The 57,671-nt window shown below is 64.6% G+C and carries 40 protein-coding genes and 1 pseudogene (2 of these 41 running past the window's edge); 19 read left to right on the top strand and 22 right to left on the bottom strand.

The window, feature by feature from the left end; genetic code table 11:
- From H7A19_01895 to H7A19_01885, 3 genes are all read left to right on the top strand, one after another.
- A protein-coding gene (locus tag H7A19_01895) for an EAL domain-containing protein (protein MCP5473574.1) crosses the window boundary here: on the top strand, window positions 1-2,394 show its 3' portion. It extends 468 nt beyond the left edge of the window; only the last 2,394 of its 2,862 coding nucleotides appear in the window; its start codon lies beyond the left edge, outside the window; it ends in the stop codon at window positions 2,392-2,394.
- Between the two features lie 90 nt (window positions 2,395-2,484).
- Window positions 2,485-6,546, top strand: coding sequence for a DUF2339 domain-containing protein (locus H7A19_01890; GenBank protein ID MCP5473573.1), 4,062 nt, complete (start codon window positions 2,485-2,487; stop codon window positions 6,544-6,546).
- Between the two features lie 226 nt (window positions 6,547-6,772).
- On the top strand, window positions 6,773-8,200 hold the full coding sequence (locus H7A19_01885; GenBank protein MCP5473572.1) for a DUF3999 family protein: 1,428 nt from the start codon (window positions 6,773-6,775) through the stop codon (window positions 8,198-8,200).
- A 422-nt stretch (window positions 8,201-8,622) separates the two neighbouring features.
- Here the strand turns inward: H7A19_01885 and H7A19_01880 are convergent, their stop codons facing one another.
- Together H7A19_01880 and prmC are read right to left on the bottom strand one after the other, a co-directional pair.
- Entirely contained in the window at window positions 8,623-9,696 is a 1,074-nt protein-coding gene (locus H7A19_01880; GenBank protein ID MCP5473571.1) for a hypothetical protein, read from the bottom strand.
- Between the two features lie 151 nt (window positions 9,697-9,847).
- Entirely contained in the window at window positions 9,848-10,777 is a 930-nt protein-coding gene (prmC, locus tag H7A19_01875; GenBank protein ID MCP5473570.1) for a peptide chain release factor N(5)-glutamine methyltransferase, read from the bottom strand.
- On the opposite strand from prmC, the gene H7A19_01870 reads away from it, so the two are divergent.
- On the top strand, window positions 10,776-11,657 hold the full coding sequence (locus tag H7A19_01870) for a S1/P1 nuclease (GenBank protein MCP5473569.1): 882 nt from the start codon (window positions 10,776-10,778) through the stop codon (window positions 11,655-11,657). The two genes, prmC and H7A19_01870, sit on opposite strands and share 2 nt — an antisense overlap.
- A gap of 4 nt (window positions 11,658-11,661) precedes the next feature.
- On the opposite strand, the gene tkt is transcribed toward H7A19_01870, so the two are convergent.
- Window positions 11,662-13,665, bottom strand: a complete 2,004-nt coding sequence (gene tkt / locus H7A19_01865; GenBank protein ID MCP5473568.1) for a transketolase — start codon at window positions 13,663-13,665, stop codon at window positions 11,662-11,664.
- Between the two features lie 334 nt (window positions 13,666-13,999).
- Here tkt and H7A19_01860 point away from each other — a divergent pair, with 334 nt between their 5' ends.
- Entirely contained in the window at window positions 14,000-14,971 is a 972-nt protein-coding gene (locus H7A19_01860; GenBank protein MCP5473567.1) for a GGDEF domain-containing protein, read from the top strand.
- Between the two features lie 118 nt (window positions 14,972-15,089).
- Here H7A19_01860 and H7A19_01855 read toward each other — a convergent pair whose 3' ends face one another.
- The 7 genes from H7A19_01855 to H7A19_01825 form a co-directional block, all read right to left on the bottom strand.
- On the bottom strand, window positions 15,090-16,334 hold the full coding sequence (locus tag H7A19_01855; protein MCP5473566.1) for an EAL domain-containing protein: 1,245 nt from the start codon (window positions 16,332-16,334) through the stop codon (window positions 15,090-15,092).
- Window positions 16,335-16,464: 130 nt separating this feature from the next.
- On the bottom strand, window positions 16,465-19,167 hold the full coding sequence (locus H7A19_01850; protein ID MCP5473565.1) for a hypothetical protein: 2,703 nt from the start codon (window positions 19,165-19,167) through the stop codon (window positions 16,465-16,467).
- 53 nt (window positions 19,168-19,220) lie between these two features.
- Window positions 19,221-21,455: a type IV pilus secretin PilQ gene (gene pilQ / locus H7A19_01845; GenBank protein MCP5473564.1), complete on the bottom strand. Its 2,235-nt coding sequence runs from the start codon at window positions 21,453-21,455 to the stop codon at window positions 19,221-19,223.
- Window positions 21,456-21,500: 45 nt separating this feature from the next.
- On the bottom strand, window positions 21,501-22,031 hold the full coding sequence (locus H7A19_01840) for a pilus assembly protein PilP (protein MCP5473563.1): 531 nt from the start codon (window positions 22,029-22,031) through the stop codon (window positions 21,501-21,503).
- 2 nt (window positions 22,032-22,033) lie between these two features.
- Window positions 22,034-22,675: a type 4a pilus biogenesis protein PilO gene (pilO, locus tag H7A19_01835; protein ID MCP5473562.1), complete on the bottom strand. Its 642-nt coding sequence runs from the start codon at window positions 22,673-22,675 to the stop codon at window positions 22,034-22,036.
- Window positions 22,672-23,274: a PilN domain-containing protein gene (locus H7A19_01830; protein MCP5473561.1), complete on the bottom strand. Its 603-nt coding sequence runs from the start codon at window positions 23,272-23,274 to the stop codon at window positions 22,672-22,674. Before H7A19_01830 ends, pilO begins: the two co-directional genes overlap by 4 nt.
- Window positions 23,274-24,332, bottom strand: a complete 1,059-nt coding sequence (locus H7A19_01825) for a pilus assembly protein PilM (GenBank protein MCP5473560.1) — start codon at window positions 24,330-24,332, stop codon at window positions 23,274-23,276. The genes H7A19_01830 and H7A19_01825 overlap by 1 nt, the downstream gene beginning before the upstream one ends.
- Before the next feature lie 205 nt (window positions 24,333-24,537).
- Between H7A19_01825 and H7A19_01820 the strand changes: the two genes are divergently transcribed.
- Together H7A19_01820 and H7A19_01815 are read left to right on the top strand one after the other, a co-directional pair.
- Window positions 24,538-26,982 (top strand): penicillin-binding protein 1A, encoded by a 2,445-nt coding sequence (locus tag H7A19_01820; protein MCP5473559.1) that lies wholly within the window; start codon window positions 24,538-24,540, stop codon window positions 26,980-26,982.
- Between the two features lie 236 nt (window positions 26,983-27,218).
- Window positions 27,219-27,653 (top strand): hypothetical protein, encoded by a 435-nt coding sequence (locus H7A19_01815; protein MCP5473558.1) that lies wholly within the window; start codon window positions 27,219-27,221, stop codon window positions 27,651-27,653.
- Between the two features lie 118 nt (window positions 27,654-27,771).
- Here the strand turns inward: H7A19_01815 and H7A19_01810 are convergent, their stop codons facing one another.
- The 8 genes and pseudogenes from H7A19_01810 to H7A19_01775 form a co-directional block, all read right to left on the bottom strand.
- Window positions 27,772-29,064 carry a citrate synthase gene (locus tag H7A19_01810; GenBank protein MCP5473557.1) on the bottom strand — a complete coding sequence of 431 codons (1,293 nt, stop codon included), beginning with the start codon at window positions 29,062-29,064 and terminating at the stop codon, window positions 27,772-27,774.
- A gap of 301 nt (window positions 29,065-29,365) precedes the next feature.
- Window positions 29,366-29,611, bottom strand: coding sequence for a type B 50S ribosomal protein L31 (locus H7A19_01805; GenBank protein ID MCP5473556.1), 246 nt, complete (start codon window positions 29,609-29,611; stop codon window positions 29,366-29,368).
- Between the two features lie 68 nt (window positions 29,612-29,679).
- Window positions 29,680-30,603, bottom strand: a complete 924-nt coding sequence (locus tag H7A19_01800) for a nucleoside hydrolase (GenBank protein ID MCP5473555.1) — start codon at window positions 30,601-30,603, stop codon at window positions 29,680-29,682.
- Between the two features lie 232 nt (window positions 30,604-30,835).
- Window positions 30,836-32,923 carry an ATP-dependent DNA helicase RecG gene (gene recG, locus H7A19_01795; protein MCP5473554.1) on the bottom strand — a complete coding sequence of 696 codons (2,088 nt, stop codon included), beginning with the start codon at window positions 32,921-32,923 and terminating at the stop codon, window positions 30,836-30,838.
- Between the two features lie 24 nt (window positions 32,924-32,947).
- Window positions 32,948-33,334 (bottom strand): RidA family protein, encoded by a 387-nt coding sequence (locus H7A19_01790; protein ID MCP5473553.1) that lies wholly within the window; start codon window positions 33,332-33,334, stop codon window positions 32,948-32,950.
- Between the two features lie 16 nt (window positions 33,335-33,350).
- On the bottom strand, window positions 33,351-35,450 hold the full coding sequence (locus H7A19_01785) for a bifunctional (p)ppGpp synthetase/guanosine-3',5'-bis(diphosphate) 3'-pyrophosphohydrolase (protein MCP5473552.1): 2,100 nt from the start codon (window positions 35,448-35,450) through the stop codon (window positions 33,351-33,353).
- A gap of 96 nt (window positions 35,451-35,546) precedes the next feature.
- Complete coding sequence (rpoZ, locus tag H7A19_01780; protein ID MCP5473551.1) at window positions 35,547-35,840, bottom strand: DNA-directed RNA polymerase subunit omega; 294 nt, start codon at window positions 35,838-35,840, stop codon at window positions 35,547-35,549.
- 264 nt (window positions 35,841-36,104) lie between these two features.
- Window positions 36,105-36,542, bottom strand: a pseudogene (locus H7A19_01775) (hypothetical protein).
- 253 nt (window positions 36,543-36,795) lie between these two features.
- Here H7A19_01775 and H7A19_01770 point away from each other — a divergent pair.
- Complete coding sequence (locus H7A19_01770; protein ID MCP5473550.1) at window positions 36,796-37,566, top strand: dienelactone hydrolase family protein; 771 nt, start codon at window positions 36,796-36,798, stop codon at window positions 37,564-37,566.
- A 6-nt stretch (window positions 37,567-37,572) separates the two neighbouring features.
- On the opposite strand, the gene H7A19_01765 is transcribed toward H7A19_01770, so the two are convergent.
- Complete coding sequence (locus tag H7A19_01765) at window positions 37,573-38,049, bottom strand: Lrp/AsnC family transcriptional regulator (GenBank protein MCP5473549.1); 477 nt, start codon at window positions 38,047-38,049, stop codon at window positions 37,573-37,575.
- A gap of 85 nt (window positions 38,050-38,134) precedes the next feature.
- Here H7A19_01765 and H7A19_01760 point away from each other — a divergent pair, with 85 nt between their 5' ends.
- Window positions 38,135-39,331, top strand: coding sequence for an aminotransferase class I/II-fold pyridoxal phosphate-dependent enzyme (locus tag H7A19_01760; protein MCP5473548.1), 1,197 nt, complete (start codon window positions 38,135-38,137; stop codon window positions 39,329-39,331).
- 180 nt (window positions 39,332-39,511) lie between these two features.
- Here H7A19_01760 and H7A19_01755 read toward each other — a convergent pair whose 3' ends face one another.
- Together H7A19_01755 and H7A19_01750 are read right to left on the bottom strand one after the other, a co-directional pair.
- A complete protein-coding gene (locus tag H7A19_01755) occupies window positions 39,512-40,783 on the bottom strand; it encodes a YadA-like family protein (protein ID MCP5473547.1) in 1,272 nt (423 codons plus the stop codon).
- Between the two features lie 160 nt (window positions 40,784-40,943).
- On the bottom strand, window positions 40,944-42,683 hold the full coding sequence (locus tag H7A19_01750) for a YadA-like family protein (GenBank protein ID MCP5473546.1): 1,740 nt from the start codon (window positions 42,681-42,683) through the stop codon (window positions 40,944-40,946).
- Window positions 42,684-43,101: 418 nt separating this feature from the next.
- On the opposite strand from H7A19_01750, the gene dnaE reads away from it, so the two are divergent.
- The 10 genes from dnaE to H7A19_01700 all read left to right on the top strand — a co-directional run bounded on the left by dnaE (window position 43,102) and on the right by H7A19_01700 (window position 57,230).
- Window positions 43,102-46,629, top strand: a complete 3,528-nt coding sequence (dnaE, locus tag H7A19_01745) for a DNA polymerase III subunit alpha (GenBank protein ID MCP5473545.1) — start codon at window positions 43,102-43,104, stop codon at window positions 46,627-46,629.
- A gap of 3 nt (window positions 46,630-46,632) precedes the next feature.
- The gene (locus H7A19_01740) at window positions 46,633-47,397 is read left to right on the top strand and encodes a uroporphyrinogen-III synthase (GenBank protein ID MCP5473544.1); all 765 of its coding nucleotides are present in this window, start codon (window positions 46,633-46,635) and stop codon (window positions 47,395-47,397) included.
- A 28-nt stretch (window positions 47,398-47,425) separates the two neighbouring features.
- The gene (locus H7A19_01735; protein ID MCP5473543.1) at window positions 47,426-48,742 is read left to right on the top strand and encodes a uroporphyrinogen-III C-methyltransferase; all 1,317 of its coding nucleotides are present in this window, start codon (window positions 47,426-47,428) and stop codon (window positions 48,740-48,742) included.
- 3 nt (window positions 48,743-48,745) lie between these two features.
- Window positions 48,746-49,939: a hypothetical protein gene (locus H7A19_01730; GenBank protein ID MCP5473542.1), complete on the top strand. Its 1,194-nt coding sequence runs from the start codon at window positions 48,746-48,748 to the stop codon at window positions 49,937-49,939.
- Between the two features lie 111 nt (window positions 49,940-50,050).
- Window positions 50,051-51,232: an SAM-dependent methyltransferase gene (locus H7A19_01725; GenBank protein ID MCP5473541.1), complete on the top strand. Its 1,182-nt coding sequence runs from the start codon at window positions 50,051-50,053 to the stop codon at window positions 51,230-51,232.
- Between the two features lie 855 nt (window positions 51,233-52,087).
- A complete protein-coding gene (gene vanZ / locus H7A19_01720; protein MCP5473540.1) occupies window positions 52,088-52,471 on the top strand; it encodes a VanZ family protein in 384 nt (127 codons plus the stop codon).
- A 47-nt stretch (window positions 52,472-52,518) separates the two neighbouring features.
- Window positions 52,519-53,883: a leucyl aminopeptidase family protein gene (locus H7A19_01715; GenBank protein MCP5473539.1), complete on the top strand. Its 1,365-nt coding sequence runs from the start codon at window positions 52,519-52,521 to the stop codon at window positions 53,881-53,883.
- Window positions 53,884-53,955: 72 nt separating this feature from the next.
- Window positions 53,956-55,113: a hypothetical protein gene (locus tag H7A19_01710; GenBank protein MCP5473538.1), complete on the top strand. Its 1,158-nt coding sequence runs from the start codon at window positions 53,956-53,958 to the stop codon at window positions 55,111-55,113.
- A 154-nt stretch (window positions 55,114-55,267) separates the two neighbouring features.
- Entirely contained in the window at window positions 55,268-55,699 is a 432-nt protein-coding gene (locus H7A19_01705; protein ID MCP5473537.1) for a CBS domain-containing protein, read from the top strand.
- Window positions 55,700-56,126: 427 nt separating this feature from the next.
- Window positions 56,127-57,230 carry a prephenate dehydrogenase/arogenate dehydrogenase family protein gene (locus tag H7A19_01700; GenBank protein ID MCP5473536.1) on the top strand — a complete coding sequence of 368 codons (1,104 nt, stop codon included), beginning with the start codon at window positions 56,127-56,129 and terminating at the stop codon, window positions 57,228-57,230.
- A gap of 176 nt (window positions 57,231-57,406) precedes the next feature.
- Here the strand turns inward: H7A19_01700 and H7A19_01695 are convergent, their stop codons facing one another.
- On the bottom strand, window positions 57,407-57,671 hold the 3' end of the coding sequence (locus tag H7A19_01695; GenBank protein MCP5473535.1) for a hypothetical protein. Its footprint extends 1,937 nt past the window's final position; 265 of the gene's 2,202 nt are visible here — the last part of the coding sequence; the start codon falls outside the window, past its right edge; it ends in the stop codon at window positions 57,407-57,409.

Here is a 57,671-nt window from a genome sequence, read left to right as displayed (position 1 = left end):
CCACCTCGGATCATCGAGGCCAACCCGGCGCTGGCCAAGATGCTCGGTCATGCAACGCCTGAGGAGTTGCTGGCCGCCAGCGTTGGAGCGCCCGCCTTTGACTATGTCGATGGGGACCACGCGCAGGCAGTCGCCACGCGCCTGGAGAAAACCGGTCGCATCACCGATCTGCGTGCAGAATTGCGCCGCAAGGACGGCAGCAGCCTTTGGGTCAGTGAGAGTGCAACAGCGCTTCGCGGCTCCGATGGCAGCATATTGCAGGTTGATGGCACGGTCGTCGACATCACCGTGCAGGTACGCGCCGAGCAGGCGCTGTCGCAATCCGAGGCGCTGTACCGCAATCTGGTCGAGAATTCTCGTGACGGCGTGTTCCTGATGCAGCACGGCCGTGTGCTTTTCGCAAACGACGCGCTGGGCGACATTCTCGGCTATCGCAGCGAGGAGATGATCGGCGCCAGCTACTTTGACTGGGTCGCCCCGGAAGACCTTGCAGCACAAGCCGCGCGCAAGGATGCCCGCGAATCAGGCTCTCGCGAGACCCAGGAATACGAGATCCATCTGCTGCGCCGCGATGGCTCCCGGTGCCTGTGTGCCGTGCGCGCCGGTGCCGTGAATTTCCGCGGCGAACCGGCATCGATAGGCACTCTGCGCGATGTCACCGAGGCACGGGCCCAACAGGCCCGATTGCAAGCCGCGGAAGAACGCTACCGACTGCTGTTCCAGCACGCCGTACTGGGGATGTTCCAGAGCACGCTCGCGGGCGATCTGATCGAGGTCAACGATGCCATGGCGCGGATGTTCGGCTATGCGTCGCCCACTGCGATGCGCGCGGAGGCGCCGAGTATCCACCGCCGCTACGCCAGTCCCGAGATGCGCGATCGCGCGGTGAAGGCGATATTGCGCGACGGCCAGATACTGGGCTGGGAATTCGAGATGCTGCGCCGCAACGGCGAGCATTTCTGGGTGCTTTCCAGTGCCCGGATCGTTCGTCACCACGCCGATGATCCGGGTCACCTGGAAGGCAGTTTACTGGACATCAGCGCCCGCCGCGCGGCCGAACAGGAACTCAAGTTCCTGGCCCATCACGACAGCCTGACTGGTCTGTCGAATCGGCGCAGCTTCGAGCTGCAGCTGGTGGCTGCGCTGGAGCGACTGCGGCTCCAGGACGACGGCCCTTACGGCGTGCTCCTGCTCGATCTCGATCGCTTCAAGGTGGTCAACGACAGCCTCGGTCACGCCGCCGGCGACGAATTGCTGGTGCAGTTCAGCGAACGCCTGCGCTCGGCGATGGACGGGCGCACGCTGGTGGCCCGCTACGGTGGCGACGAATTTGCCTTGCTCTGTCGGACTGCGCTCGACCAGAGTTCGGCAACAGCGCTTGCAGAACGGGTGCAGAGCGTGGCCCGCACACCGTTCCAGGTGCGCGGCCATCAGGTGTTCAGTGCTGCTTCCATCGGCATCGTCCTGGTCAATCACGCCGACCAGAATCCCGAAAGCATCCTGCGCGATGCCGATACCGCCATGTTCCGTGCCAAATCGCTGGGCTCCGGCTATGCCTTGTTCGACCAACAGATGCATGCCGCGGCCCGCGAGCGCCTGGCGCTGGAAACGGATCTGCGTTTTGCCGTCAATCGCGGTGAACTGGTGCCCTATTTCCAGCCCATGTGGAGTTTGCGCAAACAATGCGTGGTCGGGGTCGAAGCCCTGGTGCGCTGGCAGCATCCACTGCGCGGCGTGCTGGCGCCGCCTGAGTTTCTGGACATGGCCGAGGAAACCGGATTGCTCTCGGCCATAGACCTGCAGATGCTGGAGATGTCGCTGCGGCAGCTGCGTAGTTGGCAGAGCACCTTCGGTGAGCGCGCACCAAGCCGGCTCAGTGTCAATGTTTCCGATCGCTTGTTCGCCTCCCTGAGCTTCCCCACCGAACTGCAGCAACTGCTGGAAGCCAGCGGGGCCGATCCGGCGCACCTCCAGCTGGAGATCACCGAAACCGTGTTCCGGGGCGCGCCAGACCGATTGCGCGGCACCCTGGCGGCGCTGAAATCGTTGGGCGTGGGCCTGGTGGTCGACGATTTCGGCACCGGCTATTCCTCGCTGGTGTCGTTCTCGGAAGCAGCATTCGACGGTCTGAAGATCGACCGCGGCTTTGTTCATGACCTGGAGCACAACCAGCGCCACCGCGCCATCGTCCGTACCATCACCCAGTTCGCCCGCGATCTGGACCTGAGCCTGGTCGCCGAAGGCGTAGAGAACGAGAGCCAGGCCAATCTGCTGGCCCAGTTGGGCTGCGATCTGGTGCAAGGCTATCTGTATGCGCCGCCGCTGGCGGCACCGGTCATGACCGACTGGTTTCGCGATCCCAGCCCAAGGCGGGGCACTGCTACCTCTGTCTGAAGGCGCGCAGCAACTGCGTCGACGGTAGTCACCGGGAGCTGGTTGCTGCTGCTAGCATGATCGTTCACAAGGGTTTCGCATCGGCATCCCATGGAATTGCTCGGCCTGTTGGCGGTCCTGCTGTTGCTGTACCTGCTGATTGCGCCAGGCCTGGCCTGGGCGATAGCCAACCGCGCCAGCGCCCGCGCCGCGCAGGCGGAAAAACTGGCCGAGAGCCAGGCCACGGAGCTGCGTCGCCTGTCAGAACAACTGGGCGATCTGCGCAAGCAACATCTGCTGCTGCAGGCGCGGGTGAAGGCTGCGGGAGCCACGGCGGCCGAGGCTGAGGTCGAGCCGGAAGCAGCTGCGCCCCCGATACCCACGGTGCCTGATCGCGACCTCGCCCAGGCGGCACGTACTCCACAGACGCCCCAGCGCAGCGCCCCGGGGGAGTTCCGGTTTGATCCGGATGAATTCTCCGTGCCGGCCCCGGCGAACGCCGCGCCGCCAGTCACACCTGCCGAGCCGGCACAAGCCAGCACCGCCGCGCCTGAGGCGCCGGCCGTCCCGGCCGACCGCACGCATCAGCGCTGGGATCTGCAGCCGATGGAGAGTCCGCCGGCCGAGGAGCCACCCGCACCGCCGCGCTCGGCCTGGACCGAAACGCCATCAGCAGAGGCGACGACGGCTGCGCCAGCGGACAAACCGCGAGTGTGGAAGCCCAAGCCGCCAGGGGTTGCCGCACCGCCACCAGCGCAAGAGCAGCCAAGGTCGTCGCCACCGCGCAGCCCGCGCCCGCCGAGGAACGTCGATACCCCGATCTCTCTGTGGCTGCGCCAGGCCAGAGGCTGGCTGTTCGGCGGCAATCTGGTGGCCAAGATCGGCCTGATGATCCTGTTCATCGGCGTGGCCTTCCTGCTGCGCCTCGCCTCCAGTTATGTCACCGTGCCGATCGAGCTGCGACTGGCGGGCATCGCCGCAGGCGCCATCGCCCTGCTCGGCTGGGGCTGGCATATCCGCAGCACCAGGCCGGGAATTGCCCTGCCCACCCAGGGCGCGGCCCTGGCGACGCTGATGCTGGTCACCTTCGGCGCCTTCAAGATCTACCATCTGCTGCCCTCCGGACCGACCTTCGGCCTGCTGCTGGTGCTGGTGGCCTTCACCTGCATTCTGGCAGTGCTGCAGAACGCGCTGTGGCTGGCGGTGTTCGGTATCGTCGGCGGGTTTGCGGTGCCGATCCTGACCTCCAGCGGCGGCGGCAGCCACGTTGCCCTGTTCAGCTACTACGCGTTGCTGAACGCCGGCATCCTGGCCATCGCCTGGCAACGCTCCTGGCGCTCGCTGAATCTGCTCGGCTTCCTGTTCACCTTCATCATCGGCACCGCCTGGGGCGTACAGCGCTACGAGCCTGAGCACTACGCCAGCGCCCAGTTCTTCCTGATTCTGTTCGTGTTGTTCTACGTGGCCATCGCCGTGCTCTACGCCTGGCGCCAGTCCACACAACTCAAGCTCTATGTCGATGCCACGCTGGTCTTCGGCGTGCCCACCGTGGCCATGGCGCTGCAATATGGTCTGGTCAAGGACATGGAGTTCGGCAGCGCGCTGTCGGCGCTCTGCTTCGGCCTGTTGTATGCGGCACTGGCATCGACGCTGTGGCGCTGGCGCCGGGGCCATCTGCGCCTGCTGGTGGAGTGCTTCTTTGCGCTGGCGATGGTCTTCGGCACGCTCGCGATTCCGCTGGCCTTTGATGGACGCTGGACCTCCGCCGCCTGGGCGCTGGAAGGTGCCGGCGTGATCTGGGTCGGCTTGAAGCAGCGCCAGCAACTGGTCTGGCGCTTCGGCATGCTCGTGCAGTTCCTGAGCTGGGCGGCCTTCATCCGCGCCCTGACCGGGCTCGATCCGATCCAGGCGCTGGCCGATCACATCAGTCTGGGCTTCATCCTGCTCGGTGCCACGGGTGTGTTTCTGGCCTTGGTCTTCCGCAGCCACGGCGCTCAGGCGACGGATGATGAACACAGCGTGCGCACGCGCTTTGGCGCCTATGCCAGCGCCTTCATCAGCATCGCCGTGGTCTGGCTGCTGGCTGGCCTGTGGGTGGAAGTCTGGCTGCGCGTGCATGGCGTGCATCGCGCCAGCCTGTTCGTTCTGACCGCCATTGCCCTGGTCTTCGGCTTGCAGTGGCTGGGCAAGCGCGCCGTATGGCGGGTACCGAACCTGCTCGCCGGCGCGGTAACCGCGGTGGCCGGGCTGACCTTCCTGTCGCTGATGGCCCGCTACATGGAGTGGCGCAACATCGGCGCCTACGCCGAAACCAGCTTTGGCGCGGTGCTGGCCAACAGCGCCCTGCTGGGCGGCGCGCTGCTCGGCGGCGGTGCGCTGGTGTCGGCCTTTGCCTTCAAACGTCAGGTGCGGGAACTGGAGGCCGAGGTGCTGGACGCCAGCAGCGCCCTGCGCGCTACCTCCCTGTGGTTCCTGTTGGCCCTGTTCTGGTGGTGCGGATTCGGATTGCATGGTGCAGCCCATGCACTGGCCTGGCTGACCACGCCCGCCGCTGGCGAAACGGCACTCTGGTATCGCATTCCCTTCTGGGCCGGCTACAGCGTGGGTCTGGCGTTGTCGGCCTGGGGCGCGATGGCGCTGGCTCAGCGCCATGCTTTCCCGCAACGCGACAGCGTGCTGCGCCTGATCTGGCCCACCCTCACCGCTGCCGCGCTGTGGGCCTTCATGATTCAGGTGTCACCGAGTCTGCCGATCGAGCACCTGCTCGATTTCTCATGGGCGAGTGACTTGCCCGGAGACGGTGGGCTGGCCGACGTGCTGAAGGCCTGGCTGGGCGGACCGCTGCTCGGTACGCTGATCTTCATGGCCCTGTGCTGGATCGCCTTGCGGCGCGTGCGCGACGAGCGCCGTCATCCAAACCTGAGTCCAGCGCAACGCAGCAGCGCGATCGCCATCTGGCTGATCGGGCTGACCTTGGCCGTTCAGCTCCTGCTGGTGGACGGATTGGCCGTGGCCAGCACCCAGGCCTTGTCCGCGCTGGGCGCCAGCAGCCAGCATCCCCTGGCCTGGCTGAGCTACGCCGATCTGCGTCTGTTGTGGACCTGCGCCGCAGCGCTGCTGGCGCTGCAGCTGATGCTGAGTACCGGTTTCAGCGCATTGCGCTGGCTCGCCGCCCCGGCCGCCGCAATGCAGGCACTGGCCAGTCTGGCCGTACTCGCCGGGCTCTATCAGCGCGCCCAGCTGCCGACGCTCGGTACCGTGGCAGCGCTGCTGCTGACCTGGGCGGCCATCGCCGTCAGCGCACGCCTGTGGCAGCGCACTCAGCCCCTCGGGGAACGCACGCTCAAGTGGCTGCATTTTGGTCGGGTCATTGCCCCCTGGCTGATGCTGCCGCCGACGGTGTCGCTGAATCTGATGCCCTGGCTGGCCGCGCCCGCGGCTGATGTGAGCCTGGAAGACGCCGAATGGGTGGTCGCCGGCATGTGGCCCGACTACCTGGCGGCCTGGGTATCGCTGGGCGTGCTGTTCGTGGGGCTGCGGCAGGTGCGCACTCTGGGCTGGCCCCTGCGTCCGCTCGGCTCATGGTACGGCGAGGTGGTCATTCCGATCGCTGCCTTCTGGGCCACGCTGCTGGCGATCTACTGGAATCTGCGTCAGGACGGCAGCATGCAGCCCCTGCCCTACCTGCCCGTCCTCAATCCGCTGGATCTGACCACCGGCTTCGTCGCCCTGCTGTGGGCCGATCTGTGGCGCATGTACCGCCATCAGATTGACGACGAGCGCCGCCGCGACATCACCCGCACTGCAATGGCACTGGCCTTCGGCTGGCTCAATCTGATGCTGCTACGCACGGCGGCGCAATATCTGGGCCTGCCCTATCGCTTCGACCCGCTGTACCAGTCGCAGTTCGTCCAGGCCATGCTGTCGCTGGTGTGGACGCTGTGTGCTTTCGGATTGATGCGCTTCGCCGTACGCAAGCTGTCCAAGCCCTTGTGGATGGTCGGCGCCGTACTGCTCGGCGTGGTCGTCGGCAAGCTGTTCCTGATCGACCTGCGCAACGTCGGCAGCGTCGCCCGGATCGTCTCCTTCATGGGCGTGGGCGGCTTGATGCTGCTGATCGGCTATCTGGCGCCGCTGCCGCGAGAAGCCGCGAAGGATGCCGATGACCCTTGATCAACCATTCCTAGCCCGGCTCGCCCCTGGCGGTGCGCTTGTTCGCGCATCAAACAGGGGGCGGGGGGCAGGGGGCAGGGGACCCACGTCGCGGCACGGTCAGATCATGCGTCGAGGTTGAGCCCCTCCCCCTGCCCCCTGCCCCTTGCCCCTTTTTTGGTTGGATACATCAATGGGTCACGACATGTTTGGTGAGACCGGAGTGCATGAACTACGGAGATTTCCGATGAGAGCGCTGAGCTGGCTTGCACTGTTCCTGCCTGTGCTGGCGTCCGCCCAGCCGCTGCCCGTGCATGCGCCGACGCCGGACGAGTTCGCGCTGCGCTTGCCACTCGCGGTCAGCGGCGACAACGGCGTGGTCCAGTTGCAGCTGCCGTTGACGGTGTACCAATACTCACGCAGTCCGGAACTGGCCGACCTGCGGGTCTACAACGGGGCCGGACAACTGCTGCCGTACGCGCTCTATCGGCCCAGCTACCGCACACGCACGCAGGCGCGCGAATCCGGCACCCGTCTGTTCCCGATCTACCAGAACGCGCCCATCAGCGGCGGCAACGGCGATCTGCAACTGGAGCTGCGGACTGGCGCCGATGGCGCGGTGGTCTCGGTGACCAGCAAGGCCGGTGTCGTCGCCAGCGGCGCGAAGCTGAGCGCGCTGATCGTCGACCTGGGTGCCAGCGAGCGCGGAGAGGTGCTGGAGAGCCTGCGCTTCGAGCTGCCGGAATCGGCCCCGGATTATCGCGCCCGCCTCGCCATCGAGCGCAGCGATGATCTGAAGCTCTGGGACGGCATTGCCAATGGCAGTGTCGACTGGATCAGTTCGGTGGATGCCTCACAGCGGCTGATCAGCGACGGCATCGACGTGCCTGTGGGTAACGGCCGCTATCTGAAGCTGCGATGGACCGACGGCGAACCCATCAATTTCGCTGCCATCCGCGCCCGTTGGCGCAGTTCCACGATCACCCTGGACCCGACGCTGGAGCTTGAGATCGAAGGCATACCCGCCAAGGTCGAGGGCGATTTCAGCTACGCCGCCAGCCCGGCCATCGTCGCCACCGCGCTCGGCCTGGTGCTACCTGAGCCCAACACCGTGCTGCCGGTGTCGATCGGCTTCTACCGCGACCAGGGGCAGCGGCAGCCGCGCTGGTGGCTGCAGACCCGGGTGGAGAGCACCTTCTACCGTCTCAATCAGAACGGACGCGAGCGCCGATCCGGGCGCATCAGCATCGCCCCGATGTCCGGCCCGGAGTGGATCCTGCGCCCACATACCCCCGGACACGCCGCACCGAAGCTGGTGCTGGAATGGCAGCCGCAGACGCTGGTGTTCAACGCGCAGGGCCAGGACTTCCTGTTGGCGGTGGGCGCCGCACCCGAGATCCATCGCCGATGGAGCGGAGGCCCATCGCCGATGGCGCAGGTCGCCCCCGGCTACAACGCCACCGAAATCGAGCAACTGGAGCGCGCCAGGCCTGGCCCGCCGATGACCGCCGCGCTGGTCCTGGAAGCACCCGCCAGCGACGGCCAGGAGGCGCTCAATCCGACACGCTGGCGACGTTTCCTCCTCTGGAGCGTGCTCGGTTTCGGGGTGATCCTGCTCGGTTTCATGAGCTGGCGGCTGTATGGGCAACTGAATGCCGCTGACAAGGAAGACTGAGGCCGGGGACCAAGTCGGGCAAAGGCGTCATTGCGAGCCACCTGGGTTGGCCTGAAACTGCCCACGGCCCATGAACCCGCCGTCGTAGGTCATGTTGTCCGCGTCAGCGGACTACGTGACATCCATTTGCGTCACGTAGCTCGCTACGCGAGCAACGTGACCTACAAGGGCAAATCAACAACTTGGGATATGGGTTCATGGAGAGCCACCTGGGTTGGCTGTGCTGGCTTTGGCAGGTCCAGACTTGTCTGGACCTTCAACAACCCCTGGCGCTGAGCACATCGCAAGTCGTTGTGAGGGAGCACGGCTCCGGCGCGCGGCGGATCGGGATGTGCACCAGGATCGCTCGCGCCGGCGGCCGCGACCTGGGCTGCCGGGCGCCGCGAGGTCGCCAGCCGAATCGAACGCGCGCCCCTGCCCCTCTACTGCAAATGCAGTTGCCAATAGCCCGGTCGATCGTCCCCGCCTGCACAGGAATAGAAAGCAATGGAGAAGTGTCCGTCAGGCCCGCAGCCAGACCGCGCCGCACAGGCCTGATCGAATCGCTGGCGCACCTCGGCCAGGGGAATGCCGGTCGCACAACCGAAGGACGGCGGCGAGTCGTAGGGATAGAGCCAGGTCGTGGCGCTGCCCCAGGCGTCGTATTCGATGGAGGCGTAGGCGAAGGAAAATCCCGGCACCGGCCCGGCGACCACGAGGTTGAGCTTGTCATCGTCGATCTGCAGTCCGGCGATTCGAGCCTTGATCGCCGCCGGCAATGCTTGATCCAGAAAGTCGAAAGCCTCGGTGCTCGCGGCGGCCCAGCGGCGCCGCGGATACTCCTGCGCCACAGTGGGCAGGGGCGCGTTCGACGCGCCCAGTTCGGCCTGTCCGGCGAGCAGGCTGTCGCTGGTCGACAAGCGCGCAAATGCCGGCGCATCGGCCGGTTCGGTCTGGATCTGCCAGCCCTGGTCGTTTCGGCGGATGATCCTGCTGACGATCGTGTCGTCGTCAGGCTTGCGCAGCAGTTCGATACTCGCGACCGGCATCGGCAGCGTCCGCAGCAGCCTGTTCATTTCGCCCGATAGATCAGGAGCACTGCGTTCGCGATCGTCTGCTTCCACAGCCAGCAGCTGTTTCAGTGGATGCTCAATGCGCGTCTGGTTCAGACCCTGATCCGAGCAACTCACGCGCAGCAGGCTGTCCACGCTGGCGCCCTCGTAGACATAGACATCCAGGCGATCCGGGCTGATCGCCAGCGCCTGCGGGGGATGGTAGTAGCTGAAGCCTGCGTCCGCGGCGTTGAGGCAATGCCTCAGAATCTGCTGCCAGTCGCCGCTGGCGAAGACCGCCTGGAAGGGCTGGAGATAGGCTTGCTCGGCCGCCTCCTGTGCCGCCTGAGCCGCCTGAGCGGCAATGTTTGCTTCCTCATGCTCTCGTTCCACGATCGGCGCGACGATCATCGCGATGAGGGTCATCACGCCTACGACGAAGCCCAGCTTGAGGAGGTCACGCATGGCTAATTCCTGATCGGGTTCATCGACGGGTGCCTGCGCGGCCGCTGTTGATCTGCCGTCTGCAAAAGGTGGCGCTGCAGTGCGGCGCCCTCCAGAGCAAGGATCGAATTGCCATCGCCGGGCGATAGATGCTGGACCTCCTCGCAAGGCTTCACGGCACTCGTCCCCCGCTCACCCGCTCGTGGCCGGCCAGATCACGTTCGCTGCTCACCTCGACATAGCCCTGGTCCAACAGGGCCTCGCGCACGGCCGGCGCCTGCGTCCAACCGTGCTCCAGCAGCAGCCAGCCACCGGTGCGCAGTACGCCTTTGGCCTCGCGTATCAGCGTCAGCAGATCACCGAGTCCCGATTCCGGTGCCCGCAGTGCCGCTTCAGGTTCGCCGCTGGCGATCAATGCCGGCAGGTGCGGATCAGCAGCATCCAGATAGGGCGGGTTGGAGAGAATCAGGTCGACACTGCCCGCGCTCACTGCCTGCAACCAGTCGCCGCACCAGTAGCCGATTCGAGCCGCCAATCGGCGGGCGTTGGCCTGCGCCACTGCCAGCGCCGCAGGGCTGCGGTCTACGGCAATAACGCTGCTCCGCGCTCGCTCCAGCTGAAAACTGATTGCCAGCGCCCCCGAGCCGGTACCGGCATCAAGCACGATGCCGGCGCGCCCAATGGGCCATCGCGCCAAGCCGGCTTCGAGCAGTATCTCGGTGTCGGGGCGTGGAATCAGTACCGCAGGGTTGACCAGGAAGGGGCGACCATAGAACTCACGCTCACCGATCAGGTAGGCATGTGGCTCGCCAGCGCAGCGGCGCTGCCACAGCGCTCGAAATCGAGCTGCCTCGGCTGCCGTGACGGCATCGCCCAGTCGGGCATAGAGGCCGGCGCGGTTGCGACCGAGCACGTGGGCCAGCAGATATTCGGCATCGATGCTGTCGACATCAGCAGGCGCAGCTGCCTGAGCCTGACGCAAGAACTGCGACCAGGTGACCCGTTCCGTGCGCAAATCTCCTTCGTTCACCGGGATGTGCTCATTCTGTCCATCGTCTGACGATATGCTCCCCCCTCCGCTCGGCAGATGCCATCTCCACATGCGAAAAACCTGGACCCTGATGCTGCTCGGCTTGATGCTGGCAGGCGCGGCCGCCAAGGCATATGCGTGGGGCCGGGACGGTCACCGCATCGTCGGCGAACTGGCGCAGGCCAAGCTCAATGCAAGAGCCAGTGCCGCGGTGGCCGAACTGCTGCAGGGCGAGCCCGATCCGACGCTTGCGGGCGTATCGATCTGGGCCGACGAGGTGCGCGACTCAGTACCCGAATATCGCTGGACCGTGCCGCTGCACTGGGTCAACTTCACGCCCGGCGACTGCCACTACGACGGCGACCGGCTGTGCTCCGAGGGTCTGTGCGTGGTCGCGGCCATCCAGCGCTTCAGCCAGGAACTGGTCGACCCCGAACTGCCGCGCGAGCGCCGGCGCGATGCGCTCAAGTTCATCGTCCATTTCGTCGGTGATGTGCACCAGCCGCTGCACGCGGGATTCGCCGCCGACAGGGGCGGCAACGACTTCCAGATCAGCATCCGGCGCGAGGGCTGGAATCTGCATTCGGTGTGGGACTCACTGCTGATCGAAAGCCTCAAGCTGGACTGGCGCCAGTATCGGGCGCGGGTGGCCGCAAAGCCGCTGTGGCGGGTTTCGCGATCGCAGCTGCCGGCAGCCAGCCCCGGAACCTGGGCAGAAGAATCCTGCCGCATCGTCCAGGCGGATGATTTCTACCCGCCCAAACACAAGATCAGTTCCCGCTATCTGCATGCCAAACGGCCGTTGGCAGATCAACGCCTGAAACTGGCCGGGGCACGCTTGGCAGCCTTGCTCAACCGCCTGCTGGGCGAGGACCCGCAGAAGCGCCACTCAGGGGCGACCGGGCAGGTGCATGCGAACGAGTTCGCACCTGCCCGATCCGGCGCGCCCTGAACCATCAGCCGTTCAGCAGATCCCGCCCGGTCTGGATCACGCGCTCCAGGCCGAAGCCGAAATGCGCGTACAGCACCTTGTCCGGGGCCGAGGCCCCAAAGCTCTGCATGCCGATCACGGCACCATCCAGACCGACATATTTGCGCCAATAGTCACCGATGGCCGCTTCGACGGCCACGCGTCTGCGGCTGGCCTTGGGCAGCACGGTTTCGCGATAGGCCGCGGGCTGTGCATCGAACACCTCGGCGCAGGGCATGGAGACCACGCGAATGGCAAAACCCTCGCCCGCCAACGCATGTGCGGCCTGCACCGCCAGATCCAGCTCCGATCCGGTGCCGATGAAGATCAGATCGATCTTGCCGGGCATGGTATCGAGCAGCACATAGCCACCGCGGGCAATGGCCGCAATCTGTTCCGCTGTGCGCGGCTGAGCCTTCAGATTCTGGCGTGAGAAGGCCAGGCAGCTCGGTCCATCGCGACGTTCGATCGCGCATTTCCAGGCCACGGCCGATTCCACCGCATCGGCGGGGCGCCAGACCCGGTTGTTGGGGATGTAGCGCAGGCTTGCCAGGTGCTCGATCGGTTGGTGGGTGGGGCCATCTTCACCCAGGCCAATGGAATCGTGCGTGTAGACATGGACCACGCGGGCACCCATCAGCGCGCTCATGCGCACGGCGTTGCGGGCGTAGTCGGAAAACACCAGGAAGGTGGCGGTGAAAGGCAGGATGCCACCGTGCAAGGCCATGCCATTGGCAATGGCGCTCATACCGAATTCGCGCACGCCGAAATAGACGTAATTGCCACCATCCTCGGCCGTCTGCACATCGCTGCTGGCCTTGACGATGGAGTAGTTGGAGTGCGCCAGATCGGCCGATCCGCCGATCAACTCCGGCAACACCGGCACCAGCACTTCCAGGGCGCGCTGGCTGGCCTTGCGCGAGGCGATGCTGCTGGCATCGCGGTCGAAGTCGGCAATCAAGGCATCAATGGTCGGCGCAAACTCGGCTGGCAGCTCGCCGGCCAGACGGCGGTCCAGTTCTGCCGCCAGCTCCGGAAATTGTTCCTGGTAGCGAGCGTGCAGGCTTTCCCAGTCACGCTGCCAGCCAGCGCCGGCCACACGAGCGTCAAAGGCACTGTAGATCTCTTCCGGAATCTGGAAGGGCTCGTGGTGCCAGCCCAGCTGTGCGCGGGCGGCAGCCACTTCATCGCGCCCCAGCGGTGCGCCGTGGCTGGATTCGGAACCTTGCTTGGCCGGTGAACCGAAGCCGATCACGGTCTTGCAACAAATCAGGGTCGGCTTGTCCGGATCGGCGGCGGCGGTGACCAGAGCTGCCTTGATGGCCTCGGCATTGTGCCCGTCGATATCGGGAATGACCTCCCAGCCATAGGATTCGAAGCGCTTGGGGGTGTCGTCGGTGAACCAACCCTGGACCTTGCCGTCAATGGAAATGCCGTTGTCGTCATAGATGACAATCAGCTTGCCCAGCTTCAGCGTTCCGGCCAAAGAGGCGACTTCGTGGGAGATGCCCTCCATCAGGCAGCCATCACCCAGGAACACGTAGGTGTAGTGATCGACGAGCTCGAAGCCAGGTCGATTGAAGCGCTTGGCCAGGATCTTCTCCGCCAAGGCCATGCCTACAGCGTTGGCCAGACCCTGCCCGAGGGGACCGGTCGTGGTTTCAACACCCGGGGTCTCGTGCACTTCGGGATGGCCTGGTGTCTTCGAGTGCAACTGACGAAAGCGCTTCAGTTCCTCGATCGGCAAGTCGTATCCGGACAGATGCAGCAGCGCGTAATGCAGCATCGAGCCATGACCGTTGCTGAGCACAAATCGGTCGCGGTTGAACCAGTGTGGATCGCTGGGGTTGTGGCGCAGGAAGTCGTTCCACAACACTTCGGCGATATCCGCCATTCCCATTGGCATGCCGGGATGTCCGGAATTGGCTTGCTGGACGGCATCCATTGCCAATGCGCGGATGGCATTGGCCAGATTGCGGCGGCTGGACATTGGGGGTGCTCCCGGCGGGCAAAGAGGCGGAGGATTCTGCCGCAATGCGCCGCGTCTGTCCCGGCCCGAACTGAAATGCCGGGCATTGGTCAGCACTGCTGGGCTTTGGGCCTGCGACGTTTGGGTAGCCGCTGCCGGGATTCGCCGGGACATTGGTCACAAAGCTCGACTTTGACGCTTGTGGGCTCACGCCCCTGCCGTAGAATGCCTCTGCCTCGAAAGTACTTGAATAATGCTGGTCAACCTCTTGAGCGTGCTTGAGAAGAATGCCGACGCAGTTTGGCTATGCGGGCTTCTGCTTGCGCTTGGTTTCGGCCGCAATCGATATGCGCTGGTGCTTGCCGCACTGAGCGTGCCCATGTACGCGCCGTCCAGCACAGCGGGCCTCAGCCTCGCCAGCGCCGGTCTGGTGCTGCTCATCGTCGTATTGCCAGAACCACCTCTGCGATCGCTGCGAAGTCTGGGTCTGGTTCTGGCTGCAGCGGGGTTGAGCACCCTTCCGGCGTCCATGCCGCGAGTTTCCCAGGTGCTCGACGAGTGGGCTGGCTGGGTGTCAGCCGCGCCGCTCGGTCTGGCTGCCTGGGCGCTTGGGGCGGCTGCGGCATGGGCGCTGTTGCGCTGGTTGCGTCGGGGATGGCCGCTGGATCTGCATCTGTCTCTGGCCTTGGTGCCGGCGATGGTGGCGCTGTCGCCGGCGCCACCGCTGTCCATGCGGGCCTGGTTGGCGGCTTTCGCCGGCGCCATCGTCATTGCCGTACTCTACGGTGCCTACCGCATGGCCTTCATCGATGCGCTGACGGGCCTGCCCAACCGCCGGGCCCTGGACGAGCGCCTGTCGCGCAGTACCGGGCGTATGGCGGTGGCCATGGTCGACATCGATTTCTTCAAGCGCTTCAACGACCGTTACGGCCATGAGGCCGGCGATCGCGTCCTCAAGTCTGTGGCCGGGCAGTTGCGACGCTGCGCTGGCGGTTCGGCCTACCGCTATGGCGGCGAGGAGTTCGCCATCGTCTTCGATGGCCGTCGAGTTGAGCACGCGGGCGAAGCGCTGGAAGACGTGCGTACCGCGGTGGAAAGTCTGCGCGTGCGCTTGCGCAAGGACGCATCCAGAACACGCGCCCAGGCCGTGCGGCGGGGCCAGACGGCGGGTGAGGTCGGAGTCACCATCAGCATAGGCCTGGCGGAACGTGACCCTGAGCGACGCACCTGCAGCGCCGTGGTCGATGCAGCGGACAAGGCGCTGTATCGCTCCAAGCAGCGTGGCCGCAACCGACTGACCCTGGCCGGTGCGGCGCGGATGAACTGATCACTCCGTCGCGCGCCGCGGACTTCCGTCTGGTGGATCGAAAGAGCTTCGCTACCACGCCAGGATGGCGGCCCCGATCTCAGATACGGCATTTTCTCGGTAACCGGCAAACTGCGGGCTAAGCGCGCGCCCCGCGCCGGCCATGCCCAGGCTGGGCGGATTGCAGTTCCAGCAGCAGAGGGTTGACGTGCAGAGGATCCAGGACCGCCGGATCCTGCGGCTTCCCGATCAACCATCCCTGCAAATAGCGCACGCCCTGGCTCTTCAACGCGCGCGCCTGTTCGATGGTCTCCACGCCTTCCGCCACCATCTCGGCGCCCATGCCGTGCAGCATGGTCACGATTCCCCGCACCAGCGCGGCGGCCTTGAGATCACCCGGCAAGGGTCTCACGAAGCTCTGATCGAGCTTGATGGTGTCGAACTCGAGCCGGTGCAGATGGCCCAGGCCCGAATGACCGGTACCGAAGTCATCCAGCGACACGCCAATTCCATGCCAGCGGCAGCGCGCGATCAAAGCCTGCACTCGCTCATAGTCCAGTGCCAGGCTTTCGGTGATCTCTGCCTTCAGTCGAACAGGATCCAGGCCCGAATCCCTCGCGGTGCTGGCCAGCAGGTCGGCGAAGTCCGGCACCAGCGACTGCCGTGCGGAAATGTTCACCGCAACCCATGGACGGAAATCCGAATTCAGGCGCTGGTCCAGTTCGGCCAGCAATGCACAAGAGCGCATCAGCGCGTAGTGCCCAACGGGCACAATCAGGGAGGTTTCCTCGGCCAGCGCGATGAACTCGTTGGGTGAAACCGGCCCTCGAACGGGATGATCCCATCGAACCAGGGCTTCAAAGCCCGCGATCCTGCTCTCGTGAAGGTCGAAGATGGGCTGGAACACGACCCGCAACTGGTCACCGTCCAATGCCTCCAGCAGCTCTCTTTCCAGTCTGATCTTGTCGGCAACCCGCCGCTTCTGGTCGACCACGGCCAGGTCATCACTCTCCGGCTCGTCCAGCACACCCACCCGCGCGGCACGCAATCCCCGCCGGTATCGCGACAGCAGGCCGATCAACAATCCACGCAGCACGGGATCGGCCTCGTCGAGGCGCTCACGCAACTGATCCGCGCGAATTTCAGTGACCGACACTTCGGTGATGGCGTCGGCACTGGCGCTGCGCGGCGCGCGGTCGATCACTGCCATCTCACCCAGAATCTCGCCTGCGCCCAGGTAGCTCAGCGTGAGCCGCTTGCTGCCCTGAGTAGCCCAGACCTCGATTCGGCCTGTTTCAATGAGGTAGGCCACATCCGGCACGTCACCCTCGGTGAAGATGCGTTCACCGGGCGCAAATACTCGTTTGGCGCTGGCCGAGCTCATGTGCGGATACCGAACTGCCTAAGCAAACTAGGATAACGGAGTGAACGTTGCGCGGCAGGTACAAGGGCCGGCGCGTTGACACAAAAAAGGGGCCTTTCGGCCCCTTTTTCGTCTGCTCAGGCTTGGTGATTTAGCCGCAAAGCGGTGAGAAGAAGATCGAACACAGGTTCACACCCTGCATCGTTACGGTGGTGCTGGGCGAGCCGCCAGCAGCTGTGAACACACACTGGCCGCTGGCCGCTCCCTGGGCCTGGTCCAGATTGATCGCCGTGATCCGGGCCGTGGTCTCGCCATTGGCATTGGTGATCCCCGGCGGTTGTGGCAGCTGGATCTGAGCGCCTCCTTCAGCGGTACAAACACCCGTGATCAACACGCCCGGAATCGGCTGGCCATTGCCGTTGATCAGGCGCAGGTTCACCGGTCCGCCGTTGCCGCCGAAGAAGGACGAGGGGAAGGCCTGCAGGATCGACACGGTGGGTGGAACCACATTGACCACCTTGGAATCACCAACTCCGAAGAAGGTGATCGAAGGCGCCTGCACCTGATTGGCCACGCCTGCGGTCGTGACGCTGGCCGTTGTACAGCCGCTGGGTCCGGTCAATGCCGACAGCACACCGCTGTTGGATTGGCCATCAACGGTGGTGGTCGAGGAGGCGTTGGCGACATTGAAGCCGATCGGCACACCCTGAATCGGAGCACCGAGAGCGTCTGCCACGCAGACCGTGACCGTAGTGGTCAGGTTGGCCGGGATCTGCGCAGGCGATGCCACCAGCGATCCAGGTGCAGCACCGGGGAACAGCACCAGTTCCGCATCCGTCACCAGCTCCGTGCTGCCCTGCACCAGTTCACCGGCACCGCGAGCCCAGATGGCCGCCAGACGCCCCAACTGATTCACGGGGTAGTTCATCGTCGTGGTAGCCACGCCAATGTCGTTGGTCGGCACGTTCGGAGTGATGTTGGCCACGGTGGCACGACCGATCACATAGGGCAGTACCGGCCCACTGTTGACGACCACACCGGTGTCATTGTTGAAGTTGAAGCGCTGGGTCACGTTCAGGCTGCCGGCGCTGTTGATGCGCTCGATTCTTCGCGCACTTTCCAGATCGCGGTTGGCGTTGGACTGTTCGCCAAACACCAGCAGCGTGTCGCCAGGTCCGGCGCCGCCGCCCGCTGAGGTGAACGCCCCACCGGGTGCCGTGAACAGCGTGCCACCTTCCTGAGGATCGCCGTCACCGCCGCTGATCAGGAAGTTGCCCGGACCCGACGTCGGGAACCCGGCCACCGGCGCGTCAATCAGACCGAAGTCGATCGGCGTATTCGGCAGCACCGGGTTGCCCTGCCGGTCGGTAGCCAGCACGCTGATCGTCAGGCTGTAGGTGCCATTCGGGTCCGTCGGAATGGTGGTTGCTCCACCGACCGGCGCAACGCCGCCGGTCACCCGATTGACGCGCAGTGCGTTCACATCGGGAGAGGTGATCTTCAGCGAGAACAACTTGCCGTCGGAGATGATGACCGTCTCGTCGCGAGTGACCGGCGAGGTGATGCCATTGTCGACGTTGTTGTCCGCTGCGTCAGCCGAGACCCGGATCAGGAAAGTACCCTGACGGTTGCCCGAAACGAGCGTCGCGCCGGCGATACCCTGTTGCGTACCCACCTTGATCGACCGACCCTGTACGTTCTGACCCGCGGCGTTGACGCCGCGGAAAACCTCACCGCCGTTGGCGCCCTGATCGACAATCTCGAACTGCACATTGTTGAACGTCGCCGTGGTCGGCGGATCCGGAACCAGGGCCGCGGCGCCGTCGGTCACTCGGGCCTGCAGCAGCAGTGTGTTGTTGCCGCCCGAGCCCTGCACGTAAAGGCTGGTCGAAGGCCGGATCAGATCGATATTGGCTGGCAACTGCGGTGCCTGCGCCACGATCGTGAACTGCTGCTGTTTCGACAGATTGGCTCCGGTGTCAGGATCCTGTGCTGTCACGGTCAGTGTGAACGGGCCTGGCTGCGTGGCCTGTCCGGTGATGTTGTACGAGTGCACGAAGATGGTCTTCTTGCCCGCGACTACGTCGGCAGGACCGGCGCCGATCAGGACGAGGAATTCGTTCTCCTCGGTACTTGGATCATCCAGTTGCGAGAAGGCCGTGTTGGTGATCGGATTCAACGAGATCTGGATGGCACCCGCCGGCAGCAGCTGACCGCGGATATCACGGCGTGTGATCGTGACCTCGGTGACGAAGGGAGAACCCCAGAAGGGCTCGATTCCAAAGACATTGGCCGGCAGTACCGTGCGCTCCGGAGCAATCTCGATACGCTCGAACGGGGGCGGCCCCTGGGTCACGGTGAACGGAATTTCCAGGGCGAGCGTGCGCCCAGGTTGATCGGGATCAGGCGTGGATGCCGTGACCACAACTGTACCGGGGTCGAGCTGCGAATGGAGGAAAAAGGTCGCCAGGCCGCCGGTCGTTTCCGTGAAAATAACGCCGAAATACGTCGCAAACTCATTGACGTCGGTGGTCTCGGGATCGTCCAGGATGGATAACGCCAACGAGCGCACATTGTTGGTACTCAGATTCACGACCGTACCGTCTGCTGCGGGCAGGCCGTTTGACCTCAACACCCGCACATTCAGCTGTACCCAGTAGGGTGAGTTGGTCTCGGGTGGGATCTGACTTCGGTTTGACGGCAGCGAGGTCAATCCACCGACGATGTCGTATCGCATCGAGCCTGACGAGGGTGGCGTGAAACCACCGCCTCCGTTGCCGGATCCACCGCCGCCGCAACCTGCCAACAGCGTGGTTGCAAATCCGACGGCCAATAATTTCTTCCAAGCGCTCATCGTCGCTCTCCTGATACTCATCTTGATAATCCGTTGGCTTTTAATGTCCGATCTCACTTGGAGTCGACGAGAATCCTGGGCGTAACAAAAATCAGCAGTTCCACCTTGTTGTTCTGCCGGTCCTTGTTTCGGAACAGATTACCGATACCTGGCAAGTCCCCCAAAACCGGAACCTTGGTGAGTGAATCGTTCCGTGTGATTTCGTAGATGCCACCGAGCACGACGGTCTGACCATTATCGACCAAAGCACCGGTTTGCACATCGCGTGTATCGATCACCGGAACTGGTCCCTGTGGCGTATCCAGGAAGCTCGCGATATTGTCCTTCTTAACCTTGAGGGCAAGGAAGACTCTGCCGTCGGCCGTGATTCGCGGCGTGACGTTCAGTTCAAGAACAACCTTCTTGAAGGTCGTTGTAACGGTTGACTGGCCGGTGCTCGAAACGCTGAGCTGGTTGAACGCGACCTCCTGACCCTGCGTGATCACAGCCTCCTGTTGGTCGGCGGTGATGACTTTGGGGCTGGAAATAAGCTCACCTCGGTTCTCGCTTTCCAGTGCGGAAAGTTCGAGATCCAGCAGATAGTCCGCGCCAAGTATCGTCGTTGCGAAGGATCCCGCCCCGGCGGATGCAACGGGCAAGTTGAAGTTGAGCCGGTTGAGCGCGCTGGGTGCGATCACGCCGTTGCCGCTGGCTTCACCAAGACCCACCGGCAGTGCGCTGGACGAACCGCTGAGACGGTTCGCCAGACCAACCCCCACCATCTGATCAGTGGCTCCAAGGCTGCCACCAATGGTGATCAGATTGCCGTCACCGTCTTCATTGGCGCCGGTGATGCCAAAGCGCGCACCCAGCTGTTTGCGGAAGCCTTCCTGGGCAATCACGATACGCGATTCGATCAGCACCTGACGTACCGGCTTGTCGAGGATGGAGACCAGCGTACGCACTTTCTCGACGCGTTCCGGGATGTCGGTCACGATCAGGGTGTTGGTGCGCTCGTCGAAACTCACGGAACCACGCGGCGAAAGAACCCCTCGCGATTGGCCCGTCGGTTGCGTTGTTCCGCCTGCGCCCTGCGACTGCAGCGTGTCCGTGGTCATCAACTTGGCCAGATCCTCGGCCTTGCCATAGCTGATCGGGATGTAGTCGACGATGACCTCAGCACGATCCTCCATGGCGATGCGTGCGTCTTCGAGTGCCTGCTCGCGCTCCGCAATTTCCTTGGTCGGCGCGACCCAGATCACCGAGCCGTTGCGGCGCTTGTCCAACCCTTTTGCCTGGAGAATGATGTCGAGAGCCTGATCCCAAGGCACATTGACCAGGCGGAGCGTCACATTGCCCTGCACGGAGTCGGCCACGACGATATTCAGTTCCGAGACGTCCGCAACCAACTGCAGCACCGATCGAACGGGTATGTCCTGGAAATTGAAAGTGACGCGATTTCCGCTGTATACGGGCGGGTCCGTAGCCAGGCGCTTTTTCGGTTCGACCCGTTTTGGCGAAATCTCGACGACATATTCAGAACCGGCCTGATAGGCAAGCTTGTCATAGTCGGCACTGGTTGCAAAAGTCATCCGGGTGCCGGCGCCCTGAACCTTGGCGTCGATCGATTCGACCGGCGTGGCGAAGTCGACCACGTCCAGACGTTTCTGGAATTTCGCCGGTAAGGCGACATTGGGCAGATCAAGGACCAGACGTCCGCCTTCCTCTCGCAGATTGGCATTGGCGCCATCGCCCGAGAAGCCGAGGATCAGCCTCCCCTCTCCCGCCTTTCCGCGCCGAAAGTCGATCGAGCTGAGCTCGACCGCATTGCTTGCGACGACGGATTTGGCCGGATCGGTCGGCGCCTTGCTGGCCACGACATCAGCGAACCCGTTCTGAACGCGGACAACGAGGACTTTGCCCTCGCGTCGCGATTCATAGGGCGCCGAGCGGAACAGATCAATGACCACGCGCGTGCGACCACCGGCCTCAACGGCAGTGACGGCCTTCGCAGCGCCAGTGGCGATGGACAGCATCCTCGCCTCGAACTGGTTGCTGGTGTCGGCAAGGTCAATCGCAATGCGCGGCGGATCGCTGGTGGCGAAAATCTTCGGGTCCGCGCTGCCGCTTTCCAGTTCCAGCGCCACGTCGACAACGCCGCCAGGCAGCGGCTGGAAACTGACGTTCTTGAGCACGTCAGCGGCGCTTGCGACACCTGCCGTGGACAAAAGTCCCAGTGCCACAACGGCCAATCCGGCTGCCTTCCGGAACTGTTGCTGGAGCTTCGGCCCGAAATAACTTCCGAGCATGCGCGAGAGGCTCTTCTCATTCATGTCGTCAACCCCCAAAAGGCATCATTCATCATCAAGCGCAATCGCGGAACGGCGCTCTTCCCATCCCCCGAGTCCGTTCGGAAACAGCTCGACCAGTTCAATTCGGTCCTCGTATACACCGACGATCTTTCCATCATTTTGGCCCAAATAGTTGCTCGGTTTGACGCGGTGTACCACGCCGGACGGATCTTTGATCAATCCGAAGATATTGTCGCCGGCGCCCATCGTGCCCACCATATCCAGGCTATCGAGGGGAAATGATTCCAGCTCATCCTTGCGCCGGCCGCGGTCCGGACGAGGTCCGCTGCCTGCAGCGACTGCATCGGGCTCGTCCCGACGATCGGCGCTGACCCGCGTGAACGGATCGCGCATGCCCTGTGCTGCGTATTCGAAGGATTCGAATTCCTGCATCTTAGGCAATGGCGGCAAGGGCTTGCCTGGCCTCTGCTTGACCGATGCGATATACGACTCCAACTCATCGCGACTGTCAGCGCACCCGCCGATCATGACTACAACGGCGCAGATTCCCAGAATAAGAGGAGTACGATTCATGTTCACCTCCGACCGCTTGCTGACTGGGATATCGACTGCTCATCGTCATCAAGGTACCGGTATGTCTTGACCGTGCCCTCGAGAATGAGCTGACCCGCCGGGGCATTGGCGTCGCGCGTGTTCTGCTTCAGCGAAATATCGTGCATGGTTAGAATCACGACCCGCGGCAATGAGGCTACCCCGCTGACGAATTCCCCGAACTGATGGTAGGAACCCACCATTCGCAGGGAAATCGGCTTTTCGGCGTAGAAGTCCTTCGAAATTTCGGGCTGCGGTTCGAACAACTCGTTGGCGATACCCGATGCCAGCGCGGTCTGCGAGATGTCCACCAGCAGATCGGGCATTTCGGTCTTGCCCGGCAGCTGTCGCAGCATCTGCTGCAGAACCAGTTCTATCTGTTGCAATTGCTCGCGGTAAGCCTGCAGGTTGGCGGCCCGCTCCTGCTTGTGCTCGAAGTCCTGGCGCAGTTCGCGTTCTTTTGCCACGAGCCCGTCGAATTCTTCGTGCCGCGGGTTGAAGTACAGGTACCACCCCAGACCACAGATCAGGAGGAACAGGATGCCGGCGAATACAGCCTGCACCGTGACTGGGGAAGACCCCAGATTGTTGATGTCAGCTTTGCGGAGATCGTCAAATAGGCTCATCGCTGCAGACCTCCGACAGCCGTGGTCATCGGCATTTCGGCACCGTCGTCCTTCTTGTTCGGATCTTCCAGGTTCACCTTCAAGGAGAAGACGTAGGGCACATTCTTGTCATCACCGCGGGCTTCGATCTTGATGATCTCGGACTCCTTCAGCCAGGCCGAGGCATCAAGGTTTCGCATATACGCCGACACCCGGGCGTTCGACTGCGCGACACCCTCCAGCGTCAACGTGGCCCCACTCTGCTTGATGGAGCTCAGCTGGACGCCGTCGGGCAGCGTGCGCACCAGTTCATCAAACAGGTGAACCATCTGCGAGCGTGTTGCCTGCAATTGCTCGATGATTTCCTTGCGCGCGATCAGCCGATCCCTTTGCCGGTCGAGCTCTTCGATTTCCTTGATCTGCGCATCCAGCGCCGTGATTTCCCGGGTCAGGATCTCGTTGCGCTCGGTCTGTGCATCAACCTGAGTGCCAATGAACCAGAGCGCGGCAAGGACGGTAAGCACCGCGGCAACGGCGGCAACGCCCAGCAACACATAGAATTCCTGCTGGCGTTGCTTTCGGCGCTCTTCGCGCCAGGGGAGTAGGTTGATTCTGGCCATTAGTCGAAGCTCCTCAACGCCAGACCGCAGACGATCATCAGCGCCGGTGCATCGGCAGCCAAGGACGAGGCCTGAATCTTTGACGAGACAGCCATGTTGGCTACCGGCGACGCGATCAGGGTCGGAACCCCAAGTTGCTCTTCCACCAGTTCCTGGACACCGTTGATCGAGGCGCAGCCACCGGCGAGGATGATTTGATCGACGCGATTGAACTCGCTACCGGCGAAGAAGAACTGGAGCAGTCGACTGACCTGCTGAACCATGGCCTCCTTGAAGGGCTCGAGCACCTCGATCTCGTAGCTCTCGGGCAAGCCGCCCTGACGCTTGGCAAGCCCGGCCTCCTCGTAGGACAGCCCGTAACGGCGCATGACCTCGTCGGTCAGCTGCTTGCCGCCGAAAACCTGCTCGCGGGTATAAATGGAGCGCTGATTCCGGAGCACATTGAGCGCCGTCATTGTGGCGCCGACGTCAACGATCGCTACCAGCCCGTCACGCCCGGCCGGCATCTGGTCGGCGACCAACTGGTAGGCGTTCTCCATGGCGAAGGCTTCGACGTCGACGATCTTGGCGCTGAGCCCTCCCATTTCCAGGGCAGCGACGCGCAAGTCGACGTTTTCAGTTCGAGACGCCGACAGCAGGACGTTGACGCTTTCAGGATTGTCCTTGACCGGACCGAGTACCTCGAAGTCCAGACTGACTTCCTCGATCGGATAGGGAATGTACTGGTTGGCCTCGACCTGGATCTGATCTTCCAGATCCTCCTCGGTCAGGTCAGCCGGCATCTGGATCACCTTGGTGATGACCGATGAGCCTGCGACGGCGGCTGCCGCGAACTTGGTCTTGAGACCTGATCGCTGAACAGCGCGCTTGATCGCCTCGCCCACCGCCTCGACCTCGACGATGTTCTTTTCGACCACTGCGTTGGGCGGCAGAGGTTCCACCGCGTAATGTTCCACACGGTATCGCCCCCCAGATTGACTGAGTTGCAACAGCTTGACGGCCGTCGAACTAATGTCGACTCCTACCAGCGGCGGTGTCTTCGGAGTGAACAGACCCACGGATTTTTCCCCTTCCGACGAGCCCTTACGAGCTATACGTGTGCTTCTACATTAAATCCCAAAGTCAAATGCTTGGCAACATGAACTTTGCCGGAACGCTCACACTATTGAACACGCGTTCTGAACGATCATTTCCGCGCCCGACATCGGGGACGACGGGTGCCTTAGAATCTGCGCCCCCGAGTAGAGCTGGACACCGCGCCGAATGAAACGTTGGAAACGCCTGTTGCGCTGGCTGCTGGTGTTGTCGCTGGCCGGGGCGCTGCTCGCCGCACTGGCCATCTACCTGGTCTATCGGCACTACGAACCTGAACTGCCTGAAGTCGCCACACTACGCGATGTACGCTTCCAGGTGCCGCTGAAGATCTATTCCCGGGACGGCAAGCTGATCGCGAATTTCGGCGAAGCACGGCGATTTCCGAGCACGATCGAAGAAGTTCCGGAGGTGCTGAAGCAGGCGTTCATCGCCACCGAAGACGAGCGCTTCTATCAGCATCCGGGCGTCGACTATCAGGGCATGGCCCGCGTTGGCTGGGAATTCGTGCGCGCGGGCGGCGAGTTCGGCTCCGGCGGCAGCACCATCACGATGCAGTTGGCGCGCAACTTCTTTCTCTCGCCGGAACGCAAGCTCGAGCGCAAGTTGAAGGAGATTCTGCTGGCGCTGAAGATCGAGCGCGAACTCAGCAAGGATGAAATTCTCGGCCTGTATCTCAACAAGATCTTCCTCGGCAACCGCGCTTACGGCGTTGCCGCGGCGGCACAGGTGTACTACGGCAAGACTCTGTCAGAACTGACTTTGCCGGAAGCCGCCATGATTGCCGGACTGCCCAAGGCACCTTCCGACCTCAATCCGATACAGAACCCCCAGCGCGCGCTGGAAAGGCGCGACTACGTGCTCTCACGCATGCAGGAGGTGGGGTTCATTGATGCGGCCAGTTATGCGCAGGCAGTCGCGACGCCTGAAATCGCCCGCATCCATGAGTTGCCGATCGAACTCGAAGCCCCTTATGTGGCCGAGATGGCGCGCATCGAGACCGAGCGCATGCTGGGCACGGAAGAAGCGGTGACGGGCGGCTATTCGGTGTACACCAGCATCGACTCGGGCCTCCAGAACGCGGCCAACGAGGCCCTTCGCGGGGCCTTGATCGATTACGAGGAGCGCCATGGCTATCGCGGCCCCGAAGCACACATCGCCCTTGAGGCCGGGACAGCGGATGAGGCGGCACTGCGGATACTCAAATCCGCGTCGCCCGTGGGTGGCCTGGAGCCAGCTCTGGTCACGGAGCTGGGCGCAGAGTCCGCGACGCTGCTGATGAAGGACGGAAGTACACAAACGCTGGAACTGAAGGAAGCACAGTGGGCCAGGCGCTATCTGAGCCCGGACTCGCGCGGAGCAACACCCAAGGCGCTGACCGAGGTACTCAAGGTAGGCGATCTGATCCGGGCCCGCCAGACAGAGACCGGCAGCTGGCGACTCGCACAGATTCCGGCGGTCCAGGGCGCGCTGGTGGCGCTGGATCCGGAAAACGGCGCCATTCGCAGTCTGGTCGGGGGGTACAGCTTCAGCCGCAGCAAGTTCAATCGGGCCACGCAGAGCGAGCGCAACCCGGGATCGAGCTTCAAGCCGTTCGTGTACTCGTCAGCCTTCGAGAAGGGCTTCACCGCCGCCTCGATCGTCAATGACGCGCCGATCGTCTTTGACATCCCTGGCGTCGAGAAGGCCTGGCGCCCTCAGAATGACAACGAGACCTTCAGTGGCCCGATACGCCTGCGCGAGGCCATGGTGCGTTCGAAGAATCTGGTCTCGATCCGACTGCTGGATGCCATCGGCGTGCCCTTTGCGCGCCGTTACATCCAGCGTTTCGGCTTCTCGCCCAAGCAACTGCCGGAGAATCTGTCGCTGGCGCTGGGCACCGCATCGGCGCCGCCACTGACGATGGCCCGTGGCTACGCGGTATTTGCCAACGGCGGCTATCTGGTCGACACCTACCTGATTGATCACATCGTCGACAGCCGGGGAAACACCACCTACACCGCCAATCCGACCGTGGTTTGCGGGGCCTGCCCAGAGCGACTGGCCCAGGAATTTGCGCTCGATCTGCCGACCGAAACCAGTGAAACCGAGGCCGATGCGGGTCCAGACGAGAGCACGCCGCCCAACGGCCCCAACCTGGCGCCGCGAGTCATCGATGCTCGCAATGCCTATCTGATCACCTCCTTGATGATGGACGTGATCAAGCGCGGCACCGGCCGCAAGGCCATGGAACTGGGCCGCAGCGACCTGGCTGGCAAGACCGGCACCACCAACGAGCACCGGGATGCCTGGTTCTCGGGCTTCAACCAGAGCCTGGTCGCTACCGCCTGGATGGGCTTCGACGATTTCAGCACGCTCGGCAACGGCGAGTTTGCGTCCAAGACCGCGCTGCCCATGTGGATCCGCTTCATGGGCGCAGCCTTGAAGGACACCCCGCAAACATTGCCACAGATGCCAACCGGCATCACCACGGCGCGAATCAACAGCGGCACCGGGCGTCTGACCTCGGCCTCCGATCCCGAGGCAATCATGGAGATCTTCCGCGTCGAGGATCTGGATCAGATCGGCCGCGGTAATGCCAGCACCGGCCGCCAGGATCCCTATGAGGTCTTCTAGCCCGCATTTTTCACACCTGTTGCGGAAGATCGCGCAGGGCTTTGCACCGAGGGCAAGGCGCGAGGAGAAGGAATGGTTGTTCCATTGCGACGACGAGCAACGCAGCCATCGGTGCAAAGAACCAGCGAGGGCCGCAAAGCGGGCGGATGCAGGCGTACACCCTGCGATTGCCGCAAGCGATGAATCGAACGCACGCCACAAAGAACTCTGGGCATCTGCACGCGCAGGTGTGAGAAATGCGGGCTAGTCCGGCGCACGAAGCCGGGCGGGGACTGCTTGCCGGGCAATTGCAGACAGCACTTGAGGCGATGCAGATGCTGGCTCGCTTCGAGCCGCGCCTGACCGGCCCACTGGCGGAGTGGACAGCAGACCCCCGGCTACCCATCGTGCTTCACGTGCAGGCCGATCACTCCGACGATGTGCACATGTATCTGGACGAGCAGCAGATTCCCACGCGCTCAATGGAAACGCGCTTGCACATTCCGCGCAGCGCCAGCCAAAACCTGCCAGGACTGGGCTTCATCGCCGGCGCCCAGGAGATCCTGGTCTGGATCTTCACCCCCGCTCAGTTTCGGCAGCGCCTGAGGGTGGGGAGCGAAAGCGCGCCCTCACAGCGACTCAATCTGCAGAGCGTGCGCAAACAGCTGGAATCGCTGCAACAGCAGGCCTGATTCGACGGATTGCGGATGCAGGCGCCAGCGGTGCCGACAGTCGTCAAGGAATCGCCGTCGATCGCGGGAGCGCGGCAGCCCGATACAGCACCGGACTGCCGTCGTCCCAGGGCGAAGCTCAGCCGCGCTGGCTCAGCGGCACGTAGTCGCGGGCCGTCGGGCCGACATAGATCTGCCGCGGCCGACCGATCTTGACGTCACCACCCTGGTTCTGTTCCAGCCAATGTGCAATCCAGCCGGCGGTGCGGGCGATGGCAAACATGACCGTGAACATCTCCACCGGGATGTTGAGCGCCTTGTAGATGATGCCCGAGTAGAAATCGACGTTCGGGTACAGCTTGCGCTCGATGAAGTAATCGTCCTTGAGCGCGACGTCTTCCAGCGCCATCGCCACTTCCAGCAGCGGATCGTGAATGCCCAGCTCGTTGAGCACCTGGTAGCACATCTCGCGAATGATCTTGGCGCGCGGGTCGAAATTCTTGTAAACGCGATGGCCGAAGCCCATCAGGCGGAAGGAATCATTCTTGTCCTTCGCGCGCAGCACGGCCTTGGCGACGTTCTTCTTGTCGCCGATCTCATGCAGCTGCTTGAGCACGGCCTCGTTGGCGCCGCCATGCGCCGGCCCCCAGAGCGCGGCAATGCCCGCGGCGATGCAGGCAATCGGATTGGCTCCGGTAGAACCGACCAGACGCACCGTCGAGGTCGACGCGTTCTGCTCGTGATCGGCGTGCAGGATGAACAGCAGATCCAGCGCCTTGGCAGCAATCGGATTCACCTGGTAGGGCTCGGCCGGTACGCCGAACATCATGTCCAGGAAGCGCGCGGTGTAGTCCAGATTGTTCTTCGGATAGACATAGGGCTGACCGACTGAGTGCTTGTAGCAGGCTGCGGCCAGCGTCGGCAGCTTCGCGATCAGGCGGATCGCCGTGATCATGCGGTGAGCCGGATTCTCCGGATCCAGCGAGTCGTGGTAGAAGGCCGCCAGTGATCCGGCAATTCCCACCATCATCGCCATCGGGTGGGCGTTATAGTGGAAGCCGTTCATGAACAGCTTCAGCGATTCATGAATCATCGTGTGCTGGGTCACATGGTGCACGAACTCGCTGTGCTCGGCCGGATTCGGCAACTCGCCATGGATCAGCAGATAGGCCACCTCCAGAAAGCTGGACTGTTGCGCCAGCTGCTCGATCGGATAGCCGCGATACAGCAGGATGCCCTGATCGCCATCGATGTAGGTAATGGCGCTCTTGGTTGAACAAGTCGAGACGAAGCCCGGATCGAAGGTGAACAGGCCCAGATCCTTGTTGAGCTTGGCAATATCGATGGCCGGATCACCCAGGACACCCTCCACCAGCGGCATTTCAGCGGTCTTGCCGGTGCGCGAGTCGGTAAAAGCAACGGTATTGGACATAGGGCTACTCCAAGGATGGGTCGACATCCCTGCCGCAGCAGGCGGCGATGGCGGACATCGAGGACTGGGTCTGACGCAAGACTAATCTAAACAGCGTCGACACGGCGTACCAGACACGAACGCTGCGCCGATCACGGCAATCTTCGGGCGGACACTGCAGGGCAAATTATGGCACAGCGTCTCGCTGATCCCTTGACCCTGACTCGGCCGTCAACAAGCGTGACATCCAGCCTTTGCCGGCAACGAAAAAACCCCCGGCACCGCAAGGCACCAGGGGTTTGAATTCGACGAAGAACCCGGCTTACTTCTGGCCGTAGCGCTTGCGGAACTTGTCGACGCGGCCGCCGGTGTCGATGGCCTTGTGCTTGCCCGTGTAGAACGGGTGCGACTGACTCGACACGTCGACCTTGATCAAGGGATATTCCTTGCCATCGGTCCAGGTGATGGTTTCCTTCGAGCCCTTGGTCGAGCGCGTCAGAAAGGCGAAGTCGGTGGTCACGTCCTGGAACACGACATCGAAATATTTCGGGTGGATATCTGGCTTCATGGCTACGCCTCTCCTGGCGGCACAAAATGCAGCGAGCCCAGAACAATAGCATGGCTTGCACAGTGGAATCAAAGCACTTTCTGCATCGCGGCATGGAATGCCGCCACATCCACGGCCTTGGCAATGGCCACGGGGGGACCCGTGAACTCACCCAGCCCATGCCAGTCGACGACGGTCTGGCCGCGCGTAGGCCCCTGGGCCAGCGCGATTTCCACCGGCGCACGGCGCCATTCGGTAACCGCCGTCGGCGAGATCGCCACCAGTGCCGCCAGCGGATCGGCCCAGGACCAGCGCTCGTAGCCATTGCCATGCACAAAGGCGGCAGTGCTGCGGGTAATGCTCTGCAGCCATTGGGCAGTACTGCTGCGTCGAGCCAGCCAGGCATCGACCTCGGTGCTGAGTGGCGCGGCAGCCATGGTCAGTTCCCAGTCCACCAGTTCCATGCCCGGCCATCGCGCAAAGACCATGGCCGCAGCCTCGGGATCGAAGCCAATATTGAATTCAGCACTGGGCACGCGGGTATTGCCGAAGGCACCGATGGCGCCGCCCATGACCACCAGTCGCCGGCAGCGCGAGGGCAACTGCGGGTCCAGCGCGCAAGCCAGCGCCAGATTGGTCAATGGGCCCAGCGCCAGCACGTTGAGCTGGCCGACATGCTGCCTTGAGGCCTCGATCAAGGCGAGCGCCGCCGGCAGCGCCTCGGCGGTGGCGACGGCGGGCGCAAGCCGGGCATCGCCAAAACCGTCACTGCCGTGGACGAAACCGGCATCGGGCAATCCACCGATCAGTGGCCGGGCAGCGCCGGAATACACCGGCACTGCATAGGGTGCCCGATCCACCACCCGCAGCGCATTGGCCAATGTGTGCGTGAGGCCGACGTTGCCACCGACGACGCTGATGCCGGGCACTTTGATGTGGTCGCAGCCCATCATCATCAGCAAGGCCCAGGCGTCATCGACGCCCGGATCGGTATCCACCCACCAGTGTTCCATCAGCGCTTACCTCTCTCCCAGAATGCCGCGAATCATGACATTGAAGTGACACAACAAGAGGGGGCAGGGGGCAGGGGACGAGGCTCGCGTCGCTGTCAGGCCGCGAAGCGAAGCTCGATCTCTTTCGCTTCGATGATTCAAGTCCCGCAGATTGCCAGCGTCTGCATCACGCTGAGGACATGCGGCACGGTTGGTCCCCTGCCCCTGCCTCCAGCTCTGCCTTCACCCACCCTCAGGCCTTGGCATAGCGTGCGGCTGCGCCCACCCAGCGCCGCACCAGTTGTTCCGCAGCTGCCGTGTCGCGACTGAGCAAGGTGTCGGCAAGCTGTCGCGCGCGGTCGAGCAAACCGGCGTCGCGCTGCAGATCAGCCACTTTGAACAGCGCCTCACCGGTCTGCCGGGTACCCAGGACTTCACCGGGGCCGCGCAGTTCCAGATCACGTTCGGCAATGACGAAGCCGTCGGTACTGTCGCGCAACACCGCCAGTCGCTGCCGGGCAGTGTCCGACAGCGGTGGTTGGTAGAGCAACACGCAACTCGATTCCAGCGAACCGCGCCCCACCCGCCCCCGCAACTGGTGCAGCTGCGCCAGGCCCAGACGTTCCGGATTTTCGATGATCATCAGGCTGGCCTTGGGCACATCGACGCCCACTTCGATGACGGTGGTCGCCACCAGCAGATCGATGTTGCCGGCGGCGAAGGCCTGCATCACCGCGGCGCGATCGACCGCCTTGAGCCGTCCGTGCACCAGTCCCACGCGCAGCTGCGGCAGTGCTGCGGTCAGGTCGGCGGCGGTCTTCTCTGCGGCTTCAGCCTCGACCTCGTCGGACTCCTCGATCAGCGTACACACCCAGTAGGCCTGGCGCCCGGCCGCACAGGCATCGGCGATACGCTGGGTCACTTCGTCACGTCGCAATCGGCTCACGGCCACCGTCTGGATCGGCTTGCGCCCCGGCGGCATCTGATCGATCACCGAGACATCCAGATCGGCAAACTGGGTCATCGCCAGCGTCCGTGGTATCGGCGTGGCGGTCATCACCAGTTGGTGCGGACGCAACTCGCCGACCCGTCCTTTCTGCGCCAGCGCCAGCCGCTGGTCGACGCCGAATCGATGCTGTTCGTCGATGATCGCCAAACCGAGCGCCTGGAACTGTACCGACTCCTGCATCAGTGCATGGGTTCCCACCGCCCAGGGAGCGCCCTCGGCAATGGCCGTCAGCGCGGCCTCGCGGGCCTTGCCCTTGACCCGTGAGCTGAGCCAGACGCCGGACAGCCCGAGCGGCGCGAACCAGCGCTCGAAGCTGCGTCGGTGCTGTTCGGCGAGCAACTCGGTGGGCGCCATCACCGCGGCCTGCAAGCCGCTCTCGATCGCCGCCAGCGCCGCCAGCGCCGAAACGATGGTCTTGCCGGAGCCCACATCGCCCTGCAGCAGCCGCAACATCGGCGCGCTGCGGGCGAGATCGGCATCGATCTCGGCCAGCACTCTCTGCTGAGCTGAGGTGAGCGCAAAAGGCAGATCGGCCAACAGCCGCTGTCGCAAGCGACCCGAGGTACGCAACACCGGCGAACGCTCGCTGCGCACGCGCGCACGCACGAGACGCATGCTCAGATGGTGTGCCAGCAGTTCCTCGAAAGCGAGGCGCTGGCGCGCCGGGTGCGGCCCGTTGGCGATGGCCTCCACTTCGGCGCGATCGCGGGGCCGGTGCAGCGTGCGCACGGCAACGCTCAACGGCGGCCAGTCGCCGGGCAAGAGCTTGGCCAGCGGGCCATCAGCATCTTCCGGCAGCAGCTCCAAGGCACGCTCGATGGCTCGCTGCAGACGCACATGCCCCAAGCCTTCGGCCTTGGGGTACACCGGGCGCATGGCGCCCTCGACGGCGATGGTCTCGTCGGCGCCCAGTATCCGGTATTTGGGGTGCACTACTTCCAGCGAGTAGTTGCCGGCGCGCGGCTCGCCGTAGACCAGCAGACGAGTGCCGGTCTTCATCTGCTCGGCCTGGGCCTGCTTGAAATGGAAGAAGCGAAGCACGATCCGGCCGGTGCCATCGGCGAGGGCAACCAGCAGCATGCGCCGGCGCCGGACACTGATCTCGGCGTGCTCGACCGTACCACTGAACTGCGCTGCCAATCCGGGTCGCAGGGTGCCGATGGCGTGGACCTCGGTTCGGTCCTCGAAACGCAGGGGGAAATGGAACCATAGATCGCCCAGCGTCAGGAATCCGGCACTCTGCAGATCCGCCAGGAGCGACTTGCCCAAGCTGCCGAGTACGGACAGCGGCTGGGCCGCACGCAGCGCAAAGGCATCCTCCGGGAGCTGCAGAGTGGCGCTGGCGGGCGCCGCCACTCAGGGCAGCTCGAGAATCGCGTCCATTTCGACGCGGGCTCCACGCGGCAACTCGCGCACGCCAATGGCAGCGCGCGCCGGGAACGGTTCGTTGAAATACTTGCCCATGATCTCGTTGATCACCGGAAAGCAGCCCATGTCGGTCAGGAACACATTCAACTTGACCACGTCCTTGAGGCCGCCACCGGCCGCTTCGGCGACCGCCCGCAGGTTGCGGAAAACGCGATGCACTTCGGACTCGATGTCGGCGTTGTCCATCTGCATGGTCGCCGGATCCAGCGGAATCTGGCCCGAGAGATAAACTGTCTGGCCCACACGCACGGCCTGGGAATAAGTGCCGATCGCCTGCGGTGCCAGATCGGTGCGGATGATGCTGCGTTCTCTCATGGGACCAGGCTCTCGGTCAGATCTGTTGACGGTGGACCACCAGCACCACATCGGCGCGACGCACGCGCTTCATCACTTCGGCCAGATGCTCGCGATGACGCACCTCGATGGTGAACAGCAAGGACGCACTGTGGGCATCGCGATCCAAGTATTCCACGTTCTCGATGTTGGAATTGGCGTCGGCGATTGCCGCGGCCACCGTGGCCAGCACGCCGGGCCGGTTGGCGACATCAATACGCAGCTGCACGCGATAGTCGCCGGTTACTTCCGGCTCCCAGTCCACGCGGACCACACGCTCGGGCTGCTTGCGCATCTCGACCACGTTCGGACAGGTGGTCTGGTGCACCACCAACCCCTTGCCGGCACTGAGAAATCCGATAATCGGATCGCCCGGTATCGGCATGCAGCACTGGCCGAAGGTGAGCACTCCGCGCTCGCTGCCGGAGATACGCACGACATCATCGCGCTGCGACTCGCCCGGAAGTGCGTCGCCACGCCAGAGTTGCCGCGCCACCAGTGCCGGCATCCGCGCGCCCAGGGCAATGTCGGCCAACAACTCCTCCAGCCGACGCATGCGATTCTCTTCCAGATAGGCGTGCAGCAGGTCGTCCGGAACGGCGTCCAGGTTGCCGCCCAGTTCCGCCAGCGCCCGACCCAACATGCGATGTCCCAGCGACACCGCATCCTCGTGCTGCAGCTGCTTCAGATAATGACGGATCGAGGTGCGGGCCTTGCTGGTGACCACAAACTCCAGCCACTGCGGCTGCGGTGCCGCGCTGGCGGCGGTGACGATCTCCACCGTCTGACCGCTGAGCAGACGCGTGCGCAGCGGCCGCAACTGGCGGTCGATACGCGCAGCAACGGCATGGTCACCGACATTGGTGTGCACGGCATAGGCAAAGTCGATGGCACAGGCGTTGCGCGGCAGCGCCAGGATCTTGCCCTTGGGCGTGAACAGATAGACCTCATCGGGAAACAGGTCGACCTTGACGTTCTCCAGAAACTCGATCGAGCTACCCGCCTGACGCTGGGTGTCGACCAGTCCCTGCAGCCACTCGCGGGCACGCATCTGGGCATTGTTGGCGGGACTGGAGTCAGACTTGTAGATCCAGTGCGCCGCCACGCCGCGCTCGGCAACGATATCCATGTCCTCGGTGCGGATCTGGACCTCGATCGGCGCACCGCCGGGCCCGAACAGCACGGTATGCAAGGACTGGTAGCCGTTGGCCTTGGGAATGGCGATGTAGTCCTTGAACCGATTTTCCAGCGGCTTGTACAGGCCGTGCGCCGTACCCAGCACCTGGTAGCACTGCGACACATTGGCCACGATCACGCGCACGCCATAGACGTCGACGACCTCGGCAAAGCTCTTGTGATCGCCACGCATCTTGCGATAGATGCTGTAGGGAGACTTGATCCGGCTGACGATGCGCGCCGGCATCCCGTCTTCCTTGAGACGCTGCGCCAGGGCAGATTCGATCTTGCTCATGATTTCCCGGCGATTGCCGATCATCGCCTTGATACGGGCAGCAATCACCGCATGACGACGCGGGTACAGAGACTTGAATCCCAGTTCCTGCAACTCGCTCTTGAGCTTGTTCATGCCCAGTCGCTGGGCAATCGGCGCGTACACATCGAGGGTTTCGCGGGCGACGCGACGACGCCCCTCGTCGCTCATCGAATCGAGCGTGCGCATATTGTGCAGCCGGTCAGCCAGCTTGATCAGGATCACCCGCAGATCGCGGGCCATGGCCAGCAACATCTTGCGGAAGCTTTCCGCCGTGGCTGCCTCGCGCGAGGCGAACTGCACCTTGTCGAGCTTGGTGACGCCATCGACCAGATCGGCCACGGTTTCGCCGAACTCCGCCACCAGCGCATCCTTGGTGACCTGGGTATCCTCGATGGTGTCGTGCAGGATGCCGGCCATCAAGGTCTCGGCATCCAGGTGCATCTCGGCAAGAATGCGCGCCACCGCCACCGGATGGGTGATGTAGGGCTCGCCGCTCTTGCGATTCTGGCCGCGATGAGCGTGTTCGCCAATGGCAAAGGCCTTCTCGACCTGCCGTACCTGCTCAGCGCTCAGATAGGTCTGCAGCAGCTGCCGCAGTTCCAGCATGAAATGCGGCAGCAAGTCCTGCTGCGCGGAGGCAGCAGCAAGCGGGGCAGAGGGCGCTTCGGTGCTCACGCGTCTCAACCCCGCCCGTGTCTTCGATCAAAGATCGTCGTCGCCCTTGCCCAGACCATCGTCGAGTTCGGCAGCAGCCCATTCCATGGCCTGACGTTCGGCCGCCTCGCGCTCGCGCTTCTCGACATCGGCCAGCAACTGATTGGTCACCTGCCCGGTCGCAATCTCGCGCAGGGCAATGACGGTGGGCTTGTCATCGTCTTCGGGCACCAGAGTGTCGGCACCGCGGGCCACCTGACGGGCACGCTTGCTGGCCATCAGCACCAGTTCGAATCGGTTGTCGACTACCTTGAGGCAGTCCTGGACGGTAATGCGGGCCATGGTGAGCTCCTGAGCCGGTCAAATGCGGGTTAATCGCCGATTGTATCCCGAGCGGGCCGAGTCACCAAACAATGTCTGCGACTCGGCAAGCTTGCAGTCAGCCCCGGCAGTCGGCCAGATCCATCAATGCTTCGACGTGGGTGCATCGATGACGATGGCGCCGGGGAAGACATCGGCCGCGCGATCCTGGCGAATCCGTCCGCGTGACTCGCACCAGGCGTAAGCGAGGGCGGGATCCAGGCGGCCCTCTGCGCTGGCCAGCCGACGCAACTCGAACAGCACCCGCACCAATTCGGCAAAGGCCTGTGCCAGTTGCTCGAACAATCGATTGAGCCCGTCGCTGGCCACGGCGCCCAGATGCCGATAGGCATCGCTGCCGATGTCCTGAAAATAGCTCAGCGACACTCGGCGACGTTCGGCCTGTTCCGGGTACAGCCCGGCAATCAGCAAACAGCCGTCACCCACGTCACGCAGACCGTGTTCGCGTCGACGCCCGCTGGAGAGCAGGGTTTCCAGCCATTCCAGGGCCATGGTGCGACCGGCAAGGCGCCCATCGGCCTGGTGCCGGATCAAGGTAAACACCAGATAACTTTCAAGATCATCGCCCAACTGTCGAGACGCCCGCGCCTCTGCGTCCTTCACCAGACCCTGCCACAAGGCTGTGGCCGTGCCTTCAGCAACGATAGTCTCTCGAGTTTCCATCCGACCTCCTGCAGTGACCGGTGCTGATGCAGGCGCCCACGGACCGGCAGTCGGCCCGCCCAGCGCGTTACCGCAGCAGCGTTGGCAAAGGAGGTCGCCACGAGGGCGTTGGGTCAGAGTTTCGCAATCCGGAGGCATGCAGGTCAACGCCCCCCGACCGGATGGATTCACGCGCCCGATCTTCACGGAGTCCAGCGAGGCAACTGATAATCTGGCGACTGCTCGCACACTGGAGTTCGCCATGCGCTGGTCTATGCCATTGATTGCTGCCGCCTGCCTGGTTTCAAGCTCGGCGTCGGCCGCGCTGACCGACACGCCGCTGTCCTTCACTCTCGACGGCACCGAGTTCGCAGGGACGCTGGTACACGATGATGCGCAGCCGGCGAAGCGCTCGATCCTGATGGTGCCTAACTGGATGGGCATCAACGAGGCCAATATGGCTCAGGCGCATCTCATCGCCGAACGCGGTTACACGGTCTATGTGGTAGACATGTATGGCAAGGACATCCGCCCGGCGAATGGTGGCGAAGCCGGCAAGGCCGCTGGCGCCGTCAAGGGCGATCTGGACCTGATGCACCGGCGCATCACGACGGCACTGAAGACGCTGATCGAGCAGGACTCGGCGCCGATCGATCGCGATCGGATCGGCGCCATCGGCTTCTGCTTCGGCGGCACCGTGGTACTGGAACTGGCGCGCATCGGCACGCCGCTGGCGGGTGTGGTCTCATTCCACGGTGGCCTGGCGACAACGGCCCCGACCCAGCCCGGCACACTGAAGACCAAGGTGCTGGTCCTGCACGGTGCCGACGATCCCTACGTACCTGCAGACGAAGTGAGTGCCTTTGAAGCCGAAATGCGCGCCGCCAAGGCCGACTGGCAGTTGGTCAAATTCGGCAACTCGGTGCATTCCTTCACCGACCCCGACGCCAATGCAACCGGTCAGGCCCAGTACAACCCCGACAGCGCCCGCCGCGCCTATCTGATGATGGACAATTTCTTCGCCGAGACCATGGGCGCACCCTGATGCGCGCTACTCCGGCCGCACATAGACCGGCACGTCCGGATTGCGCCGGAACTCGAAGATCAGATGGGTCTCGATGTGCGCCACTTCTTCGCGCTGGGTGAATGCCGCCAGCAGAAACCCGCGCAGGTGGGCGCTGTCGCGCACGGCGACGTGCACCAGGAAGTCGTCAGCGCCGGCGACGTGATAGAAGGCCAGGACTTCGGTCAGGCCAAGCAGATGATCATGGAAAGCATCGACCATCTCGCGTGAATGCCGGGCCAGGCGCACCGCCACCATGGCCTGCAGGGCGATGCCCAGGGCCTCGGCATCGAGCTCGGCGTGAAAGCCCTGGATGACCCCGGTTTCGCGCAAACGGCGCACGCGCTCCAGCGCCGTCGACGGCGCCACGCCAACGGCCTCGGCCAGATCCTTGTTGCTCAGCCGAGCATGCTTCCGCAGAAGCCGCACCAATTCGATATCGATTCGGTCCAGATCGATCTTCATGGCTTTTCTCCGAATGATCGTCGGCGGTCCCGCCAGGCGCACGCCCAAAGTCTACGCTAGTGACTGGAAATGCAAATCGGGAGGGATGGTCATGAAACAGCGCATCGCCACACAAGTGGTACATGCCGGTCGCGAGGACCTCTGTTCGCTCGGCGTACACGTGACCCCCATTGATCTGTCCAGCACCTATCCCACGCCGGATCCGGATGCGGCCGCCGCCAGCCTGGAAGCCTTCGTCGGTGGAGCCGAGAATGCCGTCAATCCGGTCTACGCCCGCCTGCACAATCCCACCGTTGCGCGCTTCGAACGGGCGCTGGCTACCCTGGAAGGAGCGCAGCAAGCGGTGGCCTTCGGCTCCGGCATGGCCGCGCTGACGGGCGTGCTGCTGGCGCTTGGGGATCAGGGGCGGCATGTGGTGGCGGTGCGTCCCTTGTACGGCGGCACCGACCATCTGCTGGCCACCGGCCTGCTCGGCACCGAGGTCAGCTTTGTCGATGCCGACGCGGTGGGCGCGGCGATCCGGCCGGACACGGCCCTGGTGATGATCGAGACGCCCGCCAATCCGACCGTGGAACTGGTCGATATCGAGGCGATCGTTCGGCAGGCAGGTTCGGTGCCGGTATTGGTCGACTCGACCTTTGCCACACCCATCCTGCAGCGCCCGCTGGACCATGGTGCCGCCATGGTGCTGCACAGCGCCACCAAGTTCCTGGGCGGCCATGGTGATGTGGTCGCAGGCGTAGTCGCCTGCGGTGCCGAATTCGCAGGAAAACTGCGCCAGGTACGCATCCTGACCGGCGCCATCCTGCACCCGCTGGCGGCTTTTCTCCTGCTGCGCGGTCTATCTACGCTGCGCCTGAGGGTGCTGGCGGCCCAGGAAAATGCCCAGCAACTGGCATTGCGCCTTTCACGCCATCCGCAGATCGCCAAGGTGCACTACCCGGGCATGGGCGGCCAGCGGCAGAACGCCATCCTCAATCGGCAGATGGCGGGGCCGGGCTCGGTGCTGGCCTTCGAGATGCACTCGGGCGCCGAGGCCGATCGCATGCTGCGGTCGCTGCAACTGATCACGCCGGCCGTCAGCCTGGGGTCGGTCGACTCCCTGATCCAGCGCCCGGCCGCCCTGACCCATCGCATCGTCGATGCGCAGGCGCGCGCTGAGCATGGCATCAGCGATGGTCTGCTGAGGATGTCCGTGGGTATCGAGGATGCCGAAGACCTGTGGTCCGATCTGGCGCAGGCACTGGAGGCGGGCCGAGCGCCGATGGCGGAGGCCGCCTGAACACGCGGTTTTCCTAACTTGTCCGGGCGCTCTGCGTCCGACCTGGAGCATCAACAGCGTCCGGACCTGCGAAAGCGGCGACTGCGGAGGCTCGAAGGCAGAAAAAACGCCCGGACAAGTCCGGGCGCGGCGGATTCAGAAATGCCGTCCGCGAGCATTGCCTTGCAGACGGCCTTACGCCTACCAGCCGAAGCCAAAGCCGAGGCCGGCGCTGCTCTCGTCATTGGTGAAAGAACCGCCGAGCGTGAACGTGGCGCGCTCGCTGAGCTTGCGCTGGTAGCCCACGGCGAAGGCCGACTCGCCGCCGGAGAAGCCCACGCCTGCGGCAACCCGGTTGTCACTCGGGATCCCCGAGGCACTGGCCAGCATGGTCGACATCGCCGCATTCATGGCGCCGAACCTGTCGATGCGCTCATCCTGCTCGAAGAATCGCCGATCGACGTAGCCGCGCAGATCGGTGAGCCCGTCGGTGAATTGGCCGAAGTTCACCGCGTCGTTACGCTGAGTACCATTGGCGACATTGGTGATCTGACGCTGGTTGCTGGCTGACCCCACCGACACGGTGTTGGCGCGGTCGTTGGTCGATCCACCACCGAGCGCCACACTGTTGGCAGCGGATGCACTGGCATTGCTTCCCAAAGCCACGGCGTTGGCACTGCTGGCCACCGCGCCCTGGCCAACGGCGGTGGTAGCTTGTGCAGATGCAACGGCACCCTGGCCGTTGGCGGTGGAATTCGCCCCGCTGGCCCGAGCCCCCTGGCCCGCTGCCGTACTGTTCTCGCCACTCGCCACAGCCTGGGCGCCGAAGGCACTCGCGTTCAACCCGCTGGCGTCGGCTTCTTCGCCGATGGCCGTCGAGTCGTCGCCGGACGCCTCCGCACGCGTCCCCAGCGCCGAACTGCGCGTACCGGTTGCCTGCGCGGCAGTGCCAACCGCAGTGCTCTGGACCGCTGTTGCCGCGGCGAGTTGACCGACAGCCGTCGTCGATTCGGCGCTGGCGAGCGCCTGATTTCCAAGCGCAGTAGCTCCCTGTCTGGTGGCGCGCGCCTGGTAGCCGTTGGCCGTGCTGTTGGCGCCGCTGGCGATCGAATTGCCGCCGATGGCAGTCGACAAGTCACCGCTGGCCGCGGAACCGGTGCCGATGGCGGTGGAGCGCCGACCGGAAGCAGCGGACTGCGAGCCCACCGCAAGCCCACCCAGTCCGGACGCCTGCGCGTCGGTGCCTACCGCCACGGTGTCGGCATCCGTGGCACGGGACCTGGTCCCGAGCGCCAAGGAGCGGGTCCCGTCAGCCTGGGCATCAGTACCGCAGGCAAATGCATCGTCACCGGATGCCCTGGCGCCGGTGGACTGGCCCGAAACATCGCCGCAAGTTTGTCCCGCCTGGGCCAGATCGGTGCACAGCCCAAGCAATACGACAGCGACGGAAACAAAGCGAATGGAGTTGTTCATGGCGCGGCTCAGCGAGGTTGTGGAGTCAAAAGCATAAAACGAGCGCCACGCCCTGACCGCACAACAACCCTTGCATTTCCGCAAACGTGAAATCCCGGCCAAGACCGGGATTTCACCTGCCGCTCATCCTTCTGACCAGGCCGAACTTGCCTGGCGGATCTTACCAGCCGTAGCCAAAGCCCAGGCCGGCACTGCTCTCGTCATTGGTGAACGAGCCGCCGAGCGTGAACGTGGCGCGCTCGCTGAGCTTGCGCTGGTAGCCGACGGCGAAGGCCGACTCGCCGCCGGAGAAGCCCACGCCTGCGGCAATGCGATTGTCACTCTGGACGCCTGAGGCGCTCGCCAGCATGGTCGACATCGCCGCATTCATGGCGCCGAACTTGTCGATGCGTTGATCTGTTTCGTCAAAGCGGGTGTCCACATAGCCACGCAGATCGTCGAGGCCATCGGTCAGCTGCCCGAAGTTGGCGGCATCGGTGCGCGCCGTGCCGTTGGCGACGTTGGTGATCTGGCGCTGGTTGCTGGCCGAACCCACCGACACCGTGTTGGCACGGTCATTGGTGGAGCCATTGCCCAGGGCCACACTACCGCTGGCGGTCGCACTGGCGCCGGCGCCTAGCGCCACGCTGTCGGAACCGCTGGCGCTGGCAGCGCGACCGACAGCCGTGCTGTTGGCGCCACTGGCGATCGCCGAATTACCCATCGCTGTCGACAGCGAACCGGTGGCTTGGGCCTGCCAGCCGCTGGCCGTGCCGCCGCGACCGGAAGCCACCGCTTGCGTGCCACTGGCGGTCGAATGGAAGCCCGTCGCCTGCGCGCCCTGACCCACGGCCAGTGCGTCTTCGTCGGAAGCCACGGCGCCCTGACCCAGCGCAGTCGAGTTGATGCTGCTGGCCGCAGCGCCCTGACCGGTCGCGGTCGAGTTCGCGCCCGTGGCGCTGGCGGCGCGACCGGTGGCGGTGCTATTGGCGCCGCTGGCGACCGCAGCGTTGCCGGTGGCGGTCGACAGTTCGCCCGAGGCGATCGACTGCCAGCCGGTGGCAGTGGCACCGCGACCGGAAGCCGATGCCAGCGCGCCGGTGGCGGTGGAATGGAAGCCGCTGGAGACCGCGCCCTGACCGGTGGCCGTGGCGTCTTCACCAGAAGCAACGGCGCCCTGGCCGGTGGCCGTGGTGTTGACATTGGTGGCCTGCGCCGCGCGCCCGGTGGCCGTGCTGTTGGTGCCGCTGGCAACTGCGGCATTACCGGTCGCCGTCGACAGCTCGCCCGTCGCCTGTGCCTGCCAACCAGTCGCGGTGGCGCCGCGGCCGCTGGCGACCGACTGCGCACCCAGGGCGCTGGAATGGAAACCGCTGGCCACGGCGCCCTGACCCAGGGCAGTCGCGTCTTCACCGGTCGCGCGCGATCCCTGGCCTACGGCGGTGCTGTTGACGCCGGTGGCCTGCGCGTCCTGACCCACGGCCGTGCTGTTGTCGCCGGTGGCGCGAGAGGATCGGCCGTTGGCGGTGCTGTTGGCGCCGCTGGCGATGGCGTCGTTGCCGGTGGCCGTCGACAGATCACCGCTGGCAACCGCGCGCCAGCCCACGGCGGTAGCGCCGCGGCCGGAGGCCAGCGACTGCTGGCCGAGCGCCGAGGAATGGAAGCCCGAGGCCACGCTGTCGGCACCGAGGGCCACGGTTTCCTCATCACTGGCCCGGGCGCGGGTGCCCACGGCAGTGGAGCGCACACCCGATGCATTGGCATTGCTGCCACAGGCGAAAGCATCGACGCCGGAGGCGCTGGCACCGCCATCGTTGCCCGGACTTTGTTCGCAGGTCTGGCCAGCGAAGACCGGGCTTGCCGACAGGGCGAGCAACAAGGCTGCAACCAAGGGGACTTGGCGATTCGCAATCTGGTTCATGGAATTTTCCTCAACTGGGTCATGGGAACGTCCGTCTGGCCCCGGGGCCGAGGTTCCTGGACTGCGTCTGTGTATCCCCGGGTCCAACTACAACTGTTGGTTTAGGTTTTGGCCGCTCCGGTCAGATGCAAAGCCTGAGGCAAGAACGACATCAGCGAGTTGCTCAATGCAGTGACGTCGTCACGAAACCGATGGACCCACGACGACCAGAGGCCGGCTTTACCGTAGGCCGCATCTGTAAGAAGCGCAACTGGGAGAAACGCGATTTCACCTGAGCAGGGGACAGCCGCCGAGCGACTCCGGGGGCGTGGCCCGCCAAATACGCACCGCCAGTGCCATCGGGCCGTCGCCAAGGTTCGATCCCGCCCGGGCGCCCGGCTCACCTATACTGCAAGGCTCCCCAGCCACCCAGCAGCGGATGACCGCCCGATTCGTCCATCTGCGACTGCACAGCGAGTACTCGCTGACCGATTCGACCGTTCGCATCGACGAACTGGTCAAGGCCTGCGTCAAGCGCGGCATGCCGGCACTGGCGTTGACCGACGACAGCAATGTGTTCGCGCTGCTGAAGTTCTTCAAGAAGGCCGAGGCCGCCGGCCTGCAGCCCATCGCCGGCGCCGATGTCTGGGTTCAGGAAGACGAAGATCCGACCCGGCTGACGCTGCTGTGTGAAAACCGGGCCGGCTATCGCAATCTGTGCATTCTGCTCAGCCGCGCCTATGCCGAAGGCCGACAGCTGGATCGCCCGGTGATCCAGCGCGACTGGATCAGCGGCCACACCGAAGGCCTGGTGGCGCTGTCCGGCGGCATGAATGGCGACATCGGCCGCCTGCTGCTGGCCGGGCGCGCCGAGACGGCCGCGCTGCAGCTGCGCCGCTGGATGCGACTGTTCCCCGATGCCTACTACCTTGAGCTCTCGCGCTGCGGTCGCAGCCACGAGGAAGCACTGACCATCGCCACCGCCGAACTGGCCGCTGCGATCGGCTGTCCGGCCATCGCCAGCAACGACGTGCGTTTCATCGATCGCGAAGATTTCGACGCGCACGAGGCCCGCGTGGCCATCGCCAACGGCTACACCCTCAATGACTCGCGGCGGCCGCGCAACTACAGCGCCGAGCAATATCTGAAGTCACCGGCAGAGATGGCATTGCTGTTTGCCGACATGCCCGAAGCACTGGAAAACACGGTCGATCTGGCGCGTCGACTGACACTGAGTCTGAAGACCGGTACCTACTACCTGCCCGAGGTACCCACCCGCGAAGGCGAGACCGCCGGCGCCCGCCTGACCCGCGAGGCCCACGAAGGCCTGGCGCTTCGACTGGCCAAGCTGGAGACGGCCAAGGCTCTGGCCCGGCCGCGCCAGGACTATCTGGACCGGCTCGATCTGGAAGCCGGGGTCATCGACCAGATGGGCTTCCCGGGCTACTTCCTGATCGTCGCCGACTTCATCGGCTGGGCCAAGCGCCACGGGATTCCGGTGGGACCGGGACGCGGCTCCGGCGCCGGCTCGCTGGTCGCCTATGCGCTCGGCATCACCGATCTCGATCCGCTGCGTTATGACCTGCTGTTCGAGCGCTTTCTGAATCCCGAACGCGTGTCCATGCCCGATTTCGACATCGATTTCTGCATGGAACGGCGCGACGAGGTGATCCGCTACGTGCGCCAGCGCTACGGTGCCGACAAGGTCGCGCAGATCATCACCTACGGGTCGATGGCAGCAAAGGCCTGCGTGCGTGACTGCGGCCGAGTGCTCGGATTGCCCTATCCGGCCGTCGACGGCATTGCCAAGCTGATTCCGGCCCGACCGCTGGATCTGACGCTGGAGGACGCGCTCGGGCTGTCGGCGAAGTCGCAGAAGGAGCCCGACCGCATCTCCTCCGAGCTCAAGGCCCGATACGAGAACGAGGACGACGAAGCGCGCCCGGTGCTGGAACTGGCCCTCAGTTTGGAAGGCCTGTCGCGCAATGCCGGCAAGCACGCTGGCGGCGTGGTCATCGCACCCACGCCGCTGACCGATTTCACCGCGCTGTACGTGGAAGCCAAGGCTGACGCCGCGGTCGATCTGCCGGTCACCCAGTTCGACAAGGACGATGTCGAGGCCATCGGCCTGGTCAAGTTCGATTTTCTCGGCCTGCGCACGCTGACCATCATTCAATGGGCAGTGGCGGCCATCAATGAGCGGCGCGCCGCGGAAGGCAAGCCGGCACTGGACATTGATCTGCTGCCGCTGGACGACGCCCCCAGCTACCAGTTGTTCGCGCGCGGCGATACCGTGGCCGTGTTCCAGTTCGAATCGGCCGGCATGCAGCGCCTGCTCAAGGACGCCAAGCCCGATCGATTTGAAGACCTGATTGCGCTGGTCTCGCTCTACCGTCCCGGCCCGATGGAGCTGATCCCCAGTTTCTGCGCCCGCAAGCACGGTCGCGAGGAGATCGCCTATCCCGACCCGCGCGTCGAACCGATCCTGAAAGAGACCTACGGCATCATGGTCTATCAGGAGCAGGTCATGCAGATGGCGCAGATTGTCGGCGGCTATTCGCTCGGCGGCGCCGATCTGCTGCGTCGGGCCATGGGCAAGAAGAAGCCCGAAGAAATGGTCAAGCATCGCGGCATCTTCCGCGAGGGTGCAGCCAAGGATGGCGTCGATCAGGCCAAGGCCGATGCCATCTTCGATCTGATGGAAAAGTTCGCTGGCTACGGCTTCAACAAGTCACACGCCGCGGCCTACGCGCTGGTGGCCTACCAGACCGCCTACCTCAAGGCCCACTACCCGGCCGAATTCACCGCCGCCACCCTGTCCGCCGACATGGACAAGACCGAATCGGTGGTGGACTTCCTGGAGGATGCCCGCAACCGCGGCATCAGCGTGCTGCCGCCGTGCATCAATCATTCGATCTACGCCTTCCGCGCCACTGATGCGATGACGATTCGCTATGGCCTGGGCGCCATCAAGGGGGTCGGTGGCCCGGCCACCGAGGCCATCGTTCGCGAGCGCGAGCGCGGCGGCCCCTACCGTGATCTTTACGACTTCGCCCAGCGCGTCGATCTGTCGCGACTCAACAAGCGGGTGCTGGAAGCATTGGTTTCAGCCGGCGCCATGGACGTCTTCGGCGCCAATCGCGCCAGTCTGCTCGCCGCCCTGCCTGATGCGCTCAAAGCGGCCGATCAGCGCAGCCGCGACGGCGCCGCCGGCCAGGTCGATCTGTTCGGCATCGGCAGCCAGGTGGCGGCACCCCCGCCACCCATGCCCAAGCTCCCCGAGTTGGCGTTGATCGACAAGCTCAAGGCCGAGTACGCGGTGCTGGGCTGGTATCTCTCCGGCCATCCGGTCGATGCCCTGGCGCCGTGGTTGCGCGAGATCGTCAGCTGCTCGCTCGGCGAGGCCGCGGCCCGCGTGCCACAGGGACGTCGCCAACGTGGGCAGGAACTGAATCTGACCCTCGCCGGCCAGATCGGCCCGATCCGCAAGCGCGGCGACAACATCGCCTTTGCCCAGCTGCAGGACGCCAGCGGGCGCCTGGAAACCGCCTTCTTCACCGAAGCCTATGCCGAATTTGGCGGGCTGATCCAGGCCGGCGAGATCATCGTGGTCGAGGGCAGCGCCAGTTGGGACGAATTCAACGGCGGCCCGCAGCTGCGTGTGCGTCGCGCCTGGCCGCTGGTCGATGCCTGCCAACACCATGTGCGCGGGCTCAATCTGCGGGTGCGCAATCCGGCGGCGGACTTTGCCGCCGATCTCAAGCGCGTGCTCAGCGCCTGGAAGGGCGGCGGCACACCGGTGCGTCTGCGCTACCAGCGCGGTCCGGCCAGTGTAGAGCTGGAACTGGCGGACAGCTGGCGCGTGCGTGCCGATCCGGCGCTGCCGTCCATGCTGTTGCAGATCCCGGGCGTGGAACTGGCCGAGCTGGTGTTCGGCCGACGCCTGAATGAGAGCGCGGCGGCCTGAGCCGTGGGCAAGGCACTGATCCTGCTGACCCGGCCGCGTCGCGAGTCCCGACTGGCGACGAGGGAGTTGCACGCGGCCGGCTTTGAGGTGCTGCGGGCACCTCTGCAGTTCACCCGCGCGGCAGCACCCGCCAAGGCACTGGACGCCGATCTGGCCTGGGCCGGCGGTGCCGGCATCCAGATCTTCGTCAGCCGTGCTGCCGTGGCCGCGGCCTGCGCCCGTGCCGCTCCGGCAGTGCGCGCCGCCAGGCTGCGACTGGCGGTCGGATCGGCCACCGCCGCCGCACTGCGCGATCGTGGACACGCCTGCGAAGTGGCGCCCACCGGTGCGGAAGACAGCGAGGGCCTGCTCGGGCTGCCCTCATTGCAGTCGGTCCGCGGCGAGCGCATCGTGCTGTGGGCTGCCCCGGGAGGCCGCGACCAGCTGGCGACAACCCTGAGCGAACGCGGCGCTGATGTCCGGGTCATCTTCATTTATCGACGAATTCCGTTACGGCCGCCAGCGCGGGTGCTGCAGCAGTTGCAGCGCAGCCCGGAGCGCCTGGTGTTGACCGCCACCAGCGGCGCGCTGCTGGCGGAACTCGACCGGGTATTGATGAAGGCGGGACTATCCGAACTTCGGGCACGACCGCTGATCGTGGCCAGCCCACGCATTGCCGAGCTGGCGCGGCAACGCGGCTATCCCCAGGTTGAGGTCGCCGCGGGCGCCAGCAATCAGGCCTTGCTGGCCGCATTGGATCGCATGGCGAGCCGAGGCCTGACCCGCTAGAGTGCGCCCATGGTAACGATCCGCTACCATGGCTGAAAACGAATTCTTAACCATGGCCGATACTGTCGATTCATCCTCAGAAGCGGTGTCCCGATCGCCTGACGCCGCCAGCGCACAAGCGCCGCAGGCCGCGGCCCTCAGGAAGGGCTCGGGCGTCCGATGGCTGATCTTGTTGCTGCTGGTGCTGGCGGCACTGGGTTATGGCTGGTACCGGCTGGCACCGGGCTTTGGCACCCCCAGCGTGTCGCCGATACCCCTGAGCGAACCGGCACCAACCCTGTCGCCGGCGATGGCCAGCAATATCGCCGCCCTGCAGCGCAGTCTGGACGACGCTGCCAGCGTCAATCGGGCCTTGCGCCAGCAGGTACTGGGCCTCACCCAGCGGGTGGGTCTGCTGGAAGATGGGCTCGCCGCCACCGAGCGCGGCGCGGCGCCGGGCATGGATGCCGTGCGTCTGGCGGAAGCCGATTTCCTGCTGCGTCTGGGCGAGGAGCGCCTGCGCCTGTTCGGTGATGTCATGGGTGCCCGCACCAGTTTCGAACTGGCCGATGATCAGCTGTCGCAGGTCAGCGATCCTCGGGCCACCTCGGTACGCCAGACCCTGGCACTGGAGCGCGATGCCCTGGCGGCCATCGCCATCGCCGATGTCCCGGTGATACTCGGGCGCATTGATCGGCTGGCTGCGCAGACCAATTCCTGGCCGCTCAAGGGCCGTGACGCGCCGTCGCCCGCGACGGCTGCTGGCGAGAGCTCCGGTGGCTGGTGGAACCGGGCCTTGAGTGCGCTTGATCACTATTTCCGCGTGCGTCGCACCGATCCGGGCGAACGCGCAGGCGGCGGCCCACTGCTGCGCGAGCGTCTGCAGCTGGACTTCAGTCGCGCCCGTCTGCTGTTGCTGCGCGGCGAAGGCGAGGCCACGCGCAATGCCTTGGCCGCGGCTCGATCCGATCTGCAGGCTAACTTCGATCTGACCGATCAGGCAGTCGCCCAGGCGCTGGTCGTTCTTGGCGAGTTGCTGGCAGCCCCGCTGTCACCCAGTCTGCCGACGCTCGGCGAGTCTCGCCGCGAACTGGCTCGACTGCGCGGCGTCAATCTGCGCCCGGCGGCGGATCAGGCTCAGCCGGCCAGCAATGACGCTTCCGATGCCAGTTCGGACGTGCCGGCGGCCGCGGTGGACGAGTCAGCCATCCCGCCGCGGGCAGAAGCACCGGCCAGCTCGGGCGATGCCACGCTCGATTCGGATCTGGACGCAGGTGACGGTACTGCCACAGAAGTCGGAACCGAGTCAGGCTCCGGCGACGACGCCGTGCCTGACGACGCCGACGCCGGCATGCAGGACGCCTGAGCCGTGAGATGGATACTGCGTCTGGGCATCTTTCTGGCGCTGGCGCTGGTGGCGGCTGTCGCCGGCTTTTACCTGCGCCGCGATGCCGGCATGGTCTATCTGCGTTTCCACGGCTGGGAAGTGGAAACCACCGTGGTCTTTCTGGGTGTGGCGGTGCTTCTGCTGGGGCTGTTGGCACTCGCGCTCTACACGATGGTGGTGCGCTGGCCGCGGCGTTTTGGCTGGCGCCGGCGTGCCCGGGCCACGGCCCGACTGGATCAGGGACTGGTGCTGGCCTTTGAAGGCAAGCTGCACGATGCCCAGCGCTCCTTGCTGGCCGCCAGTACCGAGCCGCTGCAACGGCTGAGTGCCCTGCTGAGTGCCGCCGAAGTCGCCCATCGACGCGGCGAGACCGGCCTGGTTGACGACATCCTGCGCAATGCCTCGGAACTGGAGCGCGGGCGCCAGATTGCGCCGCTGCTGGCCGACGCCTGGCGTGCCGAGCGCGGCGACGAATCCGCTTTCGAGGCGGTGGTCAGCCGCGCCGCCCAGTCCGATGCGCCGCCGCTGGTGCTGCGCACGCTGGTCGAAGGACTGCTGGCCCGCGGCCGCGCCGAGGAGGCCTTGGCGCCGCTGCAGCGGCTGGCCGAGGCGCGCCAGATCGGCGATCGCGAATTTGCCTTGCTGGAGCGTCGGGTACTGGCGCAGGCTCTGGAGCGCGCACCTGATCGCGAGGCGCTCGATGCCCTGTGGCAACGCTTCGGCAAGCAGGAGCGGCGCGACCGCACGGTGCTGGCCGCGTTGATCCAGGCCGAATCCCGTCTGGGCAGCCGCGATCTGGCGGCGGTGGCGATCGAGGCAGCGCTGACCAAGGAATGGTCGGAGGAACTGGCCGAGTTGTACGCCCAGGCCCCGGTCGAACAAGCCTCGCCGCGGATCAAGCGTGCCGAGAAGATGCTGGCGAAATACGCGCAGAGCCCCGGGCTGTTGCTGGCGCTGGCTCGCTGGTGCCGGATCGAGCAGATCTTCGGCAAGGCCCAGGAGTACCTGCGGCTGTCGCTGAGCCTGAAACCCAGGCCCATTGCCCTGATCGAAGCTGCGCGCCTGGCCGAGGCTCGCTCCGAACCCGATCGCGCCCTGCTGGCCTGGCGACTGGCTGCCGAGAGCGCCCAGGGGATCGAGACCGGCAGCGCCGAACTCCAGCAACTGACCCGCTGATCGCGCGTCTCATGCTTGCCACGGGGGATCAAGGCGAGCCGCCGTCGCGTGTCGCGCAGCCCTGCGCGGCGCCGTATCCTCCGGGGCCGAACCCCCGGAACGACCGATTCCATGCACAGCCTGGACCTGCCCGAGCCTGATGCCGACGCCAAGGCGGTGTCGGCGCAGCTGTGCGCGCTTATCGCTGACGAGATCGAGCACCTCGGCCCCATGCCCTTCCAGCGCTACATGGAACTGGCTCTGTACGCGCCGGGGCTGGGCTATTACGCCGCCGGTGCCCACAAATTCGGTGCCGCCGGTGACTTCGTCACCGCGCCCGAACTCGGTGGCGTCATGGCCGAGGTCATCGCCGAGACGCTGGCGCCGCTGCTGCGCACCCAGGCCCAGCCCACGATCCTGGAGCTGGGCGCCGGCAGTGGCGCGCTGGCCGCCGATCTGCTCGGTGCTCTGTCACGTCGGCGTGCCCTGCCCGATCGCTATCTGATCCTGGAACGCAGCGCCGATCTGCGGCAGCGCCAGCAACAGCGTCTGGCCGAGCAGACGCCGGGCGTCGTGGACCGGGTCAGCTGGCTCGACTGCCCGCCGGAATCCGCCTTCGACGGCGCCATCATCGGCAACGAAGTCGTCGACGCGCTGGCCTGCGCCCGCTTCGAAGTCGGCGCGGATGGCCTGCGCGAAGTCTGCGTGCAGCTCAAGGACGGCCGTTTCCAGGATTGCCTGGCAGCACCGCCGGCCAGCCTCGCCGTTGCTTTCGAACACTTGCAGCGCGAGCTGGATGCGCCGCTGGCCATCGGCTACCAGAGCGAACTGGTGCCGGAACTGAGCCCCTGGCTGGCCAGCGTCAGCGCCTGCCTGCGCAGCGGCCTGGTGCTGCTGGCCGACTACGGCTACGGTCGCCGCGAGTACTACCATCCCCAGCGCAGCCGCGGCACCTTGATCTGCCACTACCGCCAGCGCGTGCACGATGATCCCTATTGGTATCCGGGCCTCAACGACATCACCGCCTCGGTCGATTTCACCGCATTGGCAGAAGCCGGTCACGGCGCCGGATTGGCGCTGCTGGGCTATGACAACCAGTCCGGCTTCCTGATCGGTGCCGGCATCGAGCAGATCTACGCCCATCTGGCCGAACTGGACGACCGCCAACGGCTGCGCCTGGCAGGCGAAATCAAGCGCCTGATGCTGCCCGGCGAGATGGGCGAACGCTTCAAGCTGATGCTGCTGGGGCGAGGGCTTGACCCGGCGCTGTTGCCTGAGGGACTGCGCGGCATGGGTCAGCGGCAGATGCTCTAGGAGCGGGAAAAGGGAAAGGGGAAAGGGGAAAGGGGAAAAGGAAAAAGGAAAAAGGAAAAGCACGGGGCCGAGGCCGTATCGGCGTCGTTGCGAGCCAGCTGTCTCGGCCCGACACTGCGCACCGGCCATGAACCACAAACTCGCCTGTAGGAGCGACCTCGCGTCGCGACCGCCAAGCCGCACTTCCGAAGCAGCGGTCGCGCCGCAAGGGCGCTCAAATGAACAAATCAAATCAACAATTTGCGATATGGGTTCATGGAAAGCCACCTGTATCGGCCCGACACTGCGCACGGGCCATGAACCCTGGCAGGTACGAAGCGGCCTTGAGGAGGGACGCGCGCCTGCGCGGCCGCTCTTGATCTCCGCTCAGCGCAAAGCGGCGCCGCAGCGCGGCGCCCTCCACAACAGCGACCCGATACCCCCGGTGCCCGGCGCTGGAATGCGGTTCATGGAGATCGTAGCGAAGCAATCCAGGGGCGTGCCGCGATACCCTGGATTGCTTCGTCTCTGTGCTCCTCGCAATGACGCATCAACGACCTACGATATGGGTTCACGGAGAGCCACCTGTTTCGGCCCGAAACAGCCTGCTCGCAATGACGAACATGACCAGCCTGCCTGCGGCTCTGACTGAATGGCCGGATCGCCGTTTGCAGTCGGCGCCTTTGCCGGCATCGCACGACCACTCTGGTCTCGCCAATGCCACCACAGAGCCACCAAAGCGCTGCCACCAACACCTCCTGACCCGGTATAGAGCAAGAATCAAGAGCGCCGAGTGCAAACGGCAATGCCGAGCCTGGCTGCCGGCTGCCGGCTCTCCCCTTTTCCTTTTTCCTTTTTCCTTTTTCCAGAATGAAAATGCGCACACTCTGGTGGTCCCTGGGATTCTTGCTGATCGCCCTGATCACAGCCTTGTCGCTGCTGCCCATCCGTGGCCCGGATCTGGACATCCCCAGCGGCGACAAGCTCAATCATGCGCTGGCCTACATCGTACTCACCCTGTACTTCGGGCAACTGGCGGGCACGGCAGTGCGTCGCAGGCTGCTGGTGATCGCTGCATTGATCGCCTATGGCGTCACCATCGAGTTGCTGCAATCGATGCTGCCGCCCCGCACCGCCGAACTGGCGGATCTGGGCGCCAACCTCGTCGGCATGGCCATCGGCTGGGGCTTGCTGGGCAGCCCTCTGGGGCGAGTTCTGATCCGAATCGAATCACGGCTGACTCGTGGATCCAGCCTGTAGAATCCGCGCTACGCCAATACTGGAGTCCGCCTTTGTCCACCGATCCGATCCTGCTTGCCGATGCGCCACAGGCCACGCCTCTGACAGTGGTGTTCGAAGCCGACTTCTCAGCCTGGTTCGCAGCGCAGGACAGCGCGACGCAAGCTCAGCTGACGGCGCAGCGCTTCGAAGGCAAGCGCTACACCCAGGCCCTGTGTTTCGACGCGGCCGGCAAGGTCGTGCGCGCCGTTGTCGGTGCCCGTGCGCAGGAGGACATCTGGACCCTGGGCAATGCCGCACTGAGTCTGCCACCTCAGGCCTATGCGCTCGATCCCGAACTGCCCGCGGGCACCCGGCTGCGTCTGGCGCTCGGCTTCGCCCTCGGTGCCTATCAGTTCCTGCGCTACCGGCCGCGAGCCGCGCGTGCGCCCGCCCAGCTGCTGGTTCAGAACGACGACGCCCGCGTCGAACTGGAACGGATTGCGGCTGCAGCGCACGGCGCCCGCGATCTGGTCAACACGCCGACCGAGGATCTGGGCCCGGAGCAGATGCAGCAGTACGTCGCCGAGCTGTCCAGCCGCCACCAGGCCGATTTCCGGGCAGTCGTCGGCGAACAACTGCTGGTCGAGAATTTTCCGGCGATCCACGCCGTTGGCCGCGCCAGTCACCGTGCGCCGCGTCTGATCGAGCTGCTCTGGGGTGACCCGAAGGCACCGCGCATCGCCATTGTCGGCAAGGGCGTGTGTTTCGACACCGGCGGGCTGGACCTCAAGTCGGCCGATGGCATGGCCGCCATGAAAAAGGACATGGGCGGGGCCGCCGTGGCCATTCAATTGGCGCAGTTGATCATGCAGGCGCGCCTGCCAGTCTGCCTGCAACTGCTGGTCGGCGCGGTCGAGAACGCGGTGGGACCGGATGCCTACCGACCCGGCGAAGTCATCGCCACCCGCGCCGGTCTGTCGGTGGAGATCGGCAATACCGACGCCGAAGGCCGGGTCGTGCTCTGTGACGCGCTGACCTATGCCGGCGAAAGCCAGCCCGAGCTGATCCTGGATTTCGCCACGCTGACCGGTGCTGCCCGCATCGCGCTGGGCCCGGATCTGCCGGCGCTGTTCGCCAACCGCGACGAGCTGTCGCTGGATCTGATCGCCGCTGGCCGCGAGGTCGGCGATCCGCTCTGGGCCATGCCGCTGTGGGAGGACTATTACAGCCTGATCGACAGCAAGATTGCCGACATGAACAATTCCGGCAGCTCGCGCATGGGCGGGGCCATCACAGCGGCGCTTTACTTGAAGCGCTTTGTGCCCGACAGCATCCCCTGGGCACACCTCGATACCTACTGCTGGAGCGAAGGCAAGCCCGGCCGACCTGCGGGCGGAGATTGCCAGGGCCTGCGCGCGGCCTTTGCCTATCTGCAGCAGCGTTACGGCTGACCATCCGCGGATTTACGTTCAGTAGCATTTGCATCTGGCGCGCCCTATGCTCACGCCCCGACTGAGCAGAGGGTGAGCACGATGCGAGCAGGCGTGATTCTGGGATTGGTTCTGCTGGCTGGCCTTGGCGGATACGCGGTGTCGCGACTGCAGGGCCCGCCAGCTGCGGCAAAGATCGACGCTGGACAGAGTACAGCAGGAACTCCGGAAACCCCGGCCACGGCTGGAACGGGCACCCGGAGCACGGACGACAAGCCGACCACCGAAGCCGGCGCCCGCGCGTCCTTTGTGGCGGACGTCCCGAATACCGCGACCATGAGCGCGACGCCCACCCTGCCGCCCGAATCGCTACCGCTGACGCAGAGCGCGGCACAGCTGACCGAACTGATGCGCAGCGGTTCGCGCGAGGCGACCCTGCGTCTGCTGCGGCAGACAGAACAGTGCGACTTGTATCGCAAGGGGCGACAAGGCCTGGACATGGCGCTGGGGTTGAGTGAGGCCGCACAGAACCCCGAGGCCCAGGAAGGTTCGGTCGCCATCCTCTTCAACAACAAGGATGGTGAGAAATCGCAGCTCGAAAAAATGACGGAAGGCGCCGCCGAGCTGATGGCCAAGCACGAGCTACAGTGTGCGGGCTTCACCGATCCGGATGACCAACTGCGCTTCGAAGCGCAATGGCGCGCTGCGCTGATGGGCGAGCTGGAGGGCCTGATCCTGTTCTCGGTCAGCCCTGCGATCAAGCTTGAGCGGGCCATCGAACAGGGCGACCGTATCGAACGCTATCGTGAACGCGCCCTGTCCTTCCTCACCCAGGCCATGGCACTGCACAGCGCCCAGGCCGTGGCCCAGCTGATGGAAGCCTTCGACCCCGAGTGGATTCCGCCGCCGCTGCGCCCCCAGGAAGGAAAATCCATTCCGCCCGGCATGCGGGCGATGCTCGCCGACGGGTTTCCCCCGCCACCGCTGCGCCAGCTGGCCGGCAATGATGCCCAAGCCGCCTACCGCTACGCCCAGCTGTGCGAACGCGTCTGCCCGGACCTGCAACGCAGCGCAGCCACTGCCCTGATCGAGCGCCTGCGCGGCAGCCTTGATGGCGCCGAACGCGAACGCGCCGAGAGTGAGGCCCAGCGTCTGCGCGAGCAGTACTTCCCGGACGCGCATCGAGCCGATTGGGTGGAGATTGCGGGCGAATCCGGAAATCCGAGCTCATCCGCACCCGGGACGCCATAGTCACGGCCTGCCGGATCCGGCGGAGCAAACCCGCCGAGCTGCCCGCAGCCGCACGCGGGCGATGACATCGATGCTCGGCCGCGCCAAATCGTTTGCACCTTTGCCCGCAACGTGAAAATAATGGAGGCACCGAAGCGCGCGAAGGAGGCATCCGATGACACCGGTCAGCCAGCTGCTTGCCGAAAAGGGCTCGGATATCTACAGCCTGAAGCCTTCGGACCCGGTGATCGACGGCATCCGCCTGATGGCGGAAAAGAGCGTCGGCGCCTTGTTGGTCATGGAGGGCGAGCAGCTGCTCGGCATCCTCAGCGAGCGTGACTACGCACGAAAGGTCATCCTGCTGGGGCGCTCATCCAAGGACACCCCAGTCTCGGCCATCATGACCCCGACGCCGCTGGTCACGGTCAAACCCTCCAACAATGTGCGCGAATGCATGCGCCTGATGCACAGTCGGCGCATCCGCCACCTGCCCGTCGTTGAAGGCGACAAGGTCATGGGCGTGCTGTCCATCGGCGATATCGTCCGCGCCATCATCCAGGAGCAGGACGCCGAGATTCAGCAGCTGACGCAGTACATCGCCGGTTAGGGCTGGAAAAAGGGAAAGGGAGAAAGGAAAGGGAAGAGCAGACCGGCGCCTGATTGCGATCGACCGCCGGGATCGCCGAGATGCACTCGGCGCTTGCTGGGATCGCCGAGTTGCACTCGGCGCCTTTGAGCCTGCTCCGATATCCCTTTCGAATCGAGATTTTCACAGGTCCAAGCAAGTCTGGACCTGCGAAAGCAGCTCGCGTCGCGTTCATCGCCTGTGCGCCGTGTCATCAGGCCTCCGTATGAGGCCAAAGCGCCGAGTACAACTCGGCGATCCCAGCGCGCTTTGCCATCTTCCCGCTCTGGGTTGATTGCACACGGCACCACCTTCACTCTAACCTCGCGCTAGCGCTAGCTCTTCCTTTTCCCTTTTCCCTTTTCCCTTTTCCCTTTTCCCTTTTCCCTTTTCCCTTTCCCTACCCCCCATGCGCCCCCTCTCCGAACTCCGTGCTGAACTCGACAGCGTCGATGCCGACCTGATTGCCGCGATCGCCAAACGCCAGGCACTGGTGGCCGAGATCGGGCGCTGGAAACATGCTCAGGGCAAGCAGCTGCGCGATTTCCAGCGCGAGCGCGAAGTGCTGGCACACGTGCGTGGTCGGGCGCAGAAGGTCGGCCTCGATCCAGATATCGCCGAGCAGGTGCTGAAACTGCTGATCGAATCCTCACTGACCACGCAGGAGCAGGATCGCGTGCGCCTGGCCGGGCAAGGCGGCGGACGCCGGGCACTGATCATTGGCGGCAATGGCCGCATGGGTCGCTGGTTTGTGCGTTTTCTGGCGGCGCAGGGTTTCGATGTCGAAGTCGCCGATCCCAGTGGTGCACCCGTGGGTGCGCTGTCGCGGCCGGACTGGAAGGACGGTGCGCTGGATCACGACCTCATCGTGGTCGCCGCGCCTTTGCGCCGCAGCAACGAGGTACTGCTGGGTCTGGCCGAGCGCAAGCCCGCAGGCCTCATCTTCGACATCGGCTCGCTGAAGACGCCGCTGACCGAAGGCCTGAAAGCCTGCGCCGCTGCCGGACTGCGGGTGTGCTCGGTGCATCCGATGTTCGGTCCGGACACCGAGTTGCTGTCGGATCGCCACGTCATCTTCATGCCGGTCGGCGCGCCCGAAGTGGTCAAGGACGCGCGCGCGCTGTTTACCGAAACCATGGCCCAGGCGGTGGAGATGCCCCTGGCCGATCACGATCATCTGATCGCCTACGTACTCGGCCTGAGCCATGCACTGAACATCGCCTTCTTCAGCGCGTTGGCCAATTCGGGCGAAGCCGCGCCGAAACTGGCGCAGATGTCGAGTACGACCTTCGACAATCAGCTGAAGATAGCCATGGGTGTGGCCAACGAGAATCCCCGCCTGTACTACGAGATCCAGAGCCTGAACGCGCATCGCGGCGAGGCCCTGGGCGCGCTCAAGCGCTCGGTGGAGGAACTCACGCGCTGCATCGAGGAAGGCGACGAGATCGGCTTCGTGGCCCTGATGGAACGCGGTCGCGGCTATCTGAGTGCGCGCGGCAAGGCGGGCCGCTAAAGCCGCGCAGTCCGGACACCCCTGTGGGAGCGGCTTCAGCCGCGATCAGGCTCTACGGCACACCGCAGCCTCTTTCGCGGGCAGAGCCCGCTCCCACAGGGCGCAAGCATCACCCTTGCGGCGGCGCTCCACGCCCTTCCCTTTCCCCTTTTTCCGTTTCCCCTTTTCCCGCCTCTTCAGAACCGCCGCCGCAGCTTGACCAGCAACTGGTCGGCATCTCGCAGGGAAAAGGCGTCATCGAGCAGATCTCCCAGATTGCGATCACCCTGTTCTTCGATGAAGCCTCCGCGTCCGTAGACCACATACAGGTCGGACTGTGGCGCGAATTCCCAGCGGTAGCGGATCTGCACGCCGAAGTTGTTGACCGAAAAATCGGAGAGCGCGTCGTTGGAGGCCCGCAGCTGACCGCTAGCGCCGATTCGGGCCGCGCGCGGATCCTGG

It is taken from the genome of Rhodanobacteraceae bacterium (assembly GCA_024234055.1).
GTDB lineage: Bacteria > Pseudomonadota > Gammaproteobacteria > Xanthomonadales > SZUA-5 > JADKFD01.
The sequence above is the reverse complement of the archived record's forward strand: the minus strand, read 5'-3'. Positions and strand labels throughout refer to the sequence as shown.

Coding starts and splice junctions, on each gene's coding strand:
- H7A19_01890 (MCP5473573.1), top strand. CDS start 2,485: ATGGAATTGCTCGGCCTGTTGGCGGTCCTGCTGTTGCTGTACCTGCTG.
- H7A19_01885 (MCP5473572.1), top strand. CDS start 6,773: ATGAGAGCGCTGAGCTGGCTTGCACTGTTCCTGCCTGTGCTGGCGTCC.
- H7A19_01880 (MCP5473571.1), bottom strand. CDS start 9,696: ATGCGTGACCTCCTCAAGCTGGGCTTCGTCGTAGGCGTGATGACCCTC.
- H7A19_01870 (MCP5473569.1), top strand. CDS start 10,776: ATGCGAAAAACCTGGACCCTGATGCTGCTCGGCTTGATGCTGGCAGGC.
- prmC (MCP5473570.1), bottom strand. CDS start 10,777: ATGTGGAGATGGCATCTGCCGAGCGGAGGGGGGAGCATATCGTCAGAC.
- tkt (MCP5473568.1), bottom strand. CDS start 13,665: ATGTCCAGCCGCCGCAATCTGGCCAATGCCATCCGCGCATTGGCAATG.
- H7A19_01855 (MCP5473566.1), bottom strand. CDS start 16,334: ATGAGCTCGGCCAGCGCCAAACGAGTATTTGCGCCCGGTGAACGCATC.
- H7A19_01850 (MCP5473565.1), bottom strand. CDS start 19,167: ATGAGCGCTTGGAAGAAATTATTGGCCGTCGGATTTGCAACCACGCTG.
- pilQ (MCP5473564.1), bottom strand. CDS start 21,455: ATGCTCGGAAGTTATTTCGGGCCGAAGCTCCAGCAACAGTTCCGGAAG.
- H7A19_01840 (MCP5473563.1), bottom strand. CDS start 22,031: ATGAATCGTACTCCTCTTATTCTGGGAATCTGCGCCGTTGTAGTCATG.
- pilO (MCP5473562.1), bottom strand. CDS start 22,675: ATGAGCCTATTTGACGATCTCCGCAAAGCTGACATCAACAATCTGGGG.
- H7A19_01830 (MCP5473561.1), bottom strand. CDS start 23,274: ATGGCCAGAATCAACCTACTCCCCTGGCGCGAAGAGCGCCGAAAGCAA.
- H7A19_01820 (MCP5473559.1), top strand. CDS start 24,538: ATGAAACGTTGGAAACGCCTGTTGCGCTGGCTGCTGGTGTTGTCGCTG.
- H7A19_01815 (MCP5473558.1), top strand. CDS start 27,219: ATGCGGGCTAGTCCGGCGCACGAAGCCGGGCGGGGACTGCTTGCCGGG.
- H7A19_01810 (MCP5473557.1), bottom strand. CDS start 29,064: ATGTCCAATACCGTTGCTTTTACCGACTCGCGCACCGGCAAGACCGCT.
- H7A19_01805 (MCP5473556.1), bottom strand. CDS start 29,611: ATGAAGCCAGATATCCACCCGAAATATTTCGATGTCGTGTTCCAGGAC.
- H7A19_01800 (MCP5473555.1), bottom strand. CDS start 30,603: ATGGAACACTGGTGGGTGGATACCGATCCGGGCGTCGATGACGCCTGG.
- H7A19_01790 (MCP5473553.1), bottom strand. CDS start 33,334: ATGAGAGAACGCAGCATCATCCGCACCGATCTGGCACCGCAGGCGATC.
- H7A19_01785 (MCP5473552.1), bottom strand. CDS start 35,450: ATGCTGGAACTGCGGCAGCTGCTGCAGACCTATCTGAGCGCTGAGCAG.
- rpoZ (MCP5473551.1), bottom strand. CDS start 35,840: ATGGCCCGCATTACCGTCCAGGACTGCCTCAAGGTAGTCGACAACCGA.
- H7A19_01770 (MCP5473550.1), top strand. CDS start 36,796: ATGCCATTGATTGCTGCCGCCTGCCTGGTTTCAAGCTCGGCGTCGGCC.
- H7A19_01765 (MCP5473549.1), bottom strand. CDS start 38,049: ATGAAGATCGATCTGGACCGAATCGATATCGAATTGGTGCGGCTTCTG.
- H7A19_01760 (MCP5473548.1), top strand. CDS start 38,135: ATGGTCATGAAACAGCGCATCGCCACACAAGTGGTACATGCCGGTCGC.
- H7A19_01755 (MCP5473547.1), bottom strand. CDS start 40,783: ATGAACAACTCCATTCGCTTTGTTTCCGTCGCTGTCGTATTGCTTGGG.
- H7A19_01750 (MCP5473546.1), bottom strand. CDS start 42,683: ATGAACCAGATTGCGAATCGCCAAGTCCCCTTGGTTGCAGCCTTGTTG.
- dnaE (MCP5473545.1), top strand. CDS start 43,102: ATGACCGCCCGATTCGTCCATCTGCGACTGCACAGCGAGTACTCGCTG.
- H7A19_01735 (MCP5473543.1), top strand. CDS start 47,426: ATGGCTGAAAACGAATTCTTAACCATGGCCGATACTGTCGATTCATCC.
- H7A19_01725 (MCP5473541.1), top strand. CDS start 50,051: ATGCACAGCCTGGACCTGCCCGAGCCTGATGCCGACGCCAAGGCGGTG.
- vanZ (MCP5473540.1), top strand. CDS start 52,088: ATGCGCACACTCTGGTGGTCCCTGGGATTCTTGCTGATCGCCCTGATC.
- H7A19_01705 (MCP5473537.1), top strand. CDS start 55,268: ATGACACCGGTCAGCCAGCTGCTTGCCGAAAAGGGCTCGGATATCTAC.
- H7A19_01700 (MCP5473536.1), top strand. CDS start 56,127: ATGCGCCCCCTCTCCGAACTCCGTGCTGAACTCGACAGCGTCGATGCC.